Annotated in this window: 32 protein-coding genes (1 of these 32 cut by a window edge); 17 read left to right on the forward strand and 15 right to left on the reverse strand. The window is 61.8% G+C overall.

The genetic code is table 11. From position 1 onward, the window contains the following. Together JMY28_RS26175 and JMY28_RS26180 are read left to right on the forward strand one after the other, a co-directional pair. A protein-coding gene (locus tag JMY28_RS26175; RefSeq protein ID WP_201698789.1) for a YDG domain-containing protein crosses the window boundary here: on the forward strand, positions 1–5467 show its 3' portion. 4103 nt of this gene lie to the left of the window's left edge; the window shows 5467 of its 9570 coding nt (coding positions 4104–9570); the start codon falls outside the window, past its left edge; it ends in the stop codon at positions 5465–5467. A gap of 62 nt (positions 5468–5529) precedes the next feature. Next, positions 5530–7230 (forward strand): ShlB/FhaC/HecB family hemolysin secretion/activation protein, encoded by a 1701-nt coding sequence (locus JMY28_RS26180; RefSeq protein WP_201698790.1) that lies wholly within the window; start codon positions 5530–5532, stop codon positions 7228–7230. Positions 7231–7273: 43 nt separating this feature from the next. On the opposite strand, the gene JMY28_RS26185 is transcribed toward JMY28_RS26180, so the two are convergent. From JMY28_RS26185 to JMY28_RS26195, 3 genes are all read right to left on the reverse strand, one after another. Then, positions 7274–7798, reverse strand: coding sequence for a hypothetical protein (locus JMY28_RS26185; protein WP_201698791.1), 525 nt, complete (start codon positions 7796–7798; stop codon positions 7274–7276). 115 nt (positions 7799–7913) lie between these two features. Beyond that, on the reverse strand, positions 7914–8474 hold the full coding sequence (locus tag JMY28_RS26190) for a hypothetical protein (RefSeq protein WP_201698792.1): 561 nt from the start codon (positions 8472–8474) through the stop codon (positions 7914–7916). Between the two features lie 4 nt (positions 8475–8478). Next, entirely contained in the window at positions 8479–9252 is a 774-nt protein-coding gene (locus JMY28_RS26195; protein ID WP_201698793.1) for a DUF2092 domain-containing protein, read from the reverse strand. A 461-nt stretch (positions 9253–9713) separates the two neighbouring features. On the opposite strand from JMY28_RS26195, the gene JMY28_RS26200 reads away from it, so the two are divergent. The 3 genes from JMY28_RS26200 (at position 9714) to JMY28_RS26210 (ending at position 13282) form a co-directional block, all read left to right on the forward strand. Further along, positions 9714–10082: a response regulator gene (locus JMY28_RS26200; RefSeq protein WP_201698794.1), complete on the forward strand. Its 369-nt coding sequence runs from the start codon at positions 9714–9716 to the stop codon at positions 10080–10082. 344 nt (positions 10083–10426) lie between these two features. After that, complete coding sequence (locus JMY28_RS26205; RefSeq protein ID WP_268960662.1) at positions 10427–11011, forward strand: response regulator transcription factor; 585 nt, start codon at positions 10427–10429, stop codon at positions 11009–11011. Between the two features lie 408 nt (positions 11012–11419). Then, entirely contained in the window at positions 11420–13282 is a 1863-nt protein-coding gene (locus tag JMY28_RS26210; protein ID WP_201698796.1) for a sensor histidine kinase, read from the forward strand. An 81-nt stretch (positions 13283–13363) separates the two neighbouring features. On the opposite strand, the gene JMY28_RS26215 is transcribed toward JMY28_RS26210, so the two are convergent. Continuing rightward, entirely contained in the window at positions 13364–13771 is a 408-nt protein-coding gene (locus tag JMY28_RS26215) for a hypothetical protein (protein WP_201698797.1), read from the reverse strand. Positions 13772–14352: 581 nt separating this feature from the next. Here JMY28_RS26215 and JMY28_RS26220 point away from each other — a divergent pair. Then, a complete protein-coding gene (locus JMY28_RS26220) occupies positions 14353–14595 on the forward strand; it encodes a hypothetical protein (protein WP_201698798.1) in 243 nt (80 codons plus the stop codon). A gap of 107 nt (positions 14596–14702) precedes the next feature. Beyond that, complete coding sequence (locus tag JMY28_RS26225) at positions 14703–15836, forward strand: transporter substrate-binding domain-containing protein (protein ID WP_201698799.1); 1134 nt, start codon at positions 14703–14705, stop codon at positions 15834–15836. Positions 15837–15889: 53 nt separating this feature from the next. Here the strand turns inward: JMY28_RS26225 and JMY28_RS26230 are convergent, their stop codons facing one another. Together JMY28_RS26230 and JMY28_RS26235 are read right to left on the reverse strand one after the other, a co-directional pair. Beyond that, complete coding sequence (locus tag JMY28_RS26230) at positions 15890–16414, reverse strand: hypothetical protein (RefSeq protein WP_201698800.1); 525 nt, start codon at positions 16412–16414, stop codon at positions 15890–15892. 9 nt (positions 16415–16423) lie between these two features. Then, positions 16424–18478 carry an alkyl/aryl-sulfatase gene (locus JMY28_RS26235; RefSeq protein WP_201698801.1) on the reverse strand — a complete coding sequence of 685 codons (2055 nt, stop codon included), beginning with the start codon at positions 18476–18478 and terminating at the stop codon, positions 16424–16426. 380 nt (positions 18479–18858) lie between these two features. Between JMY28_RS26235 and JMY28_RS26240 the strand changes: the two genes are divergently transcribed. Beyond that, positions 18859–20271: a DUF2252 domain-containing protein gene (locus tag JMY28_RS26240; RefSeq protein WP_201698802.1), complete on the forward strand. Its 1413-nt coding sequence runs from the start codon at positions 18859–18861 to the stop codon at positions 20269–20271. An 88-nt stretch (positions 20272–20359) separates the two neighbouring features. Here the strand turns inward: JMY28_RS26240 and JMY28_RS26245 are convergent, their stop codons facing one another. The 4 genes from JMY28_RS26245 to JMY28_RS26260 form a co-directional block, all read right to left on the reverse strand. Then, a complete protein-coding gene (locus JMY28_RS26245) occupies positions 20360–20818 on the reverse strand; it encodes a YidH family protein (protein WP_201698803.1) in 459 nt (152 codons plus the stop codon). Positions 20819–20828: 10 nt separating this feature from the next. After that, a complete protein-coding gene (locus tag JMY28_RS26250; protein ID WP_201698804.1) occupies positions 20829–21695 on the reverse strand; it encodes a hypothetical protein in 867 nt (288 codons plus the stop codon). Between the two features lie 87 nt (positions 21696–21782). Further along, positions 21783–23294 carry an arylsulfatase gene (locus tag JMY28_RS26255; RefSeq protein WP_201698805.1) on the reverse strand — a complete coding sequence of 504 codons (1512 nt, stop codon included), beginning with the start codon at positions 23292–23294 and terminating at the stop codon, positions 21783–21785. A gap of 97 nt (positions 23295–23391) precedes the next feature. After that, positions 23392–24309 (reverse strand): formylglycine-generating enzyme family protein, encoded by a 918-nt coding sequence (locus JMY28_RS26260; RefSeq protein ID WP_201698806.1) that lies wholly within the window; start codon positions 24307–24309, stop codon positions 23392–23394. 794 nt (positions 24310–25103) lie between these two features. Between JMY28_RS26260 and JMY28_RS26265 the strand changes: the two genes are divergently transcribed. From JMY28_RS26265 to JMY28_RS26295, 7 genes are all read left to right on the forward strand, one after another. After that, positions 25104–26288 carry an endo-1,4-beta-xylanase gene (locus JMY28_RS26265; protein ID WP_236597047.1) on the forward strand — a complete coding sequence of 395 codons (1185 nt, stop codon included), beginning with the start codon at positions 25104–25106 and terminating at the stop codon, positions 26286–26288. 820 nt (positions 26289–27108) lie between these two features. Next, entirely contained in the window at positions 27109–29529 is a 2421-nt protein-coding gene (locus tag JMY28_RS26270) for a DUF3141 domain-containing protein (protein ID WP_201698807.1), read from the forward strand. A gap of 235 nt (positions 29530–29764) precedes the next feature. Next, a complete protein-coding gene (gene fabI, locus JMY28_RS26275) occupies positions 29765–30547 on the forward strand; it encodes an enoyl-ACP reductase FabI (RefSeq protein WP_201698808.1) in 783 nt (260 codons plus the stop codon). Between the two features lie 188 nt (positions 30548–30735). Next, a complete protein-coding gene (locus tag JMY28_RS26280) occupies positions 30736–31851 on the forward strand; it encodes a transporter (protein WP_236597048.1) in 1116 nt (371 codons plus the stop codon). A gap of 688 nt (positions 31852–32539) precedes the next feature. Next, complete coding sequence (locus tag JMY28_RS26285; RefSeq protein WP_201698832.1) at positions 32540–33130, forward strand: BPSL1445 family SYLF domain-containing lipoprotein; 591 nt, start codon at positions 32540–32542, stop codon at positions 33128–33130. Between the two features lie 393 nt (positions 33131–33523). Then, positions 33524–34213, forward strand: a complete 690-nt coding sequence (locus JMY28_RS26290; protein WP_201698809.1) for a potassium channel family protein — start codon at positions 33524–33526, stop codon at positions 34211–34213. A 718-nt stretch (positions 34214–34931) separates the two neighbouring features. After that, positions 34932–35288 carry a SpoIIAA family protein gene (locus JMY28_RS26295; protein WP_201698810.1) on the forward strand — a complete coding sequence of 119 codons (357 nt, stop codon included), beginning with the start codon at positions 34932–34934 and terminating at the stop codon, positions 35286–35288. Between the two features lie 201 nt (positions 35289–35489). Here JMY28_RS26295 and JMY28_RS26300 read toward each other — a convergent pair whose 3' ends face one another. The 3 genes from JMY28_RS26300 to JMY28_RS26310 all read right to left on the reverse strand — a co-directional run bounded on the left by JMY28_RS26300 (position 35490) and on the right by JMY28_RS26310 (position 37714). Next, positions 35490–36566 carry an extracellular catalytic domain type 1 short-chain-length polyhydroxyalkanoate depolymerase gene (locus tag JMY28_RS26300; RefSeq protein ID WP_201698811.1) on the reverse strand — a complete coding sequence of 359 codons (1077 nt, stop codon included), beginning with the start codon at positions 36564–36566 and terminating at the stop codon, positions 35490–35492. A gap of 32 nt (positions 36567–36598) precedes the next feature. Next, positions 36599–37024, reverse strand: a complete 426-nt coding sequence (locus JMY28_RS26305; RefSeq protein ID WP_201698812.1) for a CopG family transcriptional regulator — start codon at positions 37022–37024, stop codon at positions 36599–36601. 423 nt (positions 37025–37447) lie between these two features. After that, positions 37448–37714: a hypothetical protein gene (locus JMY28_RS26310; protein ID WP_201698813.1), complete on the reverse strand. Its 267-nt coding sequence runs from the start codon at positions 37712–37714 to the stop codon at positions 37448–37450. 674 nt (positions 37715–38388) lie between these two features. Between JMY28_RS26310 and JMY28_RS26315 the strand changes: the two genes are divergently transcribed. Beyond that, positions 38389–39108, forward strand: coding sequence for a Crp/Fnr family transcriptional regulator (locus JMY28_RS26315; RefSeq protein WP_201698814.1), 720 nt, complete (start codon positions 38389–38391; stop codon positions 39106–39108). A gap of 489 nt (positions 39109–39597) precedes the next feature. Here JMY28_RS26315 and JMY28_RS26320 read toward each other — a convergent pair whose 3' ends face one another. Both JMY28_RS26320 and JMY28_RS26325 read right to left on the reverse strand, forming a co-directional pair. Next, complete coding sequence (locus JMY28_RS26320) at positions 39598–40467, reverse strand: PRC-barrel domain-containing protein (protein WP_201698815.1); 870 nt, start codon at positions 40465–40467, stop codon at positions 39598–39600. Positions 40468–40530: 63 nt separating this feature from the next. Then, positions 40531–41118 carry a BPSL1445 family SYLF domain-containing lipoprotein gene (locus JMY28_RS26325; protein WP_201698816.1) on the reverse strand — a complete coding sequence of 196 codons (588 nt, stop codon included), beginning with the start codon at positions 41116–41118 and terminating at the stop codon, positions 40531–40533. A 235-nt stretch (positions 41119–41353) separates the two neighbouring features. On the opposite strand from JMY28_RS26325, the gene JMY28_RS26330 reads away from it, so the two are divergent. Next, on the forward strand, positions 41354–41776 hold the full coding sequence (locus tag JMY28_RS26330; protein ID WP_201698817.1) for a type II toxin-antitoxin system HicB family antitoxin: 423 nt from the start codon (positions 41354–41356) through the stop codon (positions 41774–41776). Positions 41777–41837: the final 61 nt, after the last annotated feature.

The raw sequence follows: 41837 nt of genomic DNA on the forward strand, positions 1-41837 counted from the left end.
CATCACGCCCGCGCCACTGATCGTGAACGGCGCCGTGGCGAACAACAAGGTGTACGACAGCACGACCGCCGCCACGATCAACAGCAGAAGCGCGACGCTCTCCGGCGTGCTCGGCAGCGATAACGTGACGCTCTCGTCGGGCAGCGCGGGCGGCCAGTTCGTCACGGCGAACGCGGGCACGAACCTGCAGGTCACCGCGAGCGGCTTCACCCTGAGCGGCGCGCAGGCGGGCAACTACACCGTCCAGCAACCGCAGAACCTGTTCGCCAACATCACACCGGCACCGATCGCGGTCACCATCACGGGCAACCCCATCAAGCAGTACGACGGCACGACCTCGGTGACGCTCGGCGCATCGGACTTCACCATTACGGGCTTTGTGGGGAGCCAGAGCGCCACGGTCACGCAGACCGCGGCCAGCGGCTATTTCTCGCCGAACGTGGGTACGCATGTCGGTATCAGCGCGACGCTCGAGCCGTCGGACTATACGGCGGCGCTGGGCACGAATCTGTCGAACTACAGCCTGCCGACCCAGGCCACGGGCACGCTCGGCGAGATTACGGCGAAGATCATCAATCTCACCGGCACGCGCGTGTACGACGCCACGACCAACGCCAACGCGAATCTGTTCTCGAGCGCGGGCGTGGTCGCTGGCGTCAACGGCGAGACGCTGACGCTCACCGGCAACGGCACGCTGACCAGCAAGAACGTGGGCAACCAGCTGCCGTTTTCGAACCTCGGCACGCTGACGCTGGGCAACGGCAGCGGCCTGGCGAGCAACTACTCGCTCGCGGGCGGCACCGACTGGGTAACGATCACGCCCGCCATGCTCACTGTGCTCAATACGACCGCGCTCGACAAGGTCTACGACGGCACGAGAACAGCGACCTTGCAAAATGCCCTGCTGAGCGGCGTGATCGGCAGCGACAACGTCGCGCTCGGCAACGACGCGACGGGCCAGTTCGACACCAAAAACGTGGGCACGAACAAGCCCGTTTCCACCCAGATGACGATTTCGGGCACGGACGCGAGCAACTACACGCTGATCCAGCCGACCGGCATTTTCGCCAGCATCACGCCGTTGGGCGTAACGATTGCGGCCACCGGCATCAACAAGCAGTACGACGGCACGACGACGGCGCAGGTCAATCTGGGCAGCGCCGCCGTGGTGGCGGGCGACCAGGTGACGTTTACCGATCAGGCGGCCAACTTTTCCCAGTCGGACGTGGGCAACAACCTCGCGGTGCACGTGACCGGCATTTCGGCGAGCGGCGCCGACGCGGCCAACTACACGTTCGCCAACACCACGGCGGACACCACGGCCAACATCACGCCGCGCGTGTTGAGTCTGCAGGGCACACGCATCTACGACACCACGGCCAACGCCGCCGCGACTCTGTTCGGCACGAACGGCGTGCTGCAAGGGCAGAACGGCGAGACGCTGACACTCAGCGGAACCGGGCAGCTGGTCGACAAGAACGTGGGCAACCAGAAGCCATTCGCGACGAACGGCCTGAGCGGCTATACGCTGACCGCCGATGGCACGGCGAAGGCGAGCAACTATACGCTCGTGGGCGGCAACGACTGGGTCACGGTAACGCCCGCTACGCTGAACGTCCTCAACACGGTCGCCCAGAACAAGGTGTACGACGGCAATGCGATTGCGCAGTTGTTGGGCGCCACGCTCAGCGGCGTGCTGGGTTCGGATACCGTCGCGCTTGGCAACGATACGCAGGGCCAGTTCAACGACAAGAACGTCGGCACAGGCAAGCCCGTGACCACGAGCATGACGATCTCGGGCACCGATGCGGGCAACTACGTGCTGGTGCAGCCCAGTGGCCTCACGGCCAACATCACGCCGCTTGGCGTGACGGTGCAAGCCACTGCCAGCAACAAGGTCTACGACGGTACGACCACGGCCACCGTGCAGCTCAGCAGCCCTGGCGTCGTGTCGGGCGACCAGGTGGTGTTCAGTGATCAATCCGCCGATTTCGACACGAAGAACGTTGGCACGGGCAAGCTGGTGACGGTTCTGGGCATCAACGAATCCGGCGCCGACATAGGCAATTACACGTTCACGAATACGACCGCGACGACCACGGCCAATATCACGCCGTATGTCCTGAGCCTCACCGGCACGCGCGTGTATGACTCCACGACCAACGCCGCCGCGAGCCTGTTCGGCAGCAATGGAACGCTGACGGGAGTGGCCGGCGAAACGCTCACGCTCACTGGCACCGGTACGCTCGCGAGCAAGAACGTGAACGCGCAGCAGGCGTTCGCCGCGAACGGCCTTGCGGGCTTCACGCTCACCGGCAACGGCGCCGCGCTGGCCAGCAACTACACGTTCGCTGGCGGCACGGACTGGGTCAACATCACGCCGGCGACGCTCGCCGTCAACGGCACCTCGGTGAACACAAAGGTCTACGACGCCACCACGAACGCCACGCTGAGCGGCGCGACGCTCGCCGGCGTGTTCGCGGGAGACAACGTGGCGCTCGGCAACGACACCACGGGCACGTTCGCGGACAAGAACGTGGGCACCAGCAAGCCCGTAACGGCCGCGACGATGACCATCAGCGGCACCGACGCCGGCAATTATGTGCTGACGCAGCCCACTGGCTTGACGGGCGATATCACGGCGCGCCCCATCGTCGTGAGCGCAACCGCGCAAAACAAGACCTACGACGGCACGACCGCCGCCACGGCGGCGATCGGCAGCAACGGCGTGCTGTCGGGCGACACCGTGAATTTTGGCTTCGGCGGTGCGAACTTCGCCACGCCGAACGCGGGCAACGGCATTGTCGTCACGGTGAACGGCATCACCGCGAGCGGCGCGGACGCGACCAACTACTCGTACAACGCCGTCGCGTTGACGGCGGCGAACATCCTGCCCGTCGTGCTGAACCTCACGGGCTCGCGCACATACGACGGCACCACGGGTGCCGCTGCCAGCCTGTTCGGCAGCAACGGCACGCTGACGGGCGTGAACGGCGAGACGCTCACGCTCTCCGGCACAGGCACGCTCTCCACGAAGAACGCGGGCTCGCAGGTGCCGTTCGCGGCCAACGGCCTCGCGGGCTTCACGCTTACGGGCAACGGCGCTGCGCTGGCCGGCAACTACACGTTCACGGGCGGCACCGACTGGGTGACCATCAATCCGCTTGCCGTCACGGTCGGCGCGACGGCGCAAAGCCGGTACTACAACGGCACGACCGCTGCCACGGCGACGATCACGCCCACGGGCGTGCTGGCGGGCGATACCGTGAATTTTGGCTTCAGTACTGCGAACTTCTCCACGCCGAATGCGGGCAACGGCATTCCGGTCACGATAAGCGGCATCACGGCGAGCGGCGCGGACGCGGGCAACTACACGTACAACGCCACCGCGACGGCCGCCGCCGACATCTTCCCGTATATCCTGACCCTGCAGAGCACGCGCGTGTATGACGGCACCACCGGCGCTGCCGCCAGCCTGTTCGGCAATAACGGTGTGCTAACGGGCGTGAACGGCGAAACGCTCACGCTCTCCGGCACCGGTACGCTCGCGAGCAAGAACGTGAATGTGCAGCAGCCGTTCGCGGCTAACGGCGTCACGAGCTTCACGCTCACCGGCAACAACGGCGCGCTGGGGAGCAACTACACGCTCGGTAGCGGCGTTGGCGACTGGGTCAACATCACGCCGAAACCGGTGACGATCGCGGCCGTGGGCGAAAACAAGGTCTACGACGGCACCACGACCGCACAGCTCAGCAGCTTCACCGTGAATGGCCTCGTGGCGGGCGACAACGCTTCGGTGGGCTACAACTCGGCGGATTTCGCCACGGCTAACGTGGGCACAGCGATTCCCATCACGGTGGGTCTCTACGGCAACGGCACGGACATCAGCAACTATACGTTCGGCAGCAAGGTCGTCACGACGAGCGCGGACATCACCCCGCGCGCGCTCACGATCACGGCCAGCGCGCAGAACAAGACGTACGACGCCACCACCACGGCGGTGCTCAACGGGTTGGCCGTGAGCGGCCTCGTGGCCGGCGACACGGCCACCTTCGCGGCTGGCAGTGCGAACTTCGCCACGCCGAACGCGGGCAACGGCATCGCGGTCAACGTGGCGGGCATCACGGGAACGGGCAGCGATCTCAGCAATTACACCTACAACACTTCGGCTTTGACGACGGCGGACATTCTTCCGTTTGTGCTGAACCTCACCGGCAGCCGCGTCTACGACGGCACGAACCAGGCCAGCGCCAGCCTCTTCGGCAATGGTGGGCAACTCACGGGTGTGGCCGGCCAGACGCTCTCGCTATCAGGCACGGGCACGCTTTCGAGCCGCAACGCCGGACAGCAGCAGCCGTTTGCAGCGGGCGGCCTTTCCGGCTACACGCTCAGCGCCAACGGCTCAGCGCTTGCGGGCAATTACACGCTGGCTGGCGGTGTGGACTGGGTCACCATCACGCCGCTCGCCGTCACCGTGACCGCGACGGGTACGAGCAAGAGCTACGACGGCACGCGCACCGCCTCGGTTGGCCTCGCGAGTAACGGGATTCTTGGCGGCGACAATGTGAGCTTCAGCGCGCAGTCGTCGAACTTCGTCACGCCGAATGCCGGCAGCGGCATTCCCATTCTCGTGACGGGCATTGCGGGCGGCGGCGCGGACGCCGGCAACTACACGTTCAATACGGTGGCAACCACGTCGGCCAACATCACGCCTGTCGTGCTCGATCTCACGGGCAGCCGCGTGTACGACGCGAGCACCGGCGCGTCGGCGAGCCTGTTCGGCGCGAATGGTGTCGTTCAGGGCGTGAATGGCGAGACGCTCACGCTTGCCGGTAGCGGAACGCTCTCCACGAAGAGCGTCGGCAACCAGATCGCCTTCGCGCCTGGCGGACTCGGCGGCTACACGCTGACCGGCAACGGCGCGGCGCTCGCCGGCAACTACACACTGGCGGGCGGCGTGGACTGGGTGACGGTCACGCCCGCGCCCCTCATCGTGGTGGGCACGCACACGAGCAACCGGACCTATGACGGCACGGCGTTCGACGCGCTCTCGGGCGCGACGCTTTCCGGCGTGCTCGGACACGACAACGTGACGCTCGGTAACGACGCCGTGGGCTATTTCAACAATCCGGCCGTGGGCTTCAACAAGCCGGTCGGCACGACGATGACCGCCAGCGGCGCCGACTCGGGCAATTACGTGCTAGTGCAGCCAACCGGCCTCACCGCCGACATCATTGCGCCGCTTGCCCCGGTGCCTACGGGCACGCTCACGAGCGTCCAGGCGCCGCTCGCAGCGGACGATGTGACGACGCCATACGGCACCGCTTCCGACAGCGCGCAGGGTAGCTACGCGGGCAATCAGAAGCAGGAAGACCATCCCAATGAGCGCAATCTGGCGCGCGCGGACTTCCATCCGGGAATCGCGCTCACCGTGCTCAACGGCGGGGTCCGGCTGCCATCGAATTGAGGCCTCCGGGTGGAGGATAAGAACAACGCGCGCGCGCAAGCGCCCCACGGCATCTTCATACCATGATCGAGATCCGCTCGAAGCGCCTGTGCAGAACACGAAGCAGTCTTGCCGCCGCGCTCGGAGCGACGGTTCTTGCCGCGCACGGGCAAGTGCGCGTGCCGACGCCGCCCAATAGCGGCCAGTTGCTCCAGCAGGCGCCGCAGCCTTCGTTGCAGCCGCCGCCCTCGAACCTCGACCTCACGATCCAGCAGCCGAAGGGCGCGCCGGCGGACAACACGAAGACGTTCCCGGTGCGTCAGATCGAGATCACCGGCAACACGGAACTGCCCACCGACATGCTGCACGCCGTAGTGGCGCCGAGCGAGGGCAAGAACCTCACGTTGAGCGACCTGAACGCGCTCGCCGACCAGATCAGCGACGTGTATCACGAGCACGGCTACCCGCTCGCCACCGCCTACGTGCCCGCGCAGACGATCGAGAACGGCGTCGTGCGGATCGACGTGGCCGAAGCGCGCTACGGCGCCGTCTCGCTGAACAACCAGAGCCAGGTATCGGACCGCGTGTTGAACAATACGCTTGCGGCGTTGCAGTCGGGACAGCCGGTCAGCGAATTCGAACTCGAACGCACGCTACTGCTCATGCAGGACATTCCGGGCGCGCAGGTGAGCTCGACGCTTCGGCCTGGGCAGCAGGTGGGCACGTCCGATCTGCTCGTCGACGTGACGCCCCAGCAGCGCGTGACCGGCGATGCTGGCGTGGACAACTTCGGCGACCCCTATAGCGGGCGCGTGCGCGGCAGCGGCAGCCTGAACATCAACGGCCCGTTCAACCAGGGCGACCTGCTCGACTTTAGTGCGCTGACGACAGGCCCAGGCATGACCTACGGCCGCATGGACTACCGCTACCTGCTCAACGGCCAGGGCACGACGCTCGGGGCCACGGTGTCGGGACTCAACTACCATCTGCGCAACGATCTCTCCGATCTGGAAGCGCACGGGTCGGCATTCGTTGGGGGCGTGGTGCTGGCGCAGCCGCTGATCCGCAATACGCGGGGCAATCTCTACGGGCAGATCGAATATGATTTCCGCAGGCTGAACGACAACATCGATATCATCGGACTCCAGAACGATCGCCACACGAACAGCGTGACCAGCACGCTCGCGGGCGACCAGCTCGATTCGACGGGCGTGACCAATGCACGCCTCGCGTTGACCTACGGCGTGCTCGCGGCAAACAATTTGCAGACCGACATCATCGACCAGCTCGGCGCGGACACAGCGGGCCATTACGTCAAGCTCGCGCTCTCGCTGTCGCGACTGCAGCAGTTCACGCGCAGCGATGCGCTGTACTTCGGCTTCTCCGGGCAGACGTCGAGCAAGAACCTCGACACCTCCGAGCAGTTCTACCTGGGCGGACCCGATAGCGTGCGCGGCTACGACGTTGGCGTGCTGTCCGGCTCCCGGGGCTATCTGGCCACCGTCGAATACCGGCACGACGCCGCGTTCCAGAACATACCGGGAATCTGGGAGTTTTCCATCTTCGTCGATACGGGGTGGGTGCAGCAGTACAAGAACCCGTTCGTTCCCGGACCCAACACCGGCCAGTTGAGCAGCGCCGGCTTTGGTGTGCAATGGAACGGCCCCTACAAGCTTCTGCTGAGCGCCAGTTTGGCTTTCCCGTTTGGCCGCACGCCGGAAATACTCAGCGCGAACGCCAACACATCCGTGCACTGCTGGGTGCAATTGCGCAAGGCATTCTAGGCGCAGGGGAGGGAAGCGCGCCGCGCGAAACGGCGCGTCCTCGCTATGAATGGGCCGAGGCGCTGGAGGTGGGCAGCGGGCCGAGGAACATTGTTTTGAGCCGATTCTTGCCGAGCGCCCGGGCCAGCTCCGCGATCACGCAGTAGTTGAAGATCAGCGTCACAAGCAGTATCTGGACGGCCCAGAAACGCGGCCAGCTGATATGGATGAGCATTTCGTGGTTTGCGGCAGCGAAACTGCCGGCTTCTTTCCAGAAGTCATAGAGCCGCTCAAGATAATGAATGACGAGCGCGACGAGCGCGTACATCAGCGTCTTCCACGCCACGTTCCAGATGAGTGGTTTGTCGGGAAAGCGGTTGATGAAGGGCAGCATGTCCGCGAGCAGCACCGACTTGCCGAGTATGAGCGACGAGATGAGCACCGACGCAGAGGTTGGCAACGAAAGGCCAGTCTCCTTGACCATCAGCGAACGGATCAGCGCGACGATATGGAGAATGACGAAGAAGAAGATAGTTGGCGGCAAAACCTTCTTGAATTCTTCCTTTACCTTTGCCATCAGCGAGCTCATGGTGTCCTCCAGTTTTCGGCGATATTCGCGAGGGCACCGCCCGCAGGCGGATGTCCCCGGGGCGGTGCAAAAATCCCGCGTGTACGCGTTACGCTGATGGAAACGGCAACGCGAGTCAATACGGCGCGTTGACCACGACGTACTGCGCCCCCTGCGGCTGGTACCAGGTGCCGCCGCATTGCTGGTACACCATGCCGCCATAGTTCACCGGCACGCAGTTGGAAGGCACCGAACGGACCATGGAGCCGACCACAGCCGAGGTCACGCCCACGGCGGCGGTGACGGCGGCAGCCGTGGCGACCGGGTGGTAGTCGTCGTCCCAGCCGCCGTGATGGTAATCGTTGTGCACGTCCACATTGACGTTGCGATTCACGTTGACATTGCGATTCGCGTTGACGTTATTCACGCTCGTGTTGCGGACGTTGCGCGTGCGCGCGTCGGCGTTCACGTTGTTGACGGGCGGGCGATTGGCGCGTGCACCGCCGCCACCGTCCGGGTGCGCGCCACCGCCGCCCGGGTGTACGCCGCCGCCCGGGTGCCCGCCACCACCGCCCGGGTGCACGCCGCCACCGCCGCCCCTAAAGGCGTCTGCGGAAGGCGACACTGTGAAGGCAATGCAGGCAGCGAGCACGACAGGAAGGAGTCGGACGGGATTTCGCATGAGTGTGGTCTTCATGGGCCTACCCCTTGTTCTTGACCGGAACGATTTCGATCTTCTTCGCGCCAGCGGGCGGATGGAACGAGAACGTGGCGTCGTTGAAGGTGGCGTGCGTCGTCCAGTCGATGATCGAAGTGGACTGCGGGCGTGCATCGTCGTCGCGGCGCGTGATCACGATCTTGCGCGGCAATGGACTTTCCCCGGTCTTGATCCACACTTGCCAGTCAAGGTCCTTCTGGCGGAATGCGTAGTGATCGCAGAGGTCAGAGCCGATATAGTCCTGGCCCGCGAACATGGCGGACTCGAACTGGTCGGCCGGGGCGTCCGGTGTTCCCCAGATGAACAGGTCGGCGAGTGGGAACTCCACACCATAGTTCTCGCGCAGCTTGTCGATCAATCCAGAGATCGTGCCGTCGAACGCGACGCTCGAGTAGTACTTCCCAGCCGGCGAAAAAAGCGTGACCGTCTTGCCGTCGAAGATGATTTCGCGCTGGCTGCGTGCGCTCGACATGAGCGCGCGTATGCGGTGCGGCCGGTCGACGTCGAGGTCCGCCGTTGCCGTGTGCTGGAGCTTCTGGCCGTCTTCCAGCACGCGTTCGCCGGTGAGTTCGGTCGAAACGCTAAAGCGCTTGAGTGACTGGAGGTAAGTCCCCATCTTCTTCAGCGCTTCGACCGCCGCGGGGTCCACCGGATTGGCGACACTGCTTGCCGCGACTGGAGCGGAAGCCTGCGCGAAAGCCTGTGGTGCAACGAGTGTCGCGGCCATTACGACCATGCATGTAACCCTTCTCTTCATCGTGTTCTCCCGGCATATGAGCGAGAAGCCGCAGAAACGTGAAAGCATCGCTTCAGCAGGCGCTTTTGCAGCGTCGATGCTGTGCGCTTGCAGTGCGTAATGTAGTGGCCGGGATCGCGAAAGGGAAGGCTTCTGCCCGATATTGCCCAAAGGGGAAACGGGATTGCCCCAAGTCCCTATGTTGCGACTCGCGTAACGGCGCAATGCTCTACTGAAGGCCGATGGGTTGCGCATGTTCACGTAGGTGAGGGCGCAATGCACATCCCTCATCCCTGTCCTTCGTGGATCGTCCATCGAGGCAATGGATTGAATACGATTGCAATGTAATCGAGCGATTCCAGCGGAGCAGGCCTTCCCTGCATCTCTGCTGCTGCGCGCAAGGTGAAGCCCGTCTGCCTCGACTCTATGGCGTTGCGCGCGCGTCTATACAAGACTCGATGTACTGGTGAAGTGGGTGTCGTATGAACGTGAAGCGGCAGATGATCGTGATAGTGGAGGACGATGCCGGCTTGCGGCGCGCGCTCGAGCGGCTGCTGCGGTATTCGGGCTTTCGCACCCGATCGTTTCGTAGTGCAGAAGATGCCAATTTATTCGAATTCGCCTCTACGGCGCGCTGCCTTGTCATCGACGTTCAACTGCCGGGCATATCGGGGCCAGCGTTCTACGATACGCTGCATGCGCCGCGCCCGCCCGCGGTGTTCATGTCGGCTTACGACGGCGCGCGCACGCGCGGCGCCATCGTAGGCACCGGTGCGCACGCGCTCTTGACCAAGCCATTCCCTGGTGCGGCGCTGGTCGAGGCGATTTTCAAGGCGACTGCAAGCGCGTGATTTGGGATTTCGGGGCGTGATATTGCCCTATCGGTAATCCCTCTTCCCGCCTTCATAGGGAAGCTGGCCCACTGCGGATTATTCCCCGGAATGTACGGGGAAATAATACCGATCATAAATAGCAATAATCGCTCATTAGTCAAAATTTCCGCATGAGTTCGCAAAAAACAGGTGTGGCTTCAATCGTGCAAGGTTTGTAAAAAATTGCTATAACCCAATATAACTCAGACGCATTCAAGTAGTCAGTTGCGTCGATAGGCCGTTGTGGCCAGTGCTGGGACCTGGAATATCGCCGCGTCGCACTTTGAACGACGGAGAAAAGCGTGATTGATCCTGAACAGACGGTGATTCACATTATCGACGACGACGCAGCAATGCGAACCGCATTATCGCGGCTTCTAAAGAGCGCCGGATTCGAGGCGCGCGTTTATGCATCCGCCGGCGATTTTCTGGTGAGCGCCCGGGACAATCGTCCCGGCTGCATTCTGCTGGACCTCGAACTCGGCGGCCCGAGCGGCCTGGAACTGCAGCAGGCGTTGCTTCGCGACTCGCGGGCTTTGCCCATCGTGTTCATGAGCGCCTACAGCGACGTGCCGCGCACCGTGAAAGCGATGAAGGCGGGTGCTGTCGATTTCCTGCTCAAGCCGTTCGAGCGGCAAGCGCTGTTCGACGCGATCGGCGCGGCGTTGAACGCCTGCACGTTGCAGGCGAGCGTGCAGCACCCAGCCTCGGTTCAGCTAGCGGATCGGGAACAGGTTGTGCTGCGCGGCATTGCCGCCGGGCTGCGGAACAAGCAGATTGCTGCGGAGCTCGGATTGTCCGAACGTACGATCAAGTCGTGTCGCGCCGACCTGATGCGCAAGGTGGGAGCGACGTCACTCGCCGAGTTGCTGCGCCGCACCGAATCGATGGTCAGTCTGCCCGCATAGCAGCCCATAGGGGACGAATTGCACCTGCAATTTCAGGTGATTGAAGTTTTGCAGTTTGGCGATCGATACCCATCCTTTGAAAGAATGCCATCGCGATTGGGTTATTCCGGATATTTAGCATTCTCGGCACTTCATATGACTAAATGGTTGGCATTCCTGTGTGGTCAATTTATCAAGTTGATAGCAAACAAATAATTGAAAACATCCCGATGAGCGAGGCGGGTCGACATTGAATTGACCATGGAATATGCGCGGCGACTGAACCGCTCTTTTATTGAGCACCGCAACCACGGCGAGTGCGCAGGGAGAGCTGGGAGGCCATTAGATCACACCGGAAATATCGGCGACCTGATCCGCAGATACTTTCTGCTATTGCTGTTTGCGGCCTCGGGCGCCGTCGCAACGGAAATGCCGCGCGTCGTGCTGCTCACCGGCACGGACCCCATCCAGCCTGCCGCACTCGTGCAGATTCGCGCGGTGCGCAGCGTACTCGACGACTTCTCTTCACAGCGCGCCGAAGTCTTTCTCGATGCGATCGACGGATTCCGTTTCGACAACGAGGAATTGACAGCCGAGTTTCTCGCGCTGTTGCGCAAGAAGTATGCTCGCCAGCATATCGACCTTGTCATCGGGATCGGCGATCGGGCCGCGTCTTTCGCGCTGAAACACGGTGCCGACATCTGGCCCGGTGCGCCCGTCCTGATCTCCAGCGTCCCGGCTGAATGGTTGCGCAAGGTGCATCTACCGCAAGGGTATGCCGTAGTGCCGTTTCAGATCGACATCGAGGCGACGTTCAAGATCATCGAACGCCTGCAACCCCATGCCCAGCGCCTTGTCGTCGTGGGCGGTGTGGCGGATTACGATGTCGCGCTCACGGACCGCGCCGTGAAAGCCGCTGGCGAAAGGGCGGGGCGCTGGAGCCAGGTGGAACGATGGGAGGGGCTGCCGCTCGCCGAACTGCAACGGCGGCTCGCCGGTCTCGATAGCGACACCGCAGTGCTCTACACGACCGCATACCGCGACAGGGACGGACACCGCTATTTTCCCTACCAACTGGTGGAGCCGATAGTGCGGGCGTCGCACGCGCCCGTTTATGGCTGGTACTCGAGCTACGTCGAGAACGGCGCGACCGCCGGCGATGTCTACGACTTCGCGGAAAACGGGCGCGAGACGGGACTGGCGGCGGTGGAAATTCTGCGTCGCGGCGGGAATGTCGACGGCCTCACGTTTCCTGCGCTTGAGCCGCGTTGCACGGCGAATGTCACGCAGCTAGAGCGCTTTGGCCTTTCCGCGGACCGATTGCCGCCAGGCTGCCAGTTGATCGATTGGCCGCCGTCGATCTATCGGGAGTACCGGGGCACCGTGTTGACGGCGCTGGCCGTGCTCGTTGCCCAGTTGCTCACGATCATCGCGCTGCTGGCGCAGCGGCGAAAGCGCCACCTGGCGGAAGCCGAAGCGCTCGCGCGGCGCGGTGAACTGGCGCGCGCCGCACGTTTTGCGACCGTTGGCGAACTGAGTGCGTCGATCGCGCACGAGGTGGGACAGCCGCTCAGCGCGATCCTGAGCAACGCGGATGCGGCCGATCTGCTCATCAAGTCGAAGCGGATCGATATCGACGAACTGCGGGAGATCATGGCGGACGTGCGACGCGACGCCCTGCGCGCCAACGATGTGATCCGCCGCTTGCGAGCGTTGCTGCAGAAGCAGAGCCTGGAGACCAGCCTCGTTCGCGTCGACGAAACACTGCAACAGTCGCTCTCGTTGATCGAGCCCGAGGCACGGCGACGCGGCATCCGCGTCGAGGCCGCGTTTGCCGCGGGCGGCTGCGAAGTCATGGGCGACCCCGTTCAGTTGCAGCAGGTATTGCTCAATCTCGCGATCAACGCCATGGATGCCATGGAAGAGGTTGCACCGGAGCGCAGCGTTCTTTCTCTCGCCACCCAGCCGGTTGCACTCGGAGTCGAACTCGCGATCGAGGACCGCGGTTGCGGTTTTTCGAGCGACTCCGGGCAGCGCCTCTTCGAGCCGTTCTACACCACCAAGCCGCACGGCATGGGCCTTGGGCTCACGATCGTCCGCTCGATCGTCGAGGCGCACCACGGGCGCGTGACGGCGACGTTGCGCGAAGGCGGCGGTACGCGCTTCGCCGTGTGGCTTCCCGTTGTGCGTTCGCGCGCTGCCGCCGCGCACGCGCCCACGGATGGCGCGCCGCACGTGGCGGCGTCCGTTCAGTCCACAGCGGATACCGGGAGCCAGCGGACGCTGTCTTGAGCGGCTCTCCCGCGGCTTGCCGGAGGCAGTGGCCGCCAACGAGCGATCAGCGCCGGCGCGCGGCGCGAGTTTGCCGGGACATCAGTTCTTTTTCTGCAGTTGCCATTGCGCTCTGCCTGTTCGGCAATAGCGCGGATGCAGATTGAGCGATTGCCCCTTCGCGTTCAGGACCACGTCGACGACGCGGCAAGTCCGATCGCCGGTCTTCGTGGTGTCGTGAGGTGTCAGTGTGGCGTCGATCTTCACGCCATTGCCCAAGCCTTCATTGGTCCAATGCGCCGACTCGCCGTCGCTTTTCGAGTTCAATGCAGTAATGGCCGCTCGCTTGACCGAGTCGATGTCTTTTTGCGTCATGTAGCTCAGCGGTGTGTCGTGCAGAAACTCGAGGTTCGCGGCGAAGGCGGTGGGTAGGGAGAGGAGCAGGGCGCAAGCAACTGCCGCGCACGGCAGCGCTCCTGCTGACGAGGTCTTCCGGCTGCGCAAAATCATGTCGTCCTTTCCTTGAGCGTGGCCCGTCGGCGCTTACGCTCGCGTGTGAATCGGCGGAGGCTTCCCATTGTGCAATCCGGTTCCAACGGGTTTGCGTTCGGCCAGGCAATCCGTTGGCGCGCCATCGTGCAGCAGCATGGCGCTATGCCAGATCGAGTGTTGCTCAGGCACCGCACTGAAGCGATAGGGAGTTCGGGCAATCGGATTGCCCTTTGGTGCAATCTGGAGTTCAAGCCTTTATTTTCGCTGGATGCGCCGCTAAATTGCGCGCTAAGGACCACTCGATTCGGGCACGTGAGCGGAAAGTGCTGCAATGCAGTCTGTAATTTTCGACAATGCAACCATTCCGGAGTGCGAACGTATGAAGCTGTCTCGTCTGCCAGAGGCTTGTTGAATGGGGAAAGCATGATGTTCCGGCGTTCATGCGTGCGCCGCAGGCGCGAGACGGCCGCACATGCTTTCGGCGCCTGGCTTTTGGCAGCCAGTCAGTTGCTCAATCCAACGGTGGCAACGGCGCAGACTTCGTCCGCCCCCAAATTTACCGGTCGGACGTACAAAAGCGTGCGAACGCCGTTCTTGCATTGCTGCCCCTCACCGTCACGCCGGACCTTTCCGCAAGCACGCTCGGCATTCGCAACGGCGCCACTGGCGACCCGTCGCTGAGCATGATCCTCGGCTTCAATCAGCTTACGTCGCTCGGCGCAGGGATCGAAATTGACACCGGCGCGGTCACCAAGCTCTTCTCGCGTTTGCGCATGGTGGCCCGCTACGCGTTCGGCAAGGACGTAACGGGCGCTTCGCTCGGTCTCGCGCTCAGCTTCTGAGCGGTAGCGGTCATTGCCACGAACGCACCGCTACCCAGAAAAGGTGTACGGTCCATATACTGGATCTCATCGCCGCAACGGCCCAAAGTCGCCGCTGGAGGGACGCCATGAAGAAGCCGGTCTGGTGGCTGTTCACGCTCTGCCTGGTCCTGATTGCGCCTGCAACCTATGGCGCTGCCGCCGAGTCCGCACAGTCTCCTCAGGCAGCCGAGGCCGCGCCTGCGAGTGCGAGTGCCCGGACAAGCGGCACGCTGCGAGTGGCGATTGCCCCGGTCGCCCCGTTCGTGCTGCCGGAGTCGGCGACACCGGTCGGCTTCAGCATCGACATCTGGTATGAGATCGCGCGTCGCATGCATGTCGATTTCAGATGGGATCGCGTCGCGAAGCAGCCTGAGCTGCTGAGCGCCGTTCAGCGTGGCGATGCGGACATCGCCATCGCTGCCATCACGATGACACCGGAACGCGAAAAGCTCGTCGACTTCTCGCTGCCGTATTTCGATTCCGGCTTGCAGATCATGGTGCGCGCGCAAAGCGACAACTCGTTTGTCGCGTCGCTTCGTTCGGTTCCCTGGCTCGCCCTCGGACAGTTCCTCGCTGCCTCCGTCGTGATCATCTTCATTCTCGCCAATCTCGTATGGCTGATGGAGCGCCGCAGTGATCCCAACTTCCAGAAGCCCTGGCTGCGCGCTGTCGGCGAAGGGCTCTGGGTGACCATGCTGATCATCGCGACAGGCGAGCATGGCGAGCGCGAAAGCGCCGGACTATGGAAAAGGGTGCTGGTACCCGCGATGTGGCTGATCGGCGTGGTGCTGATCGCGCAGTTCACGGCGACCGTGACATCATTCCAGACGGTGGCGCGGTTGCAGTCGAACATTCGCGGTCCGGACGATCTTCCAGGCAAGACGATCGGCACGGCGCCGGGCACGGTCGCCGCACAGTACCTCGCCGAGCGTGGTTTGCCGTTCGTGAACATCGACAGTGCCGCCGACGGCTTCAAGATGCTGATGCGCGGCGACGTGCAGGCCATCGTCTACGATGCGCCAACGCTGCAGTATTGGGCGGGCCGGCTCGGCAACGGGTCACTTGCCGTAGTTGGCCCGATATTCATGCCGGCAAAGTATGGGATCGCTGTCGCGAACGGCAGCCCGTTGCGCAAGACCATCAACGAAACCTTGCTTGCGATGTACGAGGACGGCACGTACGAACAGATTTACCAGAAGTGGTTTTCGGCGAGTAAATAGGATTGCGACTGTTTCGGGCCAACCGCGACCCTAAGACAGCCGCGCCGAAAGCGTCAGTGCGCGACGCTGGCAAGCTCCGTGGCGTAGAACATCTGCGTCAGTGCGTCAGCGTGGTTCTGTGGACCGTCAACCACGAAAAGCGCTTCGTGCAACGCGTGTTCAACGTCGAATCGACCGGCTAGCCAGCCACGCAACGCGGACTCGGACATGACGACGATATTGCTGCGTTTCGCCTCTTCCGTGGTCGTCACGTCGGGGATTTCCGGAACAATGTCCGGATCGAAGCCTTCCGTGGTGGCGTGGAAAAAGCCCCAGGTATCGTTTTCGATAAGCAGGACAAAGAAGTCCGGCAAGTCCAGAAGACGCTCTTCCGAGTGCGTACCTTCAATGCGCGCCTGCAGCAGGTTCAACGCCTCGACCGCCGCCATGCGCTTTCGCGCCGCGGCGAGCGCGCCGTCATCGACATCGATCGCTTCGATCAAATTCGCCTCGATCGCCTTTCGCGTTGCAACGGCCACGCTCAGCGCGAGCGGGTGGCTGATGCCGAATTCGATCTTGAATTCACAGACTGCACACATGGCGGGCCCTCACGGCGTAACGATGTTGAACCAGAAGTCGAAGGTGTCGAGCCACGAAACGAAGTCACCGAGTTTCTGGCTGTTGCCGTCGACCTTCACGTCGCCAGCCATGACGAGCTTCTGCATGTTGGTCTTGCCCATCATGATCGCGTTGAGGTTGGCCCGTGTCATCGTGACTGTCGCATCGGCCGCTTTTGAGTTCTTGTTCCTCGAATAGTGCAGTGCGCTGTTTTCGACGCCAAGCACGTAGTTCTCCTTCGTGTCGGTCAGATTGAGATTGAACTCGGCCGTTTTTCCGGCCGCGCGATCGCCGTTGAGCCGGATGCCGAGGTAGTCGAGGAACATGTCGAGCGGCATGGCCTGGATTGTGTCCGGGCTTTGCGGCTGCGGGGCGGGTAGTTGCTGAATGCCTTTGCGCAGTTCCATGGCGCCGGTCAGATAGAAGTTGCGCCATGACGCCGATTCGGACTGGTAGCCCAGTTGCTCGTAGGTATCGGCGAGGAGCTGCTTTGCCGCCGTGTTTTGCGGCTCTGCGAACACGACGTGATTCACGACTTCCGCGACCCATCGGTAGTCGCCCTTGTTGAAATACCCGTGCGCCTTGCTGAGGACAGCGGCCGAGCCACCCATGAACTCCACATAACGCTTGCCAGCCTCGGTCGGCGGGAGCCGGTGCAGATTCGCCGGTACGCCGTCGAAGAAACCGAGGCGCAGGTTGTACTGCGCAACGGCGTCGTGATAGACCGTGCCGTAGTAGCCTCGGCAAAACCAGTGCTTCGCAAGGCTGTCGGGCAGCCGGATCGCCTCGCCGATCTCCAGGGGCGTCATGCCCTTGTTGGCCATGCGTAGCACCTGGTCGTGCATGTAGCGGTACATGTCGCGTTGCGCGCGCAGGAAGGCGACGACGCGATCGTTGCCCCACGTCGGCCAGTAGTGCGATGCGAAAACCACCTGCATGTCATCGCCGAACATGTCGAGCGACGACTGCAAGTATTTCGACCAGAGGAGAGCATCGCGAACCTTGGCGCCTCGCAGCGTGTACAGATTGTGAAGCGTGTGGGTGGCGTCTTCCGCGGCGCAGAACGCTTTGTACTTCGGCAGGTAGAACATGAACTCCGAAGGCGCCTCCGATTCCGGTGCCATCAGCACCACGAGTTCCACGCCATCCAGCGTCAACTTCTGCCCGGTCTTTTCAGCGAACATGGAGGGCACGGCCAACGTGATCGTGCCGACTGAAGTCGTCTTGCCAAGGCCACCGTCGACGATTCCCGTAGGGCTGCGCGGCAACAGTGAGCCGTACATGTAGCTGGCGCGGCGCCCCATCGCGTTCCCGGCGATGATGTTCTCGCCCACTGCCGCTTCGGTGAAGCCGGCGGGCGCCACGATCTGAACTTTCCCGGACTTCAGGTCGTCGTCGCTGACGAGCCCGCGTACACCGCCGTAGTGATCCACGTGGCTGTGTGTATAGATGACGTGCGTGATCGGCTTGTCGCCAAGATGTGGAATGACGAGTTGCTTCCAGACCGCTGAGGACACGTCGGTCGTAATGAACGGGTCGACCACGATGTAACCGTGATCGCCGCGAATGATGCTCATGACGGAGAGATCGTAGCCGCGCACCTGCCAGATACCGTCGACCACCGTGAAGAGACCATGATTCATGTTGAGCTTGGCATTACGCCAGAGGCTCGGGTTGACCGTCGGCGGCGAGTTGTTCTCCGGGCCGCCGCTCACGAACGCAAACTGCTGAAGGTCCCACGCCGGGGTGCCGTTGGGTTGCTTGATGATGACGGGTTCGGGGAGCGTTGCGACCAGCCCGCGTTTGGCGTCTTCGAAGTCCTGCGCATCTTCAAAGGAAAGGAAGTCGGCGTATTGCTTGTTCACCGCGATCGTTGCGGCCGTAGCCGGCTTCGACGCACCCGTCGTCGGGGTTGCGCTGGAACCGGCTTGCGCCAGCGCCTCGCCTACCGCGCCGGGGAGCGTTGTGGCCACACCGGCCACCGCCACATTCTTAAGGAATGCTCTGCGTCCGCTTGCCTTTGTCGCGTCGTCCGGTTCAGACATGATCGTCTCCGTTCTTGGGGGGAGTTTCAGGCAAAGTTGGCCTGCGAGGTCGCCAATGACCTCTAGCAAGACTTTTCGCAGAGTCTCCCGATTGCAGCTATAGGTGCTTGGGGCAATAACATTGCCTGTTGGGGCAATGCGATCCATGCGGCAATTCCGTAACCCGACGGAAAGAACGTGGCCAGTTTCCGCATGCGGCGTCAGGGCTTCGATCCGGTAGTGCCAGGCAGAATGAAAACGCGACGTTTGTGAACGTACACTGGACCAAGATGACGAATGCTTTGCCAGCAATCAGGGCAGTACAACGAACGACTCAATGCTAGACTGAGTGGGTTCGGCTGAACGCGCAACAAGAAACTTACCCAAGACGAGGTGGGCACATGGCGGGCACGCAAACTTTGGCTGAAAGACAAGCGGCAGGACGTCAGGCGCGCGAACGTGCAAAGCGGTCCCAGCACGCGGAGATCGGCAACACCGAACGTGACCCGGTCGAACTGCTTCGGGCGAACAGCGCGGGACGGGTCGAAGCGCTTGTCCCGTTACGCTATGGCCGCATGTCCCTCTCTCCCTTCACGTTTTATCGTGGCAGCGCAATCATCCAGGCCCACGATCTCGCCGGTACAGTCAACTCCGGTATCGCTTTTCCCATATGCGGCGACGCACACCTCATGAACTTCGGCGGCTTCGCGACGCCGGAGCGGCAACTGGTGTTCGATCTCAACGACTTCGATGAGGTTGCGAATGGACCATGGGAATGGGACTTGAAGCGGCTGGTCGCGAGCTTCGCGATCGCTGGCGAGCACATGGGATTAGGGCGCGGCCCCATCGGCGAGTTTGTCTGGGCCGCGGTTCACGAGTACACCGAACGTATGCGCGAATACTCGGAGTACAGCACACTGGATTTGTGGCACGAGATCATCTCCTTCGAACGCATGATGGAGACCGCAGCGACCGACGAAGGGCGCGCGCTCATCGCCAAGACGAGCAAGAAGGCGACGACGCGAACGCACGAAAGCGTGCTCGCCAAGATGGCGACGCAGCGCGACGGCCGCTGGACGATTCAGGACGCGCCTCCCGCGCTGTTTCATCCCACTGGGCCGAACTCGCTGCTTGGCAAGGACAAAAACTGGTCCGACACCGAAGCGTGGAAAGGCAAGCTTGCCGCGGCGTTCGACGAATACCTGAGCACACTTTCGACCGATCGGCGCATGCTGATCGATCAATACGAACTTCACGACATCGCGTTCAAGGTGGTGGGGGTAGGGAGTGTCGGCACGTTCTGCCTGGTCATGTTGTTCGTGGACGGCCACGGCAAGCCGCTGTTCCTGCAGGTCAAGGAGGCACGCGGTTCGGTGATCGCCCGATATTACGAGGCGCCAGGCCTCGAGCACCAGGGCCAGCGCGTAGTGGTGGGGCAACGACTGCTGCAGGCGGCGAGCGACTCGTTCCTGGGCTGGACCTCAGGGCCTGCTGGCAGGAACTTTTATTTTCGGCAACTGCGAGACATGAAGGTGTCGGTGGAACTGGAGCGCATGAGCAGTACCGTGCTGCAAGGCTACGCACGCCTGTGCGGTTGGGCGCTCGCCCGTGCTCATGCCAAGGCGGGCGGAAAGGCCGTCGAGATCGCGGCCTATCTCGGCAGTGGCGAACGTCTCGCCGAAGCGCTGACCGAGTATTCGCTGGGCTACGCTGCCCAGAACGAGACCGATTACAAGGCGTTCATGGACGCATGCCGCTCGGGAAAACTCGAGGCGCGCAGCGACGAAGACATGGCGGCGGATTTCCGCGTCTGACTTTCGTCGATCAGCAGCGACGTTTGGCGGAATTACCTGCAAACGTCGCTGCGTGATCGAAGTGCGACCTCGCCGCCGTGGGTGCAGATCAATCGAGCACGAGCGAACCGAGTGCGAATGTGCCAAGCACCGCGACGGCAATCGCCACCCAGTAAGCGAGATTCCATTGCGGCACGAGGCCCTCGCGGCGCAGCGCGTTGACGCGGCGCTTATGCTGGACCACTGCAATCAGCAGGGCCACGGTCCCGATTACCACCATGGCCGTTCCCACCGTCCGCGGCGACCAGGTTGCGCCGAACCGGCCGACAATCGGCGAGCCGCGCTGGCTCTCCACGTACTCGAAGAATTTGGCCAATGTGAAGCCGAAGCTGATCATCGACAGCGAGGTGCGCAGCCACGCCATCAGCGTGCGTTCAGCGGCGAGAAAGGTGCGCTCGATTGCGAGTGAGGTGCGCGCCCGCGTCTGCAGCGTGCCCTCGTCGGGTATGGCGGGCGAGTCGGCATCCGTGGGCAAAGCCATCGGGTCGCGGCCGCGAGCGGGGGGCATGGTCATTCCTTCAGGACGTGCGGGCGTACACGGCACTACGACTTCGTCGCCATTTCACATAGGGAATGGCCATTAACGTGCACACGAGCAGATAGAGGATCAGCGTAGGCGCGAACGGCTCGCCGGGATAGTTTGCCGATGCAATGGCCAGCGCGATGGCCGGATGCCGGGAGGCTGTCGCGAGCGCTAGCACCGTAGCGTGCTCCGGCTTCGGGCCACCAAGCAAATGGCCGACGACGAAACCGGCCAGAACGAACGCGACGATGGCCACGACCGTCGACTGGCTGGTTGTCGACCAGACTGCGTGCCAGCTACCGGCCAGCAGGGCCGCGACGCCAATGGCCAGAAGGGTCGCGGCCACAAGGCGCAACGGCCTGAGCAGGCGCAGGCCGACGCGCGGCATCAGTTTCGAGAACAGTATCCCCGCAGCCAGCGGCGCGAAGATCATCTTCAACAGGATGATGATGATCGCCGTGAGCCCCACCGCGAACGGCTGGGCAAAAAGCCAATCGAACACGGCGATCGAAAGCGGCACCGTGATGATCGAAACGAGCGCAAGCACGACGAGCAGGCCCAACCCATAAGGCGCGATGGCCCCGCCCGCTTTCCTTTCCTTTTGTGGCAGCAGAGGCGGAACGGGAGAGACGGACAGCGCCAGCAACACCACGGCTGTAGGCTGAGGCAAGTCCAGAAAGTACACGCACGCGACCACCATGAGTGGCGTGATTACCAGCATCGCGATGAGCGAGCGCAGCAATAATCCGGGCCGGTTGACGATGTAGAGCAGGTCGCTATAGCTTGCCCGGAGACCGTATGCGAACACAGTACCCGCGATCGCGATCTGGAGCGCAAGGAGAATCAGGGCTTTGGCGTTCATGACGTTTCGTGCCAGTGTCGGGCTCGGGCGATCATCGAGAGGGACAACGCCCGAGCCTCGCTGCCGGAAACGTTCGGCGAAGAGCGACTATCGATGCCCACCGCCGGCGGCGTCTATCATCTTCTCGATCACCTGGTCCACGCCGAAGCTGGCCGCTTTCTGTCGCGGCGGGTATGCCTTGAACGTCTGCAGGAATTCGGCGACCCCGGCCTGTGCCGGCACGAGTATGAAGGTGTGATCGAGCAGCCAGTCGTAGTAGGTGTTGGATGTGATGTCGGCTCGCTCGTAAGGGTCGGTGCGCAGGTTGAATATCTTCGGCACGCGCAGGGTCACGAGCGGCTCGGCCCATATCCTCAATGTGCCGGTCGTGCGCTGCTCCATGAAGACGACTTTCCAGTTGTCGAAGCGCAGGCACGCGAGGTCGCCGTCGTCGGTGAAATAGAAGAAGCCCTTGCGGTCCGGTTTTTTAGCCTTGCCGGTAAAGTAGGGCATCAGGCTGAAGCCGTCGAGATGCACCTTGAAGTCCTTGCCGTTGGCCTTGAGGCCCTTCTTCAGCTCTTCTTTTACGTCCGGATTGCCCGCTGCATCGACGATGGTGGGCAGCCAGTCGAGATGGCTCACGATCTCGTTGCACACTGTGCCAGGCTCGATCACCCCAGGCCAACGCACCAGGCAAGGCACGCGGTATGCGCCTTCCCAGTTGGAGTTCTTCTCGTTGCGAAACGGCGTCATGCCGGCATCGGGCCAGGAGTTCATGTGCGGACCGTTGTCGGTGCTGTACATGACCATCGTGTTGTCCGTAATGCCCAGTTCGTCGAGCAGCGCGAGCATCTCGCCGATATGCTTGTCGTGCTCGATCATGCAGTCGTGGTACTCGGACTGCCAGCGCCCCGCCTGGCCGCGGATGCGGTCCTCGATATGCGTGCGAAAGTGCATGTGCGAGGTGTTGAACCAGAGGAAGAACGGCTTGTCCTCCTTATGCGCCTTCTGGATGAACGCCTTCGCGGCCGCGAGAAATTCGGTGTCGACGGTTTTCATCCGCTCCTTGGTGAGCGGGCCGGTGTTGTCGATCTTCTGGCCGCCTTTGCCGTCGGACCAGCAGTGAAGCACGCCGCGCGGGCCGTACTTCTTGCGGAAATCGGGAAACTCATTGGGATCGGGGTAATCGGGCAGTTCCGGCTCTTCCTCGGCGTTGAGGTGATAGAGGTTGCCGAAGAACTCGTCGAAGCCGTGCATCGTCGGAAGATGTTCGTCGCGGTCGCCGAAATGGTTCTTGCCGAATTGCCCGGTGCTGTAGCCAAGGTCCTTGAGCAGTTCCGGAATATTCGGATCCTCGGCGCGCATGCCGAGTGCCGCGCCGGGCAAGCCGACCTTGGTCAGTCCCGTGCGCAAGCCGCACTGTCCCGTGATGAACGAGGCGCGGCCCGCCGTGCAACTCTGCTCACCGTAGTAGTCGGTGAACACCATGCCTTCCTCTCCAATGCTGTCGATGTTAGGTGTGCGGTAGCCCATCAGCCCCTTCGTGAAAATGCTGAGATTGGACTGACCGATGTCGTCGCCCCAGAGGATCAGGAAGTTGGGTTTCTTCTTGCCCGCCATGGAACACTCCTTTGTGTAGAGCTACCGTAGACGGTAGCGGATCTCCTCTGGACCCCGTCGTCGACGGGATTGCGAGAGGTCAGTTCTCCTGTCTGATTCAACCGGAAGCGCTATCGCGGACTACGCAACGAAAGCCAACGTGACACGTGGACGTATCGACAGGCTGCGCCATTCTGGCGGCAGGCCGATAACGCCTGCAGTAGTTCGGCGCGCACAGGTACGAGCCGCCCTTCATCACCTTGCGCGGAATCTTGACCTGTGCCGCGCGGGGATCGACGCTCGCCTCGACGGTCCCGCCGCGCGGATTGTCCAGCGTGCAGCATGCCCTCACAATCTTCCCGTGGTCCTGGTACCAGTCGCTCGTCCACTCCCACACGTTGCCGGCCATGTCGTAAAGCCCGTATCCGTTGGGCGGAAACGAACCGACTGGCGCGGTCCACTCATAACCGTCTTCCAGCAGGTTCTGCCACGGAAACTCGCCTTGCCACGTGTTTGCCATCTGCTTGCCTTGAGGGGTGAACGCGTCGCCCCAGACGAACTCCGCGCCCTCCAGCCCGCCTCGTGCGGCGAATTCCCATTCCGCTTCGGTTGGCAGTTCCTTGCCCGCCCAGTTTGCATACGCTGCCGCGTCTGCGTAGGAGACGTGCACCACAGGATGATCCCAAAGCCCTTCGAGCGAACTGGCCGGGCCGCGTGGATGCCGCCAGTCCGCTCCCCGCGTATAGACCCACCAGTTGTAGTGATTACGCAAGTCCACGCGCTGCCGCGGTTTGGCGAACATCACCGAGGAGGGCGCCAGCAGCTCGGGCAGCGCGCCCGGATAGTCGTCGGGGTTGGCCGGGCGCTCGGCGGAGGTGAGGTAGCCGGTGACGTCGGCGAATCGCTTGAATTCGGCGTTCGTCACCGCATGCGGATCCATCCAGAAGCCGCGCACGCGGACCTTGTGTGCAGGGGCTTCCTCCGGGTAGTGCGCATCCGACCCCATGACGAAGGTGCCGCCCGGGATAAGAACCATGCACGGTGGGCAGGTCGGCGGAGCGCAGGCGCGCGTATCGTTGACCGCTTCAGGGGATGGATGGACCATGTCAGTCAGGGCGTTGCGCTGGGTCGGCGGAATTGGCGGGAGTCGAGCAATTCGGGGCGCGTTGCAGGTTCGATCGCCGTGCGCCACGCAAGCCACGTACCGGCATCCAGTATCGAATCGGTAACCCGGTTTCGCTATCGGTAGAAGGGGCAACCGGATTGCCCTCAAGGGCAAACCGGAGTCTGTTCGCGTTGATCGCGCCATTCGGAACAGAAGTATCCGAGTGTCTGCCGTTCTACATAAATCTTTGCCACCCACGGGCAGTGGCAGCCCGTGCCCAGGGTGATGGGCAAACCACTGACCAGCAGCTTGCCCATGCCGTGCGCGTCGCGGAGGCGCGCAGCGGCGTCGGGATGTCACACGTGTCTGTCTTTGCTCACTCAGGACAGATCACGCTGGTGGGATGGGTGCCAGAGCGGGAACATGTCGCGCGTGCCAAACAGAGTGCGATGTCGGTGCTGTGTCGCCGCGGTGGACAACCGGCTCTCCCCAGATGGAGGCTCGTTGAGCGCAGATTGACATCAAACCGAATCGCCGCGCGCTGAAGGGCTTCGGCTTTCCCGATCGACTCGACACTCATTCACCTTGCATCGCCTCGTTCATACCTCAGGTAAATCCCTCATAGCCGGTCCGAGGGGCGCTCCCTAACATCCGCGTTGTTACCGATAACGTTACGAGTGGTTAGAATACACCAGGACGAGCGTCACATCACAAGGAGACCGGCAATGCGTCCTTTGAGGACTTCGATGCGCATGCTTTGCGCAGTCGTGGCCGTTTGCACGCTCGCATGGACCGCGGGCTGCGCGAACAACCAGACGGTGGCTGCCCAGGACGGGCCGCCGCTCGCCGCGGCGCCCGCTGAAGCGCTGCCGCCACTGCGCAGTGTGATGGCCGCGCACTTCAGGGTCGGCGCGGCGATCGAACCCGATTCGATCGACAGTCCCGCCGACGCGGCGCTCATCGCCGCACAGTTCTCGAGCCTCACCGCCGAGAACAAGATGAAGCCGGGCACGATCGGCGTCGCGGAAGGCCAGTACAACTTCGAGCCGGCCGATCAGATCGTCGCGTTTGCTCAGGCGCACGGCATCGCGGTGCGCGGCCATACGCTCGTTTGGCACTTCAAGGCGGGCGACTGGACCGAAGCGCCGGCCTGGTTCTTCGCCGGCGATCCAAAAGACCCTTACTATCACGACATCGTGGCGAAGCGGCTCGATCGATATGTAACGGACGTCGTCACACACTTCCGTGGCAAGGTCTATGCATGGGACGTGGTCAACGAAGTGATCAGCGACGACCCGCATCAGGTGTATCGCGAAGACAGTCCGTGGTATCGCGCGCTAGGCAAGGACTACATCGCGATCGCTTTCCGCGCGGCGCGCGCGGCGGACCCGAACGTGAAGCTCTATATCAACGAGTACAACACTGACGATCCGCGCAAGCGCGCGAAGCTGCTCGCGGTGATCCGCGATCTCCGCGCTCAGGGCGTGCCGATCGACGGGGTTGGGCATCAGATGCATATCAGCGTGAACTGGCCGCCGCTGCCGAACATCAAGCAGGCGTTCGACGACGTCGCCGCGCTCGGCCTCGAAAACCAGGTGACCGAGCTCGATGTGAGTCTCTATACCGATCCGGGCGAATGCTGGAGCAATCCGCATGCATGTGTGCCGGACCTCGGCCATCCTGTGCCGAACGACATCATGCGCGCGCAAGCCGAGCGATATCGTGCGGTGTTCGCTCTGTTCGAGCAGGAGCCGAGCATCAAGGCGGTGACATTCTGGGGGTATTCGGACAAGCATACGTGGCTGACGTCGACGCCGGTGCCGCGCAACAACCTGCCGTTGCCCTTCGATGCGAACCTGAAGCCGAAAGCTGCGCTGTGGACGATCGTCGATTCGTCTTATCAGCCGTAACGTCAGCCTTCAGGCCGGAAAGCAGATGAGCTTCGGTAGTGCGGGCCATCAAGGCGCGTCGGAGCCGACCTGCTCGAGCGCGTTCAGATCGGCCTCGAAATCGTCGGGCTGACCGTCCGCGGTTTCATGCGTGCGCGGTGGCGACTTGACGACCGAGCGGCGGCAAAAACGATGCGGCCGATGCCGAGGCGATCGCTGAACGACTTGACGCATTCGGCCGGAATGCGACGAACGGTGTGTCCAAGCGCCGCAAACCAGCGTCCCCAGTGGTCCGACCAGGCACAAGCCCCCATTGCGACGCGGCGCGGCGCTAACTGTGCGAAAGGAGCGTGCTGTCTACACGATGCCGACCCTGCACAAACCGCTCAGCTGGATATGGGCCGATGGTCCTATAGAGAAACCACGCGAGAGGCTGCACGATGCGGTTCATGCGAACCGAATCGTCACAGGAAAGCGCATCGACAACGTTGCCGAACCGGCCAGCCTGGCGGAACCCTGTAACGAATCTGTCACACACGTCTGCCAGTGTGTTGAGGGATACCCATGACAACATTGAACGCTACAAGCGTTACTTGCCATATATTCGTAAGCATTCCTTTCATTCAATCGTCGTTCTACGCAAGACGTCCCGACTTCCCCGTCGTCGCTCTGTATCGAGACTCGTTCACCACAAAATTAGATTGGGACAATTCCCTGTTACGCAAAGCGACTCGCTCAGCATGACGCTGCATGCACGAGTCGTAGACGTCTGCGTCCGAACAGACCCTCGAGACGGCGGACGTGTCCTCTCTCACTCGTTCGCGGACCAGAAGGTGATGCAATGACTGACGTAGCGAATCAATATGCACGTAGCCAGGAAATCGGACGCAAGGTTGCCCGGCTTCTCGCAAAACGATCGGAAGTCGCGCAAACCCAATTCAATCAGCGGTTGGCTGATGCGGCGGGACGACTCCGCGACGACGGCAAGCCAGTCTCGGGCAGTCCCGCTTGGACCACTGCGCTTGACCCCCTGGCTGGGTACCGCTACGCAACGGATCTCGTTGAGCGTTCCGTCCTCTTCTGGGATACCTTGCGTCAGCGTGGCAATGCGTTCGTCGACCAGGCGCGCCAAGGTCTTCAACCCGTCCTGCATTTCGAACACGAACTCATCGTCGACGGCCGGAAGCTACCGCGGCCGGTCAACTATGCGCTCGTTCGCCTGCTGCCTCCTGAGGGAGTCGTCATCGACGTTAGCAAGCGTCCTTATGTGATCATCGACCCGCGCGCGGGCCACGGCCCCGGCATAGGCGGTTTCAAGGACGACTCGCAGGCCGGGGTGGCACTCAGGGCTGGCCACTACGTATATTTCGTCATTTTCTTTCGCGACCCCGAACCCGGGCAGACGCTGCTCGACGTCTGCGCGGCAGAAGAGCAATTCATAAGGAAGGTGCGTGAACTGCACCCGGACAGCCCGAAACCGGCGATCGTCGGAAACTGCCAGGGCGGTTGGGCTGCCATGATGGTGGCGAGTTCCGACCCCGACCACACCGGGCCGCTCGTCATCAATGGCGCTCCGATGTCCTACTGGAGCGGCGCGTGGAGCGAAGGGGAGGGCGACAATCCCATGCGCTACTCCGGCGGCATGCTCGGCGGCACGTGGCTCGCGTCGCTGACCGCGGATCTTGGCAATGGCAAGTTCGACGGCGCTCATCTCGTGCAGAACTTCGAGAACCTCAATCCCGCCAACAGCCTGTGGGACAAGTACTATCATCTGCTCGACAACATCGATACCGAACCGCCGCGCTTCCTCGATTTCGAGCGCTGGTGGGGCGGCTATTACCTGATGAACCGCGAGGAGATCGAGTGGATCACGCGCAACCTGTTCGTTGGTAACAAACTCTGGTCGGGCGAGGTTCGCGGACTCGACGGAGCGGCGTTCGACCTGCGAGACATCAAGTCGCCGATCATTCTGTTCGCATCGCTTGGCGACAACATCACGCCGCCCCAACAAGCATTCAACTGGGTCGCCGACATCTACGGAAGCACTGAGGAGATCAAGGCGCGCGGTCAGGTGATCGTCGGACTCGTGCACCGGAGCATCGGCCATCTCGGCATCTTCGTCTCGGGCAAAGTGGCGAAGAAGGAACACCAGCAGATCACGTCCGTACTCGAAGCGATCGAATCCTTCCCGCCCGGTCTTTACGGTATGGAGATCGCCGAGCGCCGGGGCGAGAACGGAAAGACTGAATATGACGTGTCGTTCCGGGAATATCGGCTCGAGGAGATCGTCGAGCGTCTGAACCGGTTCGAGCGTACCGACGAACATCCGTTCGAGGCCGTCAAGCGCGTATCGGAGTTCAATCAGCGCGCGTACGAGCTATTCCTGCAGCCCTGGATAAGGGCGATGTCGAACGAAACGACGGCGAACCTGCAGCGGCAGTTTCATCCACTGCGCGCGCAACGCTGGGCGTTTTCGGACATGAATCCGTGGCTCGAGTGGCTCGGGCCGACCGCAGAGGCGGTCAGGGCAAAACGCCTCGCGCAAACCCATGAGGAAACGCCGTTGAAGGAGTTCGAGCACTGTGGATCGGCAATGATCAGTGCATCGCTCGACTTCTATCGCGCGATGCGCGACGCCATGACGGAGAGCGCCTTCTTTTCGTTCTACGGCAACATGTTCGTCATCGAACAGGGCGAAGAGGCGCAAGCGAAGCCCATCGAGGCAGCAGGGGCTCCGCGCGACCTGTCTTTTGTGAAGGACGCGTTGGCGTCGATGACCGAGGGCGGCTATACGGAAGCGCTTGCTCGCGCCGCTTGCCTGCTCGCGCGCCGTGGCGAGCCGCTCCCGCTTGCGCGGCTTGTCCTGCGCCACGAACTCGCGAAGGACTATGCCGCGTATTTGCCCCAACTTCCCGGCGACCAGTGGAGGCGCGTGCGCGGTGAGCAGGAAATCATCGTGCGTTACGAGCCGGAGCAGGCGCTCGCCACGCTGCCGCATTTGCTGGAAGACCCGAAAGACCGCGAGAAACTCCTTGAGCTGGCTGAAAAGCTTTTGGCCGACAGACGCGTTCAGGAAACGGAGCCTACTGCTGCGCAGCTCAGCATGCTCGACAAGATCCGTTCGTCCCTGCCGCTGGAGCGTGGATCCGCGTCACGGGCTGCCACATCGATGCATGAGGTTCCTGAAGCACCGCGCGCCCGCGTGACACCGGGGCTCGAGGAGGCATCGCGAATGGTGAACACGAAAAGTACGACCGGCTGATCGCCATTTACCGGTCTCTGCCGCCGCTGGCCACCGCCGTGGCGCATCCCTGCGATCCAGGCTCTCTCTCGAGGGCGCGTTGCAGGGGCTCGACGCGCTGGTTTTCGCGGCGGGCATCGGCGAGCACACTCCGGAGAGCCGGCGGCCAGCCTGCGAACAGGCAAGCTGGTGCGCAGTGGAAATAGACAGCAGTGCGAACGAGGCGTGAATCTGCATGATTGCCGAGGGGAGTCTAATGAGACTGAATATTCAACATCCGGTCCTGTCGGGCAAGAAGGCGCTGGTGACGGGCATCGCCAACGAACATTCGATTGCCTATGGCTGCGCGAAGGCGTTCCGTGAAGTGGGCGCCGATCTCGCGATTACCTATGCCGACGAAAAGGCCAGGTCATATGTAGAGCCGCTGGCTAAAGATCTCGAGGCGCCCATTTTCATGCCGCTGAACGTGGCCCGGCAAGATGAACTGGAAGCCGTATTCGATCGTATTGCGAGTGAATGGGGCGAACTCGACATACTCGTGCATTCCGTCGCATGGGCGCCGAAGAGCGATCTGCAGGGAGGGCTGCTCAACTGCTCCGCTGAGGGCTTTGCGGCGGCCATGGACATTTCGTGCCATTCATTCGTCCGGATGGCCCGGCTTGCCGCGCCGCTGATGAAGAGCGGCGGCTCCATGTTCGCGATGAGCTATTACGGCGCGAACAAGGTGGTTCCCAACTACAACGTCATGGGTCCGGTCAAGGCGGCGCTGGAAGCGTGCGCGCGCTATCTGGCTTATGAACTGGGGCCGCAGCAGATTCGGGTGCACGCCATATCGCCCGGGCCCCTGAAAACCCGCGCCGCATCCGGCCTGAAGGACTTTGATGTGCTCCTGACGCAAGCGGCGGAACGTGCGCCCCTTGGCGAACTGGTCGATATCATGGACGTAGGCTTCACCTGCGCGTATCTCGCGACGCCTTATGCCCGGCGATTATCCGGCGAGACGCTCTATGTCGACGGTGGTGTTCACATCATGGCGTAGGCGCACGACGCGTTCGCTTTGTGGCGTGAGGGGGCGCGTTCCTTCACGCTTCGTATCGCGCGCGTTGCCGCGTCGATGTGCAATCCCGCGGGCAGCACCGGTTTCACCCACTGAGCCAAGACCAAACTCCGTTTTTCGATGCAGGCCAGCCGTCAGGTCTGTTTCTGCGTGCCGCAAACGGGGACGTGATGAATCCTTTGCCCGACACACCGTGCGGCGCGTTCGCCCCAAGACTGGCAGCAGCCGGTTCAAACAATTGGACCAAGGTCCTATACCTCGAGATTGACCTCACTGATACGCTGGGTCAATCATGCTCGTGGATCCCACTCCGATCGCGCCGTGCATCGTCGCTGTTGGCGGCCAGCGAGGTAGACCTGACCATGAGGTGTCCATTCATCCACTGGACGCTTCGGCCCGCCGGCGCCGTCGTGCTCCTGCTTCTGGCGATCACGGCGCAAGCGCAGGAACTCGAGCCGCGCAGCTATTCGCCCTCCCCAATCGGCACGAACTTCCTTGTCGCCGGCTATGCGTATCTGTATGGCGATGTGCTGACGGATCCGTCCCTGCCCATTACCGGCGTGCGGTCGAAGATCAACATCGTGTCGCTCGCGTACTCACGCACGTTTGCGCTGGCTGGCCACACGGCATCGCTCGCGTTGGCGATGCCCTTCAGCAGCGGGAATCTCAGCGGCGTCGTCATTGGCGCACCAACCGAAGTGCATCGCGCTGGAATTGGCGATCTGAAGCTGCGCTTCGCGTGGAACTTTATCGGCAGTCCGGCGCTTACGCCTGAGGAATTCGCCCGGCGCGAGCAAGCGACCTCGGCCGGCATCAGCCTGACGATGTCGGCTCCGACCGGCCAGTATCTTCCTTCCCGGCTGGTCAACATAGGCACCAACCGCTGGGGATTCAAGCCGGAGATCGGCATCTCGCAGCCCTATGGAAACTGGTTCTTCGACGCGTCGGCTGGTGCGTGGTTCTTCACCCGCAACAACGACTTCTTCGACGGCAACACACGAGGCCAGGATCCTCTCATGTTGCTGCAGCTGCATGCCGGGTACAGCTTCCGTCCGGGGTTATGGATCGCAGCCGACATCGGCTATGCCGCGGGCGGCCGCTCGAGCACGAACGGGCTACCCAATGAAGACAGGCAGGCCAACATGCGTTACGGCCTGACGTTCTCCGCCCCCTTGGTACGCGGTTGGTCCGCGAAGCTGGCGCTTTCCAGCGGGTTCATCACGCGCGCAGGCGGTGACTACAAGTCCGTCGCGTTTGCGCTTCAATATCGCTGGTTCGATCGTTGAGGCGGGCACACCTGTCGCGCGATCACATCGCCTGGCGCGATGACTGCGGGTCGCCCTGATTGTGCCGCAGCGGAGCCGGATTGTGCCGGCCGATTCATGAGCGCTTGCGCCGCCTGCTGCGTTTCTTGCAAAGGGGTAGGCGTAAGCAACACACTAGATAGAGACAGCGCGAGCGGCGACGGCGTTACATCGACCGATTGAATCCACAGTCCGTAAGCAGCCAGCCCGTTCGCGACGACGAACGCATATCGGTAGTCGGGCCCACGCATCTCTGCAAGAGGCTGCCATCACCATATTGGACCTAAGTCCTATTGCGCAACGCGCGAGTCTGCCGAATATTGTTGGCACGATGACGAACGGGGAGCCCGGCCGGACTGGATTGATCGATATCGCTGCATCGCCAGACGAAGAGACTTCGCCTGGCTTTGGCTCAATTTTCACCTCCACTGGCGGCGCCATAATCATTGCCTCATTTTCCGGCCGCATACGTCGAGGCGATTGAGCCGCCTGCAATAACTGGCCTCTCGACCTGCTCCATCCGTTTGCTTCGCATGACTCGTTTCTCGACGAAAATAACGAGTAGGCTTCGCTCTGTCACGCCCTCAACATAGCCAACGCATTGACTGCATGCGCCACGCCGGATAATTACCACAGGAAGTGAATTCGACCGTAACCCTTGATGGAGGTGATGATGCGCAGACGTTCTGTTCTGAAGACAGGTGCCGCGACGCTAACGATCGTGGGGCTGTCGCTAACCAGATTCCCGGCGACGATGACTGAGGCCGTTGCCGCAGAGTCCGATGCGGCGAAGCGTCACGAAATCGACGCCAAGGTCAACGCGACATTGTCTCGGCTGTACGAGACAGTCAAAGGCTCAAAAGAACTTGTCGCCAAAGCGAATGGCGTACTCGTATTCCCGGCTGTGATCAAGGCTGGCTTCGTCGCTGGGGGGGAATACGGTCAAGGCGCTTTGCGGGTAGGCGGGAAAACGGTCGGCTACTACAGCACGGCGGCGGGCTCATTCGGCTTGCAGGCAGGTGCGCAATCCAAGGCTGTCATCTTCCTCTTCATGACGCATGATTCGCTTACTAGCTTCCGCAACTCGAAAGGCTGGTCGGTTGGTGGCGAAGGATCGGTTGCGCTGTTGAAGGTTGGAGCGAACGGCCAGATCGACACGACAACGGCTACCGCGCCGGTTCAAGCCATTGTGATGACCAACGCCGGACTGATGGGTGATGTGTCGCTGTCTGGCGCCAAGATTTCCCGACTGAAAATCTGAAGTCGCTCTCGCTAGCGTATTCGGCCATCGCCAGAAGAAAGCGCGACGATTGACTGCGTTCGCAGAAAAAATCAGCCGGTGAACCGTGACGCCATCACGAAGGGCCCGTTTGACCCGTAGAAGCGGTCCTTGAGGTCGCAACTGCCCGTGCGGCTGGATCGGGTCGAGACGACCCGTCCGTTTTCACCCAAGGGCGACGTTCGTTCGAACTGAGCACCGTCTCCTCCGTGAATATGAGTTCAGGCCGCCGCCGCGGGCTCTTTTTCGACTACTGACTGTAGACGTCTGCCAGACGTAGGCGGGAGCGGCGGGGTGCGCTACCGCCTTATACTCCCGTCACACGCGGCTCGGGCTGCCTCGCTGCGACATACGCGAACCAGGGGAGAGATCACCATGGCCATCCGTACCACGCGCGAAGCGCTGTCTCGCATTTTCTACCAGCGCTGCTTCTGGCTGTTTGTCGTGCTGGTCACGCTCATCGGTGCGGTATCGTTTGTCCCCCCGAGCGACAGCGGCCGCCTCGTCCTGAACGTTGTAAATATGTTCCTCGTAATAGCGACCGTGGCAGCAGTCGGCCGTACGACCCTGCCGTTCGTGATCGTGCTGTTACTCGCCATTCCGGCCATGTGGTTCCAGTACCTCGGCCTGTGGCACGACGACGAGACGAGCCTTGCCATATCCTGGATGTTCAGCGCCTCACTCTACTTCATCACGGTTGCGTATCTGCTCCGCTACGTTTTCCAGCCGAGGATCATGACGGCGGATAAGCTGTTTGGCGCCGCAGCGGCGTATCTGTTGATCGGTGACCTCTGGGCGTACATCTACGCGATCATCGGATTCTTCTATCCGCAGTCGTACATGATCGTCGGGCAGCCGGGTCGGCTCGTTTATGCCGACGCGCTTTACTTCAGCGTAACCGTGCTCACGAGCACCGGCTTCGGCGACATCACGCCACTCACGCGCCCGGCACGCGGCATGTGCATGATGGAACAGATCACCGGCAGTTTGTTCGTCGCGATCCTGATCGCCCGCCTCGCCGGCGTTTACCCTCCGCGAGAGAGCTATACCGACGACAAATCTTAGGAAGTCAGGAAGCTTCGTCGTGTCAGTGTGACCGCGGGCGATATGCGTGGACTCGACGGCCAACTAGACTGATTGAAGGGCAGTTGTACTTCGATTGTGTTGAAAAACTCTGCGGACAAGCGTTCAGTGAGGTTTTCAGGTGTCCTTTTTTACCCCTAGCCGACGCTCATGAGCGGTTTGTGGGGCGATCTGAGAGGTCGGTTTTTCGCGAGCAGGACCTGCTGCGCAGCGAAGAGTGTTTTTCAACACTATCCTTCGCAAGCGCCTGGTTCGTCTGCGCCGGCTTGCGAATGTCAGCGGTGGAACGCGCAGTTGTCCCACAGCCCACGATCACCGACCGTCGGCTATGGCCGAATCGTGTGCGTAGCTCGTACGTCAGGTTCCGGAGTCCTGCCGCCGTTCTACTGGCAGGATTCCGCGCTTGCTCAAGACAGATGGTGGCCACTTTCAGGCGGCCGTTCGCAAAGTCACCAGACGTCTCAAAGATGTCACTGTGGGGAGGGTGGCGATTTGGCCGCGACCGAAAGCCCTCGCATCGCGGAAAGTCGCCAGCGAGGCGGCGGGACGATGGTAATGGAGGCGGCCCCGTCAGCTACTCTGAATGGCGTTCTACCAAGCTAACCGAGCCGGTTGAGAAGGGGTAGCATTGGAGCGTTCCCGAACGCCAGGCTCCTTCGCGCCTGAGCATGTAACGTCCTCCTGATAAGGAGATCTCGCCATGATCCTGTATCACACCGAGCCGGACTCCCCAGTCATCGAAATCCATGTGGAAGGCAAGATTACCGATTACGATCTGCGCGAAGCCATTGAGCGTATGCGTGGCGATCTCGAACTGAACGGCAAGACCCGCGTGCTCGAACTTATCGAGCATTTCACGGGTATCGAGCCGAAGGCGCTGTGGACCGATATAACGCTCGGCGTTTCGGTGGCCCGCAAGGTCACGCGCGCCGCCGTGGTGGCCGATGCGGGTTGGCTTCGTGCCTCGATGCATCTGGCTCGATTCTTTACGAAGGCCGAAGTCAAGGCGTTCCGCGTCAACGAGCTGGAGCAGGCGCGCATCTGGATCAAAACCTGAGCGCCGCCCGGTGAATCTCGTGGCAGTCCGGCTGCCCATCAGACGCCGTGCGCCTCTAACCGACCTGCCGGAGCCATTCGTCCGTTGCTAGCGAACGTCTCATAAGATTTTATAAGCAGTCCGATCTGAATCGGTAGTTTCGGCCTGTCACATCCCACGTCACCAAGAGCAGGGTGTATCAGCCCCGCCAGTCACCCGGCCTTAACGATGGTGGTGGATTGGATGGTCAAGAAAGAAACGCAGCATTTCGGCGCTCGCGTTGGGACCGGCGGGGTCCGTGTAGCTCCCGCGTGCGTCACCACCCGCCCATGCGTGGGGGGCGCCGTGTACGGTCCATAACTCAGCCTCTACACCCTCACCGGAAAGCAGACGCGTCACCGTCCAGTCGCGTAGTCCGCTGCCGGGGCCACGCGTCTCACGGCTGCGTTGCGTCGGCATCCCGAACGCTCGCACGATTCGGGCGGCGTTCGCCACATCGACAGTCCCGTCGGCGTCACCATGAAAGACGATGAGTGGCCGCTGCGGCGACTCCAAAGTAAGAGTCTGTGACGGGTTGCCTCCTTTCATTGCCGCGAGTGCAGAGGGCAAATCGTGTGCGCATCGGGCTGGCAGACCGGAGTGTATGCCCGCGGCCGCATACAGTTCGGGATACTGATCGACCAAGACTGCTGCCATCGCGCCTCCAGCGGACATTCCTGCAATGTAGACGCGCGCAGGGTCGACAGGGTGTCTCGCGATGATTTCGCGCGTGATGCCAGCGATCAACGAAGGCTCGCCGCACTCGCGCCGCTGGTCGCCGGGCTTGAACCAGTTCCAGCATTTCGACGGATTGGCCTGTCGCGGCTGCATCGGATAGGCAACGAGGCATCGGTGCTGGTCGGCTAGGCTGTTCATCTGTGTACCGGCTGCGAAATCGTCAGCGCTCTGCGTGCAGCCGTGCAGCATGACGATCAGGGGCATGGGTTCGCTGGTGGCTGTCGCCGGCACGTAGAGCCGGTATTGACGACGACCGGCGGCATTCGAGTAGGTGAGCGTATCGAAATGGCTGCGGTCCTCCGCATCGAGACTTACCTTGGACCGGAGTGGCAGGGGAGCTTGCGCCCTTTTCGCAGTGGGAGGAAGGGTGCGCGCTTGCGCCTCTGCTCCACCGGCCGCGGGACGGGATGGATCGCCGCGCAGCGCACGCTGTATGACTTCGGTTGCCGCGGTGGGACCGCGCGTACGCAATACCATCATCGCTTCGCGCATCGAATTCAAAAAGCCTTCGCTCGGTTTCATGACTTGTCCGGTGGTTGCCCGGGTCCGTATGGCTAGCGGATCCGGTTGGCGAGTGCAGCCTTGACGGCCGCAGGGGCGTGGAAGGCTCCCAGCACCACGACACTTTCGATTGTCGCGAGCGCGAGATCGGGTGAAACGTCATCGGCTATGCTCGCCAGCCCCAACACCTGAATGTTGAGGCGCTCGTGCGCCGCGCGTATGGCCTCCAGATCGTCACGGGAAAAGTGCCGCATCCCGAGCACGAGCGCGCGGCGCTCGATGGTTTCCCGCATGGCTGTTGCATGCACCGCGAGCTGATTGCGGATCGCTGTTCGAATGAGGTCCGTTCGGTTTGAATAGAAACCCTCTTCAACCAGCAGATCGATTTGCCCGAGATCGACGGGGCCAAGATTGATCGTGATCTTTTCCGATTCGCCGCCTCTGGAACGGGGAAGAGCACGCGGCGCGGTGTTTTTCATTTTCCATCCCTTGACCATCCACATAGATGGTTATAGGCGTCTATTCGCTGCGCCGCAACATGGAAATTGAGGGCATGAGTGTGATACTCGATCGTCGTGAGCGTGAGGGGCAGCAGCGAGTTCGGGCATACCGATGGCCGTGCCTGGCACGCTGAGGATGATGTACGGGATAAGCGCCCGGCATCACGTCAACCTCAGACAGGCCAACGATCTCAGGGGATGAGATAGATCCAGCGGCGAGAGGATGGCCTGTTGCCAATCGGTACGTGCGGTGCCTTCGAGGAAAGCAGTGTTGACGATGCTGGGCACACGATGCGAAATATTGCGTCGAACATGTCCGCTGACGTGTGAACGAGCTCAACGTGGATTTCGCAGCCGCAGTATTGAATTGTTCTTTACACAGTCACACCAATGCGATTGGGTTTAGGCGGGTAAATAGCGCTCGCAAGACCGGAGTAAACCTTCGGCATGCTCGCGACCTCGCTCGACCGCTTCCTTTCGGTCCGGGTATCCCTCCTTTTCAACTGAGCGGAAGTGATGCGCGCCCGAAAATGTCCGCTTGCCACCACCGGGGACAATTTCGCCCCAAAATCCGAAGATCTCCGATTCGCCCGGAGGAAGTCCGATGCCGCGATTGATGACGAACACGTCGACGTAGACGTCGAATAGACCGATCGAGAAACAGGCCATGACCGACTCCGTTCAGTATGCGACCCTACCCAGGCGGTTTTGAGCGACCCAGCCGATTGCGGGCACGATCTTCAGGTTGATTCCGTGGTGCCGGGTGCTCCGGCGGTAGAGCGCAGCGCTGTGTTAGCCGCGACCAGCAGCCCCGCATCGTGTGCGTGTAGAACCATGTCGACTGCGTTGAATGCATGTAACAGATCTTTCTGACCGGACTCCCAGCGCTAATAATGTCGCTTCGGCTGTGTGGTTCTTCGCGCTACGGTCGTTGTCCCTGTGATGTTGTCTGGCCATACCCCCTCCAATCTGAGTGAGTTCCCGAAGTATGCATCGACCGTACTGACCGGAATGGGCCGGCCTGACAGGGATACAATGAGGTGGATCTGTGTGGCAGTCGGTACGGCATCGGACGGTGCTGTTATCGTCTGCGCCGCTATCGTCGCGTGTCAGCATCGCCACTGGATCGCGATGAGACCGCTGGCTGTGCGGCAGCGTGCCCTGCAGCACGCAATGTGCCTCCTATAGTTTGAGAAGCAGCGAGGTGGGCCATGCATATCGCGGCGGCACACCAATGGGCGGCTTGGCTTCGGTCGCTTCACAGTATTTTCTGAAACCGGGAACGATCACGCGATACGCCCTTTGGGGACGCGGGTCCCCGTACGGATACCCTGGAGCAGGACATGACGGACGAACAGTGGTTGAGCGGAAATCACTTGCTCTCGGTCCTTCCTGCTGCCGAGTGGGAACGTCTCTCCCCACATCTGTTGAGCGTGGACATGCCACTGGGGCAGGTCGTCTACGAATCGGGTGACACGCTCAGCCACGTCTATTTCCCGACGACGTCGATCGTCTCCCTGCTGTACGTAATGGAAAACGGCGCATCGGGGGAAATTGCCATCGTGGGCAACGAAGGGATTGTCGGCATCGCCATTTTCATGGGAGGCGAGACGACACCAAGTCGCGCGGTCGTCCAGAGCGCGGGCAAGGCGTTCCGTCTCGACACCCGCGTGCTCAAGGAGGAGTTTAATCGTGCCGGTCCCATGCAACGGCTGCTGCTGCGATATACCCAGGCACTTATCACGCAGATGGCACAGACCGCTGTGTGCAACCGCCATCATTCAATCGACCAGCAGTTGTGCCGCTGGCTGCTGTTGAGCCTCGACCGCCTTGCGACCAACGAACTGAAAATGACCCAGGAGCTGATTGCCAACATGCTGGGCGTACGCAGGCCAGGTGTCACCGAAGCGGCGATGAAGCTTCAGGAAGCCGGGCTGATCCGCTACAGCTACGGCCACATAGAAGTACTGGATCGGCCCGGGCTGGAAAAGCGCGTCTGCGAGTGTTACAGCGTGGTGAAGCGTGAATTCGATCGTTTGCTGCCCGATCTGAAGGCGCTGTGATGGGCGTGCCGCCACTAGCGCCTCACGGTAGCGGCTCTCGCGCCTTTTGTAGCAGGGCACTTCTCCGCATCGAGATGCAGTAATTGTCCAATGCCGTACAGACGTGTGTCCCGATTTGCGAAATCATTGACTCACGGCCGACGCATAGTATGCCCTGCCGGGGCAACAGCGATGTGAGCCACGCAGCCGCGACACGGTGGATACGCAATGCGCCGCAGAACGGCAGCTTGAGCGTGACCGGCGGTCGACAACGGTGTCAGCCCATCACGGATGCAACGAAATTTTGATCAATGCCGGAACTCAATCAGGGCCGGCAGTCCGTCCTGAAAGGCGGAAACGGGAAGCCGGCGAAGCGTCGGCTTTTTCATGAAAGATAGTGGAATACTGCTCGCAGCGACGGTATCCACGCGATGGAGACCACCAGGCTCGGCCCGCTAGCGCAGACTAGCGGGCACGCAGCTGGGCATGCAGCGGGGCCATGCAGCGCGCTCATTCGTAGCGTGGCTGGCGGGGTCCCGCCTGGCTGTCCCGCGGATCGGCGTCCGGTTTGCCTTCGAGGCGGCCGGACAGCGGGAGTGGCCCAGCTTCCGACCAATATCCTTCGCGGTTGTAAAACTCGTGTAGCGCCACCTCGTAGCTTCGATGAACCGGTATCGCGTCGTCGTAGGCCGGGCTACGCTGGATCGTATCGCGCGTGAGTGAGGTCGACACGGTCGCGGCGAACCAGTCGACGAGTTCGATCCAGCGCGTAGCGATCAGAACGTCCTTTCCGCCGGGCCACCAGTTGCGCGTGTCGACTTTCAGATAGCGCAGAGCCCACGCGCGGTCGTCAAAGATGAAACCCGAAACGTGGCCGATCGTCCCGTCTATCGTTTCGATGTGATAGCCCTTGACCTCGTCTGTGCTGCGTAGATGGACGTCCGGCAAGGCACGGTTTACGTGCGGGATGAGGTGTGGTGGCGGGGCGGGTGCCGCGAGCCCCTGCGCTGCCGGATCGAACGCGGGCCAGGCCCCCATTCCCCACAGATTCGGTCCACCCCAATACGTCGGATAGCTGTAGTAACGCAGGTACTCGATCTCGTGCTGGCGCGATACCGGCTTGTGTGCGTCGAGCGTCGGGCTGTCACGCACCTGTTGCCGCGTCAGCTTCACGTAGACTGTACTGGATGACCAGTCCACGTGTTTGAGCGAGTAAGGCGAAACGAGCACCTGTCTGTCATGGAGCCAGTTTCCGGTCTCGACTACGAGGTAACGAATGCCCCATGTCTCATCGTCGAAATAGACCTGATTGATGCTGCCGATCTCACCGTCCGAAGCACGGACGTCGCATCCGTGCAGATCCTTTATGCTTCGCAACATGACGCCTCCATGATGTCAAAACCGGCGCAGCAATGGCATTCGAAGCGCCGGCCGCCGCATCAATCAGAGTGAATTGAGCCGCGTGACCTTGGTGCCTTCGAGCGATGCACCGGCCATCAGGCCGGTGTTCGTCAGCACGAACGCTTCGACCTGGCCGGTCGCGGTGCTCGTGTCAACGTTGCCGTTTGCGCCTACCTTCAGGACAGCGACAGAGGCATCTCCGCCCGCGGACCAACCATCCGTGCTGCGAAACCGCCTGAGCGATTCATCGGTCATGAACAGGAAGACGATTGCACGCGACTGGGCGCCGATCTGCCAGCCGACTGATCCGGTCGCCGTGCTGTAGTAGCCGACCGTATGACCATTCACGCGCAGTGATCCTTCGCCATACTGACCTCCGACCACGAAGCCCGCGTCGATCACGGACGGGAATATCAGCACGCCTTTCGCTTTGGAAACCAGTTCGCGCGAGCCGGTCGCGTCGTCATAAAGGCGATCGAGAGTCAAGTCGACACCTGCGTCGATGGTTTGACGTTTGTTCATCTGCTGGCTACTGGTGTCCGATGGGCCGGTGGTGGTGCAGGCGGGAAGCGCCAGCACGAGCGTGAGGGCGAGGCCCGTCGCGCTCAAGATGAATGTTGGTCTACGCATGACGGTCTCCTGGGTATCCGACGATGCTTCCGACGCTACGCCGAATCCAGGCTCGATGCGGTACGACACCGTACAAATTCGTTGTCCGATCTGTTGAATCGGGTGATCGAATTACGCGACAGGAATCGCGGCGCAGAGCGCAGGAAAGTCCTGCACCGTACAGACGTGAAACCGCATGCGTTGCATGATCGGGGTTCGCGCGAGGGACCTCTCTCGTGTCAGTCAGGAGGCGCTTGTGCACTATCCCCTGTATGTTCAACGCCGCGATGGCAGTGGCTATCGCGGCACGTTTGCGGATTTTCCCTGGCTCGAAATGGGAGGGGACACGCTTGACGACCTGACGTTAGGCGCAGAGCGTCTCGTGCAGCGGATGTATCACCAAAGCGCACGCATCATCCCTGCGCCGACCAGCGATACGACGAAGCTGCAGGCACTTGAAATGGACGATGGAACAGGGTTGTGGATCTTCGTCGATGTCGACCTGGCAGACGTCCAGTCGCACTCCGTGTTCGTCCGGCTCAGCGTGGACAAGAGTTTGCTGCAGGCGATCGATCAGGCGGCTCGGCGCCTCCATATGGACAGGTCAGCCTATATCGCACAGGCCTGCGTCCATGAACTGGCGCATGAGGGCGATGATTGCGCGCTTCTACGTTTCTGAACCAGACTCGTTGATTGGGTCCGACGAGGGGCCCTGCGGGTTGCATTGTCTATCGATCAGG

Source organism: Paraburkholderia hiiakae (assembly GCF_904848665.1).
In the GTDB taxonomy this organism is placed as follows: Bacteria; Pseudomonadota; Gammaproteobacteria; order Burkholderiales; family Burkholderiaceae; genus Paraburkholderia; species Paraburkholderia hiiakae.

What these genes read in the sequence shown, in the direction of transcription:
- JMY28_RS26180 (WP_201698790.1), top strand. Translation starts at nt 5,530, where the DNA reads ATGATCGAGATCCGCTCGAAGCGCCTGTGCAGAACACGAAGCAGTCTT.
- JMY28_RS26185 (WP_201698791.1), bottom strand. Translation starts at nt 7,798, where the DNA reads ATGAGCTCGCTGATGGCAAAGGTAAAGGAAGAATTCAAGAAGGTTTTG.
- JMY28_RS26190 (WP_201698792.1), bottom strand. Translation starts at nt 8,474, where the DNA reads ATGAAGACCACACTCATGCGAAATCCCGTCCGACTCCTTCCTGTCGTG.
- JMY28_RS26195 (WP_201698793.1), bottom strand. Translation starts at nt 9,252, where the DNA reads ATGAAGAGAAGGGTTACATGCATGGTCGTAATGGCCGCGACACTCGTT.
- JMY28_RS26200 (WP_201698794.1), top strand. Translation starts at nt 9,714, where the DNA reads ATGAACGTGAAGCGGCAGATGATCGTGATAGTGGAGGACGATGCCGGC.
- JMY28_RS26210 (WP_201698796.1), top strand. Translation starts at nt 11,420, where the DNA reads ATGCCGCGCGTCGTGCTGCTCACCGGCACGGACCCCATCCAGCCTGCC.
- JMY28_RS26215 (WP_201698797.1), bottom strand. Translation starts at nt 13,771, where the DNA reads ATGATTTTGCGCAGCCGGAAGACCTCGTCAGCAGGAGCGCTGCCGTGC.
- JMY28_RS26225 (WP_201698799.1), top strand. Translation starts at nt 14,703, where the DNA reads ATGAAGAAGCCGGTCTGGTGGCTGTTCACGCTCTGCCTGGTCCTGATT.
- JMY28_RS26230 (WP_201698800.1), bottom strand. Translation starts at nt 16,414, where the DNA reads ATGTGTGCAGTCTGTGAATTCAAGATCGAATTCGGCATCAGCCACCCG.
- JMY28_RS26235 (WP_201698801.1), bottom strand. Translation starts at nt 18,478, where the DNA reads ATGTCTGAACCGGACGACGCGACAAAGGCAAGCGGACGCAGAGCATTC.
- JMY28_RS26240 (WP_201698802.1), top strand. Translation starts at nt 18,859, where the DNA reads ATGGCGGGCACGCAAACTTTGGCTGAAAGACAAGCGGCAGGACGTCAG.
- JMY28_RS26245 (WP_201698803.1), bottom strand. Translation starts at nt 20,818, where the DNA reads ATGCCCCCCGCTCGCGGCCGCGACCCGATGGCTTTGCCCACGGATGCC.
- JMY28_RS26250 (WP_201698804.1), bottom strand. Translation starts at nt 21,695, where the DNA reads ATGAACGCCAAAGCCCTGATTCTCCTTGCGCTCCAGATCGCGATCGCG.
- JMY28_RS26255 (WP_201698805.1), bottom strand. Translation starts at nt 23,294, where the DNA reads ATGGCGGGCAAGAAGAAACCCAACTTCCTGATCCTCTGGGGCGACGAC.
- JMY28_RS26260 (WP_201698806.1), bottom strand. Translation starts at nt 24,309, where the DNA reads ATGGTTCTTATCCCGGGCGGCACCTTCGTCATGGGGTCGGATGCGCAC.
- JMY28_RS26265 (WP_236597047.1), top strand. Translation starts at nt 25,104, where the DNA reads ATGCGTCCTTTGAGGACTTCGATGCGCATGCTTTGCGCAGTCGTGGCC.
- JMY28_RS26270 (WP_201698807.1), top strand. Translation starts at nt 27,109, where the DNA reads ATGACTGACGTAGCGAATCAATATGCACGTAGCCAGGAAATCGGACGC.
- fabI (WP_201698808.1), top strand. Translation starts at nt 29,765, where the DNA reads ATGAGACTGAATATTCAACATCCGGTCCTGTCGGGCAAGAAGGCGCTG.
- JMY28_RS26280 (WP_236597048.1), top strand. Translation starts at nt 30,736, where the DNA reads ATGAATCCTTTGCCCGACACACCGTGCGGCGCGTTCGCCCCAAGACTG.
- JMY28_RS26285 (WP_201698832.1), top strand. Translation starts at nt 32,540, where the DNA reads ATGATGCGCAGACGTTCTGTTCTGAAGACAGGTGCCGCGACGCTAACG.
- JMY28_RS26290 (WP_201698809.1), top strand. Translation starts at nt 33,524, where the DNA reads ATGGCCATCCGTACCACGCGCGAAGCGCTGTCTCGCATTTTCTACCAG.
- JMY28_RS26295 (WP_201698810.1), top strand. Translation starts at nt 34,932, where the DNA reads ATGATCCTGTATCACACCGAGCCGGACTCCCCAGTCATCGAAATCCAT.
- JMY28_RS26300 (WP_201698811.1), bottom strand. Translation starts at nt 36,566, where the DNA reads ATGAAACCGAGCGAAGGCTTTTTGAATTCGATGCGCGAAGCGATGATG.
- JMY28_RS26305 (WP_201698812.1), bottom strand. Translation starts at nt 37,024, where the DNA reads ATGAAAAACACCGCGCCGCGTGCTCTTCCCCGTTCCAGAGGCGGCGAA.
- JMY28_RS26310 (WP_201698813.1), bottom strand. Translation starts at nt 37,714, where the DNA reads ATGGCCTGTTTCTCGATCGGTCTATTCGACGTCTACGTCGACGTGTTC.
- JMY28_RS26315 (WP_201698814.1), top strand. Translation starts at nt 38,389, where the DNA reads ATGACGGACGAACAGTGGTTGAGCGGAAATCACTTGCTCTCGGTCCTT.
- JMY28_RS26320 (WP_201698815.1), bottom strand. Translation starts at nt 40,467, where the DNA reads ATGTTGCGAAGCATAAAGGATCTGCACGGATGCGACGTCCGTGCTTCG.
- JMY28_RS26325 (WP_201698816.1), bottom strand. Translation starts at nt 41,118, where the DNA reads ATGCGTAGACCAACATTCATCTTGAGCGCGACGGGCCTCGCCCTCACG.